Source organism: Pseudomonas sp. SWRI92 (genome assembly GCF_014268685.1).
Lineage (GTDB): Bacteria > Pseudomonadota > Gammaproteobacteria > Pseudomonadales > Pseudomonadaceae > Aquipseudomonas > Aquipseudomonas marvdashtae.
On the sequence record NZ_JABWQY010000025.1, the window covers coordinates 1 to 51,087 of the forward strand.

Below are 51,087 nucleotides of genomic sequence, written 5' to 3' on the forward strand. Positions count from 1 at the left end.
GCGCTTCCGATCTCTCGTTAGCGGGAGGCGAATTCTACAGCGTTAGTCGCTGCTGTCAACACCTCTTTTACACCGCTTTCGACCGAGAAGATCGAACCGTCGACAGGGCCAAACAACACCGCCCTACCCACTCCTTCCGTGCTTCGATGAACTGAAGCCCGCCCACATCGAAACCTACTTAACCCTTTGAAACTCAAGGAGTTTTCCGTTTCGACTGCGCCGGAAGTGGGGCGAATTATAGACACCCAGGATTTGCCGTCAACCCTTTATTTCGCTTTTATTGCAGAAGGGACTTTCTTGCCCAGCAAACGCGGGATCCGGCGCGTAACCGAAGGAAGCCTCAGCACTAATAGCAAGGCACCTATCAAGGCGTATATCGCCCACTCCTTGAGATCCGCACGCACGATCCACAGCATATGCAGTAACCCAAGCCCTAGAATTGGATAAACCAGGCGATGCAATTTCTTCCAGCGGACACCCAATCGCCGCTGGCTATAACGATTGGACGTGACCGTTAACACCAGCAAACCGAGGAACCCAAGCGCCCCAACAATGATGTAAGGCCGCTTGCTCAGCTCGACTCCCAACTGCGACCAGTCGAAACCTAGTATGAACGCCGCGTATCCGCTCAAATGCAGCACAACATAAGCGAAGCACCACAACCCCAACTGGCGCCTGACCGCGATCCACCCCGCCCACCCCGTCAACTTCTGCAGTGGCGTCATGCTCAAGGTAATCAACAACAGGATCAGCGTCCCCAACCCGAGCCGATCCACCAGCACCTTGCCTGGGTCCGGCCCCAGCGAATCCACCAAGGCCTCGTAGAGCCAGAGCAACGGCCAGACTGCCGTCCCGAGGAATACGCCGATCCGCCACGCAAGGAAACGCATCAGTAGTCCTTCCTTAAATCCATCCCCGCATATAAGGAAGCGACTTCATCCTGATAGCCGTTGAACATCAACGTATCGCGGACATTGGGACGGAGCAGCCCGCTCGGCAGACGACGTTCGCGCGCCTGGGTCCAGCGCGGATGATCGACTGTTGGATTGACGTTGGCATAGAAGCCGTACTCGTCAGACGCAATGCTTTGCCACGTGGTCTTCGGCTGCTCGCTCACCAAACTGATGCGCACAATGGACTTCACACTTTTGAAACCGTACTTCCATGGAACCACCAACCTCAGGGGCGCGCCGTTCTGGTTCGGCAACTCCCGCCCGTACATGCCAACCGCCAGGATAGCCAACGGGTTCATTGCCTCGTCCAATCGCAGGCCTTCCACATATGGCCAGTCGATTAACGCAAAGCCTGAACGCTGCCCCGGCATGACCTTGGGGTCCTGCAAGGTTTCGAAGCGTATGTACTTGGCGCTGGATGTAGGCTCGACTTGCTTGAGCAATGCGGAGATGGGGAAGCCGACCCAAGGAATGACCATCGACCAGGCCTCGACACAGCGCAGTCGGTAAATCCGCTCCTCCAACTGATAAGGCTTCATGAAGTCTTCCAACCCATAGCGCCCCGGCTTGCTTACCTCACCATCCACAACCACGCTCCAGGGCTCGGCTTGCAGCGATCCAGCGTTGGCCGCCGGATCACCCTTATCGGTCCCGAACTCATAGAAATTGTTGTAGTGGGTGGCATCCTTGAACGGCGTGATCGGCTCATCCTTGACCGTCACAGCGCCCCATTGGGTCGAAGTAAGTTTCTCGGCTAACCAGGACGGCGCCTTGCCGGGCTCGACATCGGCATAACGCGCCGCATCGCCAGCGCTGGCCCACTGCGGCAAACTGCTCACGGCGAGACCCGCCATGGTTGCACCGAGCATCTGGCGACGGGAAAGATAGATCGATTCAGGCGTGACGTCCGACTCGCGACAGTCGGACGACTTGGGGATCTTGATCAGCATGACGACTCCGCAGCGTTGGGGGCAGATGCACCAATAGACTGCGGAGTATGGGTGAAATTACATTAAGGCAACATTTAGCGCCGGCGAAGACGCAACAAATATTGCACTGGGCCAGAAGCCGCATAGGCGAGGAATACCAACAACAAGATACGCGGTGGATCACTGAATACCACGGCAAAAACCAGCACCACAGCCAGGATCGCCACGAACGGCACGCGTCCCTTGAGATCGAGCTCCTTGAAGCTGTTGTACTTGATGTTACTGACCATCAACATCCCCGCCGCCGCGACCAGTAAAGCCACCAGGAAGGACATCTTCGACCCCTGGATGCCAAAGTCGCTGAATGCCCAGACCACCCCCGCCACGACACCCGCCGCCGCCGGACTGGCAAGACCAATGAAGTAACGCTTGTCGGCGGTGCCGACCTGGGTGTTGAAACGCGCCAGGCGCAGTGCAGCACCGGCGACATAGATGAAGGCAACCATCCAACCGACCTTGCCCATGTCGCCCAGGGCCCAGCCAAACGCCAGCAAGGCCGGGGCGACACCGAACGCAACCATGTCGGACAGCGAATCGTATTCGGCGCCGAATGCGCTCTGGGTATTGGTCATGCGGGCCACCCGCCCGTCCAGGCCATCAAGCACCATGGCGACAAATATCGCGATGGCGGCAAAAGCGAAATAGCGACTCGCGCCGGAGCTGTCGCCAGCGCTCAAAGCGGCCTGGGCGCTCATGGAACTGATGATGGAATAGAAACCGGCGAACAGGTTCGCGGTGGTGAACAGGTTCGGCAGCAGATAGATGCCACGATGCCGGACCTTACGGCCTTCAGCGTCATGGCCTTCTTCGACATGCTCGTCGATAGGCAACAGGCTTTCGGCGTCAGGAGCCTGGTTCGGCTCGTCGGGACGTTCGCTCATGGACAATACCTTGCAACGGTGTGAAAAATTCGACAGGTGTCTGGGACGACGGTTCGGCCGCAAACGATGCAGCTTTATACCAGAAGCCGATGCCCAAACGAAAAAACGCGGCCTGGGCCGCGTTTTTTCAATCAAGCTCGCGACTCAGTTCTTGGCTTTGTCGACGATCTTGTTGGCACCGATCCACGGCATCATGGAGCGCAGTTGCTCACCGATGATTTCGATACCGTGAGCGGCGTTGTTACGACGCTTGGCGGTCATCGAAGGATAGCCGGTGGCGCCTTCGCTGATGAACATCTTGGCGTATTCGCCGTCCTGAATACGTTTCAGGGCGTTGCGCATGGCCTGGCGGGATTCGGCGTTGATGACTTCCGGACCGGTCACGTACTCGCCGTATTCAGCGTTGTTGGAGATCGAGTAGTTCATGTTGGCGATACCGCCTTCGTACATGAGGTCAACGATCAGCTTCAGTTCGTGCAGGCACTCGAAGTAAGCCATTTCTGGCGCGTAGCCCGCTTCGACCAGGGTTTCGAAACCGGCCTTCACCAGCTCGACGGTACCACCGCACAGAACGGCTTGTTCGCCGAACAGGTCGGTTTCGGTCTCGTCCTTGAAAGTGGTTTCGATGATGCCGGTACGACCGCCACCGACACCGGCAGCGTAGGACAGGGCTACGTTCTTGGCGTTGCCGGACGCGTCCTGGTAGATCGCGATCAGGTCAGGGATACCGCCGCCCTTGACGAACTCGGAACGTACCGTGTGGCCCGGAGCTTTCGGCGCGATCATGATCACGTCGAGGTCGGCACGTGGCACGACTTGGTTGTAGTGGATCGCGAAGCCATGGGAGAAGGCCAGGGTGGCGCCCTTCTTGATGTTCGGCTCGATTTCATTCTTGTACAGCGCGGACTGGAACTCGTCCGGGGTCAGGATCATGACCAGATCGGCAGCGGCAACAGCGGAAGCCACGTCGGTGACTTTCAGGCCATGGGCCTCGGCCTTGGCAACGGTGGCCGAGCCTTTACGCAGGCCCACGGTCACGTCAACGCCGGAGTCTTTCAGGTTGCACGCCTGGGCGTGACCCTGGGAGCCGTAGCCGATGATGGCGACTTTCTTGCCCTGGATGATCGACAGGTCGCAATCTTTATCATAGAAAACTTTCATGAATTTCCCCTATATCCGGCCATTCAGGCCATTCGCTAATTTGGTTTAGATGCTCAGTACTTTGTCGCCACGGGCAATCCCGGTGACGCCACTGCGTACGGTTTCGAGAATCGAGGCAGTGCCGATCGATTGGATGAAGCTGTCGAGCTTGTCGCTGGTACCGGTCAACTGAACGGTATAGACGCTGGCGCTGACATCGACGATCTGCCCACGATAAATATCGGTAGTACGTTTGATCTCGGCGCGTTGGGCGCCGGTGGCCTTGACCTTGACCAGCATCAGTTCACGCTCGATGTGAGCGCTTTCCGACAGGTCCACCAGCTTGACCACCTCGATCAGCTTGTTCAGGTTCTTGGTGATCTGCTCGATGACTTCATCGTGGCCCACGGTGGTCAGCGTCAGACGCGACAGGGTCGGGTCCTCCGTCGGTGCCACGGTCAGGCTTTCGATGTTGTAGTTGCGCTGCGAGAACAGGCCCACTACACGAGACAGCGCACCCGGTTCGTTTTCCAGAAGCAGGGAAATAATATGTCGCATGATTAGGTACGCTCCGTCTTGCTCAGCCACATATCACGCATGGAGCCGTCTTTGATCTGCATCGGGTAGACGTGCTCGCTGGTATCGACCTTGATGTCGAGGAATACCAGGCGATCCTTCATCGCGAATGCTTCTTCAAGCCCGGATTTCAAATCTTTCAGGTCGGTGATGCGGATGCCCACGTGGCCATAGGCCTCGACCAGCTTGACGAAGTCCGGCAGCGATTCCATGTAGGAATGCGAGTGACGACTGCCATAACTCATATCCTGCCACTGGCGAACCATGCCCAGCACGCCGTTGTTCAGGTTGACGATCTTCACCGGCAAACCGTACTGCAGGCAGGTCGACAGCTCCTGGATATTCATCTGGATGCTGCCTTCGCCCGTGACGCAGGCGACATCGCTGTCTGGAAAGCTCAACTTGACGCCCATGGCCGCCGGGAAGCCGAAGCCCATGGTGCCCAGGCCGCCGGAGTTGATCCAACGGTTGGGTTTGTTGAACTTGTAATATTGCGCCGCGAACATCTGGTGCTGACCCACGTCGGAGGTCACGAAGGCATCGCCCTTGGTCACCTCGCACAGGGTCTCGATGACGGTTTGCGGCTTGATCACGCTGCCGTCGCCCTTGTCGTAAGGGAACAGGCCACGATCGCCACGCCACTCATCAACCTGCTTCCACCAGGCGGCCACGGATTCCTTGTTCGGAGCCTCGCCGATTTCCTTGAGGATGGCGACCATCTCGGTCAGCACGCTCTCTACCGGACCGACAATCGGCACGTCTGCCTTGATGGTCTTGGAGATCGACGCCGGGTCGATGTCGATGTGGATGATCTTGGCGTTCGGGCAGAATTTCGCCGGACCGTTGATGACACGGTCATCGAAACGCGCGCCAACCGCCAGGATCACATCGGCATGGTGCATCGCCAGGTTGGCGGTGTAGCTGCCATGCATGCCGAGCATACCGATGAACTGACGATCAGTGCCCGGGTAGGCGCCAAGCCCCATCAGCGTGTTGGTGACCGGCAGGTTGAGCATCTTGGCCAATTCGGTCAGCGGCGCGGAGCCACCACCGAGAATTACACCGCCACCCGCATAAAGCACGGGGCGCTTGGCCGCCAGGAGCATTTCGGCGGCCTTGCGAATTTGCCCCGAGTGACCACGTACCGCCGGGCTGTATGAGCGCAGCTTGGCTTTTTTCGGGTAGATGTACTCGAATTTCTCGGCCGGGTTGGTCATGTCTTTCGGCACGTCGACCACCACCGGGCCCGGACGACCGGACTCGGCCAGGTAGAACGCTTTCTTCATGACTTCCGGGATTTCCGACGCATGCTTGATCATGAAGCTGTGCTTCACGATCGGCCGGGAGATACCGATCATGTCGGTTTCCTGGAACGCGTCGGTACCCACCATGGTGCTAGGCACCTGGCCGGAAATGATCACCATGGGAATCGAGTCCATGTAGGCCGTGGCAATACCGGTAATAGCGTTCGTGGCGCCAGGGCCGGATGTCACCAGAACCACGCCGGCCTTGCCGGTGGCACGGGCATAGCCGTCAGCCATGTGGGTGGCCGCTTGCTCATGACGAACCAGGATGTGGGTCACTTCCGGTTCTTTGAACAGGGCATCGTAGACATGAAGAAGAGCACCACCGGGGTACCCGTAGATATATTTGACGCCTTCGTCACGCAAGAAGCGGACGAGCATCTCACCGCCAGATAAAAGCTCCACGTTGTTCACCTCTAAAACGCCAGAATACCGACCCACGAAAAGGGGACGGGTCTTAATAGGTTTACTTCTCGGCAGAGCATGAGCGACGGTGGTCGCCGACTACGTCAGCACTGACTGAGCAAGTATTGGGATCGTCCCAAGTGTTGCGGGCTTTTCCCACCCAGCGCGAGGTAACGCGTTGCGGGTGTAACAGGTCGGCGCGGATGTGCGCCTCATGATCTGCCGAGTGGGTCTGCTTCTGGCAGTCCCTCTACAGCGGACTTTGGATTCTTCTGTTTCGCCCTCTGCAAGTCAAGTCGTCAATGTGCTTTATTGAAGTAAGCACATGAGAACGCAAGAAAAAACCTTTAAACGGCTACTCTGTTAGCTTCAATTGCGCAACCCAGGACAAGGAAACAGCATGCGAATGATCCTTCTGACGGCCAGCCTGCTGGTTGGCCTGAGCCCGATGAGCATGGCCGGCCAGATCTATAAATGGGTGGATGCCCAAGGCGTTACGCACTTTGGCGCCCAGCCGCCCGAAGGGGTGCAGGCCACGACGGTGGGCAAATCTTCCCCTCCGGTGCCCAAACCACCGGCGCCCGCGTCGGGCGGGGTAATTGGCGACCAGAAAGCCATCGACCAACAGGTGAAACAGCAAGTCGAGGAACAGGAAGCCCAACTCAAGGCGTTCTGCGAGCAAGCCCGGACCAACCTGGCGCAACTGCAGAACAACCCCAGGGTGCGGGAGGACGTGGAAGGCGAAATGCGCCGCCTCACGGATGAAGAGCGGCGCCAGCGCATCGATGAGACCCGTACCCAGGTCGAAGAACACTGCCAGTAAAGGCAGTCAGCTGGCGTCACTGATCAACTGGTCGAACTCTTTTAGCAGGACCTGCAACTGCCGGTCCTTGCCCTGCACATTACGAGCAGCGAAGACCATTTCGGCCATTTCCTGAATCCCTGAGGCATTCGGCAACGGAAGATCCTGCTCGAGGATGGCTTTCATCCTGGGCAAGAAGATCCATTGCAGCCATTGCTCGAAATCCAGGGTGTCGACCGCGAACGGCTCGACACTCGCCAGCGCCTCGGCCGAGGGGGAAACATCGCTCCACCAACCCTGGACACGCAGTTCACGCTCGATCAGCAGCAGTTGATCGGCGATCTGGGGAAAACGCACGTCCATCAGAGTGAAACCTTGGCCTTCTGGCGAGCCAGTGCCGCGCCTGCGGAATCGCCTTGCTTCTCGCGAGCCTGGGCAATCAGCTCCCAAAGACTTGCTTGAAGTGCCGGGCGACCGCTGGAGAATGTCAGGCCGCGACGGGCCAGTTGTTCGGCTTGCGGCGCATCACCCTGGGCCATGCGCACCTGCGCCAGTCGATAAAGGACCTGAGGTTCGCGCGGCGCTACACGCTGGGCGCGCTCGAGGCTGGAAGATGCACCATTGAGGTCGCCGCCGGCCTGCTGCTGTTGAGCAGTGGTCAACAGTGCCAACACCGGGCCGTCCAGTTGCTCATCGGCGGACAAGCCACCCGAACTGGCCGAAGGAATGCTGCTCGGCGTCGACGGCATGTTGTAGCTGCCCTGGTCGATCGGCGAGGTCTCGACAGGGCCGGGCGTGATGGGACCTGGCGTGATCGGCGCGCTGCTGATCGGTGTCGACGTGGTTGCGCCGCCTCCCGGCACCATGACCACAACGCCCGTGTCGCCCTGGGGAATCGCCTGGACCTGGCCTGGCATCGGACGCTTGACCGTCGTTTGACGGAAACCACCGTTGGCCGAGACGCGCTCGCTATTGGACACGGCGGTGCCGGAGTCGACAACCGGAATCGAACCGCGCTGTACGGTAGAGCAACCACTGAGCAAAGCCACGGCGGTTACCGCTGGAATCAACCACTTGTTCACTTGAAACCCTCTTTGCTTAATTCATCCAGTCCTTGACCCAATCCATCACCGATTCGGCGGGATTCTGACCGCCGCATGCTGGGCCGGGCGGCGGTTCGCTGCCGCGAATATACGGCATCTGGACGGCGCCCGGGCAATTGGCGTCGGAGCCTTGTCCGGTGCGCGAATCGACCCAGGCCTGGACGATGTTGTCCGGCTGCGGCATATCCAGCGGCAACGGATCGGCCTTGCGCATGAAACTCGTCCACACCTGCAACGCACCGGTGGCGCCGGTGAACGGCGTCTTGCCGTTATCGTCACGTCCAAGCCAGACCACCGCCAGCAAATCCTGGCTGAAACCGGCAAACCAACTGTCGCGCGAATCGTTACTGGTGCCGGTCTTGCCCGCCAGCGTCAGGGTCCGGGGAAGCACGTTGTAGACCGAGCTGCCGGTGCCTTCACGCATGACCCGCTGCATGGCGCTCTGGATCAGGTAAATGGAAGCAGGATCGAAGCGCTGCTGGACCTGGAACGGATAACGCTTGAGTGGCTCGCCGTCAGCTGTGAGCACACTGCGAATGCCGCGCATCGGGGTATTGAAGCCGCCGTTGGCCAGGGTCTGGTACATGGCCGCCACTTCGATTGGTGTAAGGCCACCGGCCCCCAACAGCATCGATGGGAACGCCGGGAATTCGCGAGTCACTCCCAAGCGCGCCAGGGTCTTGAGCACGTTTGGCACACCGACTTCCAGCCCGAGCCGAGCAGTCGACAGATTGTAGGAATGCGCCAGGCCTTGATACAGGAACACCGTCCCGTGGGGACGACGATCATAGTTTTGCGGCGTCCAGACCTGACCGTCCGCGCCCTTGATCGAAAATGACTCGTCGGACAGCCAACTGGTCAGCGTGTATTGGCTCGGTTTTTCCAGGGCGGTCAGGTAAACCGCGGGCTTGATCAACGAGCCGATCGGGCGCACGGCGTCCAATGCCCGGTTGAAGCCAGCATAATTGGCCTGTCGGCTGCCGATCATCGCCTGCACTTCACCGGTTTCCGGGTTGGTCACCACCATGGCGGCTTCAACTTCATCGGAGCCCTTGCGCCCCGCCAATCGCTTGAAGGTATCGTTGACCGAAGCCTCGGCCTTCATCTGCAGGATCGGGTCGAAACTGGTGAAGATCCGCAGGCCTTCTTCGGTCAAGTCTTCGTCACGGTAGTCTTCGCGCAGCTGACGCTTGACCAGGTCCATGAAACCAGGGAATGAGCTGTCCGCCAGGCTGCCGCGCTTGGTCACGCCCAACGGCATCTTTTTCGCCGCCTCGACCTGCTCGGCTGTTGCCACGCCTTGTTGCTGCAACAGATCCAGCACCAGGTTGCGTCGCTCGAGCGCACGTTCCGGATTGCGACGCGGGTTGTAGGAAGACGGCCCCTTGACCATGCCCACCAGCAACGCGACCTGGTGCAGCTTCAGCTCCGACAAAGGCTGGCTGAAGAAGAATTGGCTCGCCAGGCCAAAGCCGTGCACCGCCCGCTGGCCGTCCTGGCCGACGAACACCTCATTGAGGTACGCCTCAAGAATCTCCGGCTTGCTGTAGTGCAGCTCCAGCAACAACGCCATCATGGCTTCGGTCAGCTTTCGGGTCAGGCTGCGCTCGTTGGTCAGGTAGAAGTTCTTGACCAGCTGTTGCGTCAGCGTACTACCGCCCTGGCGCATGTGGCCGGAGGATGTATTGACCCAGACGGCCCGGGCAATCGACTTGGGCGAGACGCCAAAGTGATGATAGAAATCCCGGTCCTCGACAGCGATCAGGGTCTCGAGCAAGAACGGCGGCACCTGGTCGATCTTGATCAGAATCCGGTCTTCGAGGTTCTTGGGGTACAAGCCGCCGATCAATAGCGGCTCAAGGCGCACCACGGACAGCTTGGCGTTGTTGGCGCCGGTCAGCGCGGCCACGTAATCGCCGGAGAAACGCACCCGCACCGGTTGCGCCTGCTCCATCCCTTCATAAAACTGGAAGCCGCGAGTATTGAGGTCGACGGTATTGCCATTGATCGAGGCCGCGCCCGGGCCATTGGCAACGCTTTCACGGCGATAACCCAAAGCATCGAGTTCGGTCAGGAAATCATCCCGGCTCAGCTTCTGTCCGACGAACAGCTCTAGCGGCCGAGCGTAGACCTTGGCCGGTATGGTCCAGCGCTTGCCGGAGAATTTCTCCTGGACCACGGCGTCGAGGTAAACGGCGAAACCGGCGAGCACGACGAGGCCCACCAGGCCGAGTTTAAGGGCCCAGCCCAGCCAAGGCCGCAAGCGGCTGGCGGGTGGTTTTTTAGGGGTGCGGGGGGATCGGGTACGAGTCATGGCGGCGGATTATACGCACTTTGCTGCGCTTCAACATGAGCCCAACCACACAGGCCATCCGGTTTGCGTTAGCGCCGCTTGCCGCCATAATGACGGCCTTGAATTTTTCCAGACTCTGAAGGATCGCCCGTGAGCCAATCACTGATCGCTGCCCTGCAAAACCCTGCCCTTTTCCCGCATCCCGTCGAAGGGTTCCAGGTCATCGAGACCCATATTTCCTGGGTGTTGCTCACGGGGCCCTACGCTTACAAATTCAAGAAGCCGGTCAACTTCGGCTTCCTTGATTTCACCAGTCTCGAGGCACGCAAGCATTTCTGTGGCGAAGAGTTGCGCCTGAACCAGCGCTTGACCCAGGATCTGTACCTGGAAGTGCTGCCTATTACCGGCAGCACCGAAGCGCCAAGCCTGGGCGGCGACGGCCCGGCCATCGAATACGCCCTGAAGATGCGTCAGTTCCCCCAGAGCCAATTGCTCAGCACGCTGCAAGCCAACGGCGAGCTCACCACTGCGCATATCGACGAAATGGCCGCGCAGATTGCCCAATTCCACCTCTCGACGCCCAAGGTGCCCGCCGATAACGCCGCAGGTACACCGGACAGCGTCATGGCGCCAGTGCGACAGAACTTCGAACAGATCCGCCCATTCCTCAGCGACAAGGCAGACCTGCTGCAACTTGAAGCCCTGCAAGCCTGGGCCCAAAGCAGCTTCGAACGCCTCGAGCCGCTGCTGGCACAGCGCAAGGCCGAAGGCTTCACCCGTGAATGCCACGGCGACATCCATCTGGGCAACGTCACCCTGATCGACGGCAACGTGGTGATTTTCGATTGCATCGAATTCAACGAGCCATTCCGCTTCACCGACGTCTACGCCGACACCGCCTTCCTGGCGATGGACCTGGAAGACCGCGGTCTCAAGTCGTTGGCGCGGCGGTTCGTCAGCCAGTACCTGGAACTGACGGGCGATTACCGGGGCCTGGAGCTGCTCAACTTCTATAAAGCCTACCGCGCACTGGTTCGCGCCAAGGTCGCGCTGTTCAGCATGCCCGCCGAAGCCGACCCGGTACAACGCGCCACCACCCTGCGCCAATACCGCAACTACGCCAACCTGGCCGAAAGCTACAGCACCATTCCGTCGCGCTTCCTTGCTATTACCCACGGCGTTTCGGCCGTCGGCAAAAGCCACGTTGCGATGCGCCTGGTCGAGGCACTGGGTGCGATTCGCCTGCGCTCGGACGTGGAGCGCAAGCGCCTGTTCGGTGAGCAGCAAGTAGCGAACGACCCACAGGCCGGCATTTATAGCAGCGATGCCAGCAGCGCGACGTACGCCCGCCTGCATGAAATCGCCGACGTGATCCTGCATGCGGGGTTCCCGGTAGTGGTCGATGCCACTTACCTCAAGCAAGGCCAACGCGACGCGGCGGCCAAGGTTGCCGAGGGCACGGGCGCGCCTTTCCTGATCCTGGACTGCGACGCACCGCAAGCAGTGATCGAAAGCAGGCTCGCCCAGCGCCAAGCGGACCAGAAAGATCCCTCCGACGCAAACCTGGCCGTCATTGCCGCCCAACAGGCCAGCCGCGAAGCGTTGACCCCGGCTGAAATTCTCTGCAGCAAGCGGGTTCAGACCAACGAAAGCGGCACGCTGGATGTCGTGGTCGCACAAATCCGCCAACGCTTGCCGGGCTTGTAAGCAACTATTTCGATCGTGAAGCGACACCCGGCTTCACGGTCGCCAAATAGTGGCAGTATACTGGCGTCATAAAACCAACCGGTGATATGAAATGAGCCATCCCAAGCTTCTCGACACGCCGCTATATGCCTTGTTGCGCAAAGACGACATTACAGGCTTCAACACCGAACGCCCAAAGGGTCCGATCGACATGCGCGGCGGCGACTTCCGTGGCCTTGACCTTCGCGAACTGAACGCCGAAGACGTGGACTTCACTGACGCCTACTTCCGTTCCGCCGATCTGCGTGGCGTCGATTTTCGCAAGTCGTCGTTGGAAGGCGCGAGCCTCGCCCACGCCCAGATTTCCGGTGCCTACTTTCCGCCCGAGCTGTCTGCCGACGAGATCCTGATGTCGATGAATTTTGGTACTCGGCTGCGCTATCGCACTCGCTGAACCTCGTAATCGCGGCTGCGGCTTCCCACGATCTCCAGCGCCCCCGCCCGCGCTGGGCGACACGCCTTGCTTACCTTCCGCCCTTATCGTGCGTAATGCATTAGAAGCTTTGCGCCGCATCCCACCAAAGAATCACGCTTTTCCTACTGAGCGCTACACTCCTGTGAAGCTTGCCCACTGCACCAGTCGGCCGTTCGCAAGGAGGCTCGATGAATGATGAACTGCAACACCTGAAGAACCTGGGCAAGACATCAGCCCAATGGCTGCACGCCGCCGGCATTCACAGCGCCTCGGACCTTCGTCGGCTCGGTGCGGTGGACGCCTACCGCGCCGTTCGCACTCGCGGCTTTCGCGCATCCAAGGTATTGCTGTACGCCATCGAGGGCGCGCTGATGGACATGCATTGGAATGATATTCCCCCTGAGCGCAAGGAAGCCCTTAATAAACAGCTGGACGCCCTGGCGGCGCGCCACAAAGCCTGACCATTTCGTACCCATGCGCATTGTTGCAGCCCAAGAATTCGGGAAATCGAAAAACAGTGTTTGACTTGGTAATGAGAATCGCTATGATTACCACATCCAGTCGCGAGACTGGTCGATATTTGAACAGCCCTTGGTTCGGACTCTCAGATATCTCCTCATCAGGCTAATCACGGTTATTTGACCCGGCTTTTGCCGGGTCTTTTTTTTGCCCGCGAGAATCACTTTTGCTGCTGTTCGCGCATCTGTGCGCAGTAATCCTGAGGGGGCGTAGCCGGGGTGTACCATACATAATCCGCCATGGCCGCCGTGACCTCACTGCCCTCTTCGGCCAGCATCAGGACAACTGGCGCGTCGCTGCTTCCCAGATCAAGTACATGCAACGGCACGCCGACATCCCTTCTGGCGTGCCAGGCGCCGGCGAGCAACAACGCAGGTGTCGGCGCCTCAAGCAATCGCTCGGCCATGCGCCGGTCACGCTGCTGCTGGACAGCCAACATCGCCGGCATTTGCGATTCCGGCAGCAGATCGCAGTGGGATTCGCGGATTTGCTCCAGCAGCACGGTTTTCACAGCGGCCGTATTGGCATGGACACCGTTCAAGGCGGGAGCCCGGCGATAGACCTGCCGGATTTCGTCGTTATCAAGATTGGCCGCCAATACCGGATAAGGCTGCGCCAGGACGAACTCGACGACTGGCCCATACAGGCTCCAATCCCAACCCGGCGACCAATCCAGTGCATCGGGCAGATCCCCGGGCAAGGCAGGTAACCGGCGAACCGCGTCGACCCGCGGCTGCTGGCGCGGCGTCAGCATTTCCAAGAGCACGCTGCCTTGGGCACGCTGGGTGGCCAAGGCCTGGAGCAACCAGCCTTGCAGCGCATGGTGGTCACGATTGTCGTGCTGCTCCCCCAGCACCACCCGAGGAGCCGTTGCCAGCCGCTCAACCAGCATTTGTGGTGTGACGGATTGGCCGTTGTGCAGATCGCGGATCCGCCCGTCAACCGGTAGCGGTGCAACCGTTTGACACGCCGACAACAGACTCAAAGCCAGCACAAGCAACAGGCGCATCGACGTTCTCCAAGTAACCTCAGCGGGCAATGATCAATGGATGCCCGCGCTCAGGATGAGTTTGCACCAGCACCTCCAGGCCAAACACCGCCTTGAGCGGCTCCGGGCGCAGCACTTGCCGGGGCGTGTCCAGGGCCACCGGACGGCCCGAGGCGAGCAGCAACAGGCGATCACAGTAGCGCGCCGCCAGGTTCAGGTCATGCAGGATGACCAACACCGCAGCGCCGCGACCGGCAAACTCACGCACCGCTTGCAAAATGGTGTGCTGGTGCAGCGGATCGAGCATCGAGGTCGGCTCGTCCAGCAACAAGGTTTGCCCTGCTTCTCCCGGCCATAACTGCGCCAGCACGCGCGCCAGGTGCACCCGCTGGCGCTCGCCGCCAGACAGAGTCAGGTAGTTGCGGCCTTGCAGATGCGCGGCGTCGGCGGCCTGCAATGCCGACTCGATGATCTGCGCATCACGCACCAGGCCGCTCTGATGAGGCAGGCGTCCCATGCCGACCACTTCTTCTACACGGAACGCGAAATCCAGCGTCGAGGATTGTGGCAACACTGCCAGGCGCCGGGCACGCTCGGTACCGTCCCATTGGGCCAAGGGCCGGTCATCCAGCCAAACCTGTCCCTGGTCCGGGCGCAACTCGCCGCACAACCCGGCGAGCAAAGTGCTTTTACCCGCGCCATTGGGGCCGAGCACACCCAGCACTTCGCCAGGAATGAGTTCCAGGTCGACCTGCGCCAATACGGTTTGCCGGCCGCGATGGATGTGCAAGTCCTGCGCTCGCAACATCAGGCGCGCCCTCTTAGCAATAGATAAAGAAAGAACGGCGCCCCTATGAAAGCCGTGACGATGCCAATTGGCAATTCAGCGGGAGCCAACGCCAGGCGCGCCACCAGGTCGGCAAACAACAGCAGGCTCGCGCCGGCCAGCACGGAGGCGGGTAACAGGATGCGATGGTCGGGGCCGGCCATCAGCCGCACCAGATGCGGCACCACCAACCCGACAAAGCCGATCATTCCAGCCGCCGCGACCGCTGCCCCAACGCCCAATGCCGTGCAGAACACCAACTCCCGCTTGAGCCGTTCGACATCAATGCCCAGGTGCGCGGCTTCAGACTCGCCGAGCAGCAATGCATTGAGTGCCCGCGCTCGACGTGGCAACCAGATCGCCACGCCTGCGCTGACCAGCAGCAAAGGCCATAACCGCGCATAGCTGGCCCCGTTCAAGCTGCCCAGGTTCCAGAACGTCAGGGTCCGCAACGTCGCATCGTCCGCCAGGTAAGTGAACAAGCCGACCGCCGAGCCGGACAGCGCGGTCAGGGCAATACCCGCCAGGAGCATGGTTGCGACATGCGTCTGGCCGTTGCGTCGGCCAAGGCGATAGACCAGCGCCGTCACCCCGAGCCCGCCGATAAACGCACACAACGACAACACGTAGGGCCCCAACGCTTCGGGCAACCCGCCCAGCGCCGAGCCACCGACAATCGCAAAAGCGGCACCCAGCGCCGCACCACTGGATACGCCTACCAGCCCCGGATCGGCCAGGGGATTGCGAAACAGCCCCTGCATCGCCACACCGGAAAGCGCCAATACGCCGCCCACCGCCAGCCCGAGCAAGGTGCGCGGCAGGCGAATCTGGCCAAGGATCAGCTCGGCCTGCTCCAGCCCATCGGCGGCAACCGGCAGTCCCAACAGGCGCAAGGCGGCACGCGCGGTATCGAACAGGGGCAAGCTTACCGGCCCCAAGGCCAGGGACAGCCAGATCGCCAACAGACACAGCAGTCCCAGGCCGATGAACAACGCCCGCGGCTTGACCACTGTCGTCATGGCTTCTTGGCCGGGTAGAACCCGTTCGTCAACGCCTCCAGGCTTTGCGGCAATCTGGGGCCTAATCCGCCGACCAGCAACGTCGGATCCAGCTCCATGACGCGCCCGTCTTTGGCGGCTGGGGTCGAAGACAGGATTGGGTTTTCCTTGAACATCGCCACGCGGGCTTCTTTTCCGCTCAAGGCACGATCAGCGAAGACCAGCACCTCAGGATTCAGACTGGCCAAGGCTTCCACGGAGAAAGGTTTGTAACCGCTGTGAGTCGCCAAATTTTCGCCACCGGCCTGTTGCAGCAGCCAATCGGCGGCAGTGTCCTTGCCAGCGATCAGCGTCTTGCCGCCAGCATTGCCCACCAGCAGCAATACGCCCGGCGGCTTTTGCTTGAGCCGGACTTCGTTTAACCGGGCGCCGTGCTCGGCGAGTTGCTGTTGATAACCATCGAACAAGGCCGCGGCCCTGGTCTCGGCGCCCAGCAATTGTCCCAAGTGCCGCAAGTTGGCTTGCAGCGCCGCCAGGCTCGGCGCCGCCGAGAACAGTTCGACTTGCACCCCGGCGCTGCGGATTTGCGCCAGCACCGGAGGCGGCCCCATTTCCTCAGTGCCCACCAGGATCTGCGGACGCAAGCTCAACAAGCCCTCCGCCGAGAGCTGTCGCTGATAGCCAATACTGGGAAGCGCCCGCAACGATTCGGGATGCTGGCTGGTGGTGTCCACCCCCACCAGTTTCGATTCCCCGCCCAGCGCACTGACCCACTCCGACAAGGCACCGCCAGCGCTTACCCAGCGTTGCGGCAGATCGGCCGCCAGCGCTTGCTGGCTGGCGAGCAGGATGAGACAGAGCGCAGCAAGGCGAACATTCAGGCGCATCAGGCAGCTTCCTCAAGGATGTTTTTTGCAGGGCTGAACATGGAACCCTTCGGACCCAGTATCCTTGTCACCTGCAAAGGAGGCGCCATTTGATAATTGTTTTCATTTGACCGTCAAGCGCAGACACTTCCCGACACATCCAAATCGAGCGAGCCCGCTCACCGTTCGAGAACGACATGAAATTTCTGTGTGCCGCCGCCGAACTGCTCGACAACGGCAGTCGCGGCTTCGACATCGAGGGGCGCAAGTTGCTGGCCGTGCGCCGTGCAGGCCAGGCGTACGTCTATGTGAATCGATGCCCGCATCGCGGCGTGCCATTGGAATGGCAACCCGACCAGTTCCTCGACGCCAGCGCCAGCCTGATCCAGTGCGCCACCCATGGCGCGCTGTTTCTGATTGAAAGCGGCGAATGCGTCGCGGGGCCTTGTGCAGGCCAATCCCTCGCGGCGCTAGAAAGTCGGGAGGACGAGCAAGGCCTCTGGGTCGACCTGTAGCGGTTCCAACAGCACCGGCAGCGGGCGATCCACCCACATCTGCTGCGGCGTCAAGGTCACGCCATAAGCCAGTACTTCCACCCCTGCTGCCACCGCCTCGCGCAACGCGGCGGCATAGACAGGATCGATTTCCTGCGCCGGGCGCACCGCGTCGATGCCGCTCAGGTTCACGCAATACAACTGCACCGCCCGCACGCCTTGCCGGGCCAGACAGGCAAGCTCCCTCAGGTGCTTGGCACCGCGCAGTGTCACCGCATCGGGAAACGCCGCCACGTTCGTCCCGGCGAAACCCAGGGTGACGCTCTTGACCTCGACCCAGGCCGAACTGTGATCAGCGTAGTCCAATCGAAAGTCGATACGACTGTTTTCCACGCCATAGGCGACTTCCCGCTTCAACCCGGTAAAACCGTTCAGTTCACGGATGACACCGGCGCGCAGCGCTTCCTCGACCAGGGCGTTGGCCCGCGCCGTATTAATGCAGGCCAACCGTCCCTGTGGGGTTTCGCCGATCTCCCAGGTGCCGGGCAACTTGCGCTTGGGGTCGCTGGAGCGGCTGAACCAGACGCGCGCGCCCTCGGCCATGCAATTGAGCATCGAACCGGTGTTAGGGCAGTGAATCGTCAACAGTTCGCCGTGAACGGTCTCGATATCGGCCAAGAAACGCTTGTAACGTCGAATCAGCCGTCCTTCTTCCAAATCAGGGGAAAAACGCATCAGCCTTGCCAGCTCCTTAATCCACGTCCAATTCGCTCCACCGCTTCCTGAAGCCGCGGCAGGCTTTGGGTATAGGCGAAACGCACATGGTGGCCGGCCTGATGGCGACCGAAATCCAGTCCCGGCGTGAACGCCACGTGTTCGGTTTCAAGAAAATGCTGGCAGAACGCAAAGGCATCGCCGCCGAATGCGCTGATGTCGGCATACAGGTAAAACGCGCCTTGAGGCTCGACCGCAATGCCGAACCCCAACCCACGCAAGGCGGGCAGCAGGAAGTCGCGGCGCCGCGCGAACTCGGCCCGACGCTGCTCGAAAATCTCGATGGTTGCCGGTTCGAAACAGGCCAAGGCCGCGTACTGGGCCATGCTCGGCGCACTGATGTAGAGGTTCTGCGCGAGCTTCTCCAACTCACCGATGGCCGCCGAAGGAGCCACCAGCCAACCGAGCCGCCAACCGGTCATGCCGAAATACTTGGAAAAACTATTAAGGACAAAGGCATCGTCATCGACTTCCAGCACGCTGGCGGCATCGGTGCCATAGGTCAGGCCGTGATAGATCTCATCCACCACCAGGTGGCCGTTGTGCGCCTTGATGGCCTTCGACAGACCGGCCAGTTCATCGCGGTTGAGGATCGTCCCGGTCGGATTGGCCGGCGATGCCACCAACGCGCCAACACTGTCCTGGTCCCAGTGGCGATCCACCAGGTCCGGGGTCAACTGATAGCGCACGTCCGGCCCCACCGGCACCAGTTGCGCCGCGCCTTCGATCAAGCGCAGGAAGTGGCGGTTGCACGGATAGCCGGGGTCGGCCAGCAGCCAATGCTTGCCTGGATCCACCAGCAAGGCGCTGGTCAGCAGCAACGCGCCAGAGCCACCCGGAGTGACCAGGACGCGCCGGGGATCGATGTCCACGCCGTAGCGCTGAGCATAAAAACCGGCGATCGCCTCGCGCAGTTCGGGAATGCCCCGCGCAGCGGTGTAGCGGGTCTTGCCCGCTGCCAGGGCGGCCTGGCCGGCACGGATGATTGGCTCGGCGGTGGTGAAGTCCGGCTCGCCGATCTCCAAGTGAATGACATCGTGCCCGGCGGCCTGCAATTCGTTGGCGCGCGCCAGCAGCGCCATGACATGGAAAGGTTCGATGGCACGGCTGCGTGCACTGTAGGGCTGGGCCATTAGCCTTCCTTCGCCTAAAAAGAACCGATTCTACCCAACTCCGGAACCGGTGCGGGAACGAGCGCGAATCGAAAACGGTCCTAGCCCGTAGATCGCTGGAAATGGTTCCGGCGATTGGCCCAGGCTTGACTAGAATCAAGCATTAAGCAGGATTACGTCCCCACCGAAGCGAACCTGGCCACCTTTTGCAGGCCCCGAGCGTCCCAGGCTCGACAACCGGGAGTAGCGCGGCCCGATTTGATCTGGTAAGTTCGCCCGCTTGCAGCCGCAGGGCCGGCAGGTGTCGGTGATGGAGCAATCCTGCGTAGTGGATTACAAGAGTAGAGGCGGTCCATTCATGCCCACCCAAGCAAAGCAGAATCAAAATCAGTCGCTCAGCGGGTTTGAGCCATACGTGCCGCAACCGGGCGAAGAGTACATGGGCGCCCCGATGCGCGCGCACTTCACCAAGATCCTGAACAAGTGGAAACAGGACTTGATGCAGGAAGTCGACCGCACCGTTGACCACATGAAAGACGACGCTGCCAACTTCCCTGACCCGGCCGATCGTGCCAGCCAGGAAGAGGAATTCAGCCTTGAATTGCGCGCCCGCGATCGCGAGCGCAAGCTGATCAAGAAAATCGACAAGACTCTGCAACTGATCGAAGACGAAGAGTACGGCTGGTGCGAGTCGTGCGGTGTAGAGATCGGCGTCAAGCGACTGGAAGCACGCCCGACCGCTGACATGTGCGTCGACTGCAAGACCCTTGCGGAAATCAAGGAAAAACAGGTCGGCAAATAATCGCCGGGGCTGTCATTGAAACGGAGCGTTCATACGCTCCGTTTTTTGTTTCCGACGTTTCGCCAGCTGGCAAAACCCAGTCGGGGACAATCGGACCGCAAAATGTTTATTTCTGCCTGATTGAACTCAGTAACCTGCGCCCTATGACCATCACCGCCTCCTATATCGGTCGCTTCGCCCCTACACCAAGCGGCCACCTGCATTTCGGCTCGCTGGTCGCTGCACTGGCCTCGTACCTGGACGCCCGGAAGGCGGGCGGGCGCTGGTTGTTGCGCATGGAGGACCTCGATCCGCCACGGGAAGAACCCGGCGCGCAGATGGCAATCCTCAAGGCGCTGGAAAGCTACGGCTTTGAATGGGACGGCGAAATGGTGCGCCAGAGCGACCGCCATGAAGCCTACCAGCAGGTTATCGATCGTTTGTTCAGCCAAGGCCTGGCCTACGCCTGTATCTGTTCGCGCAAGCAACTGGAACCGTATCAAGGCATTTACCCGGGACTCTGCCGTAACGCCGGCCACGACACCGAGGACGCCGCCATCCGCCTGCGCGTCCCCGAGCTCGAATATCATTTCATCGATCGGGTCCAGGGCGAGTTCCGCCAGCACTTGGGTCGCGAAGCCGGTGACTTCGTGATCCGCCGTCGCGACGGACTCTACGCCTACCAGTTGGCCGTGGTGCTGGACGATGCCTGGCAGGGGGTCACCGATATCGTGCGGGGCGCCGACCTGCTGGACTCCACGCCGCGCCAGCTCTACCTGCAAGAGCTGCTCGGATTGCCGCAACCGCGTTACCTGCACGTGCCGTTGATTACTCAGCCGGACGGGCACAAGCTCGGCAAAAGCTACCGCTCGCCACCGCTGGCCGCCGATCAGGCCGCGCCGCTGCTGTTGCGAGCATTAAGGGCGCTGGGCCAACAACCGCCTTGCGAACTGGACGACGCCAACCCTCGGGAGCTGCTGGATTGGGGCTCGCGTCACTGGGATGCGACGTTGATCCCGCGCACGCTGACCTTGCCCGAAGCGCAAATACGTTGACGGCCCTTGCAGCTTGGCGCCCATCCGTTACCATCGCCGCACGTTTTCGGGCACGCGCATAAACAAGAGAGGCCGGGATGTACATCTATCGCTTGGTCCTGCTCCTGGTAGTGGGGATTTACCTGTTCTCCCCGGCCATCATGGATTGGTGGATCGACGCCACGGGTGCCTGGTATCGGCCGTATCTGCTCTGGCTGATCCTGATCGTCGTGACCTTCATCCTGCAGAGCCAAAAAGATGCCGATGAGCTTTAGCCTGACCCAGATGATCCTGATCAGCGCCGCCTACCTGGCGGTGCTGTTCGGCGTGGCCTGGATCAGCGAACGAGGCATGATCCCACGGGCGATCATCCGCCATCCGCTGACCTACACCCTGTCGCTGGGCGTATATGCCAGCGCTTGGGCGTTCTATGGCACGGTTGGCCTGGCCTATCAGTACGGCTACGGTTTTCTGTCCAGCTACCTCGGGGTCTCCGGTGCGTTCCTGCTGGCGCCGGTACTGCTTTATCCGATCCTGAAAATCACCCGCACCTACCAGCTCTCATCGCTGGCCGACCTGTTCGCCTTTCGTTTCCGCAGCACCTGGGCCGGCGCGCTGACCACCATCTTCATGCTGGTCGGCGTCTTGCCGCTGTTGGCCCTGCAAATGCAGGCCGTGGCTGACTCAATCAGTATCCTGACCCGCGAACCGGTGCAGCATCGCGTGGCGTTGAGCTTCTGCGTCCTGATCATCCTGTTCACGATTTTCTTCGGCTCCCGGCACATCGCCACCCGGGAAAAGCACGAAGGCCTGGTGTTCGCGATCGCCTTTGAGTCGGTGATCAAGCTGATCGCCATCGGCGGTGTCGGCCTCTATGCCTTGTACGGAGTATTCGACGGTCCGCAGCAGCTTGAGCTCTGGCTGCTGCAGAACCAGACCGCCCTCGCCGCCTTGCACACGCCCTTGCAAGAAGGCCCATGGCGCACACTGCTGTTGGTGTTCTTCGCTTCGGCGATCGTGATGCCGCACATGTACCACATGACGTTTACCGAAAATCTCAACCCACGCTCGCTGGTCAGTGCAAGCTGGGGCCTGCCGCTGTTCCTGCTGTTGATGAGCCTGGCCGTGCCGCTGATCCTCTGGGCCGGGCTGAAGCTGGGCGCCAGTACCAACCCGGAATACTTCACCCTGGGCATCGGCATCGCCGCGAACAACAAAGCCTTGGCCTTGCTGGCTTATATCGGCGGCCTGTCGGCGGCAAGCGGATTGATCATCGTGACCACGCTGGCGCTGTCGGGCATGGCCCTCAATCATCTGGTGCTGCCGCTGTACCAGCCGCCGGCGGAGGGAAATATCTACCGCTGGCTGAAATGGACTCGTCGGGCGCTGATCGTGGCGATCATCATGGCTGGCTACGGCTTCTACCTGATGCTGGGCGATGGGCAGGACCTGGCTAACCTGGGCATCGTCGCGTTCGTCGCAACCTTGCAGTTCCTGCCCGGCGTGCTGTCGGTGCTGTATTGGCCAACCGCCAACCGTCGAGGCTTTATCGCCGGGCTGTTGGCGGGGATCCTGGTCTGGCTGGTCGCCATGCTCTTGCCGCTGCTCGGCAACCTGCAAGGTTTCTATATTCCGCTGCTGAACATGATCTACGTGCTCGACGACACCAGTTGGCACATGGCAGCCATCGCCTCGCTGGCGGCGAACGTGCTGATGTTTACCCTGATTTCACTGTTCACCAACGCCAGCAGTGAAGAAGCCAGCGCCGCCGAAGCCTGCGCGGTGGATAACGTTCGCCGTCCGCAACGCCGCGAATTGCATGCCGCCTCACCCCAAGAGTTCGCTACGCAACTGGCCAAGCCCCTCGGCGCCAAGGCCGCGCAAAAGGAAGTCGAACAGGCCCTGCGCGACCTTTACCTGCCATTCGATGAACGCCGCCCCTACGCCTTGCGCCGCTTGCGGGATCGGATCGAAGCCAACCTGTCCGGCCTGATGGGCCCCAGCGTGGCCCAGGACATGGTCGAAACCTTCCTGCCTTATAAGGCGGGCGGCGAAAACTACGTGACCGAAGACATCCACTTCATCGAAAGCCGCCTCGAGGACTACCATTCGCGCCTCACCGGCCTGGCCGCCGAGCTGGATGCCCTGCGCCGCTATCACCGTCAGACCCTGCAGGAACTGCCGATGGGCGTCTGCTCCTTGGCCAAGGACCAGGAGATCCTCATGTGGAACAAGGCCATGGAAGAGCTGACCGGCATCGCCGCCCAGCGCGTGGTCGGCTCGCGCCTGAGCACCTTGGGCGAGCCGTGGAAAGGTCTGCTGCAAGGCTTCATCGATCTGCCCGACGAACACCTGCATAAACAACACCTGGCGCTCGACGGCCAGACCCGTTGGCTGAACTTGCACAAAGCGGCCATCGACGAGCCGCTGGCGCCCGGTAACAGCGGTTTGGTGCTGCTGGTTGAAGACCTGACCGACACCCAGATGCTCGAAGACAAGCTGGTCCACTCCGAACGGCTGGCCAGCATCGGTCGACTGGCCGCCGGCGTCGCCCACGAAATCGGCAACCCCATCACTGGCATCGCCTGCCTGGCCCAGAATCTGCGCGAAGAGCGCGAGGACGACGGCGAGCTGACGGAAATCAGCGGCCAGATCCTCGAACAGACCAAGCGCGTGTCACGCATCGTCCAGTCCTTGATGAGTTTCGCCCATGCCGGCGGCCACCAGCACAACGACGAACCGGTCTGCCTGGCCGAAGTGGCCCAGGACGCCATAGGCCTGCTGGCGCTCAACCGACGCAATTTCGAAGTCCAGTTTTTCAACCTGTGCGATCCGGATCATTGGGTCGATGGCGACCCCCAGCGACTCGCCCAAGTGCTGATCAACCTGTTGTCCAACGCCCGCGACGCTTCACCGGCCGGCAGTGCGGTGCGCGTCAAGAGCGAAGCTTTCGAACATACGGTCGACCTGATCGTCGAAGACGAAGGCAGCGGTATCCCACAGAACATCATGGATCGATTGTTCGAACCTTTCTTCACCACCAAGGATCCTGGCGAGGGCACCGGTCTGGGCCTCGCACTGGTCTATTCCATCGTTGAAGAGCATTATGGACAAATCACCATCGACAGCCCGGCCGATGTTCAGAGCCAACGCGGCACCCGTATCCGGGTAACCTTGCCACGTCATGTCGAAGCGACGTCCGCTGTGAACTGAGACCGTCGAGAGAATCGAATCAATGCCGCACATTTTGATCGTCGAAGACGAAACAATTATCCGCTCCGCCTTGCGCCGCCTGCTGGAACGCAACCAGTACCAGGTCAGCGAAGCCGGTTCTGTGCAGGAAGCACAAGAGCGCTTCAGCATTCCAACGTTTGACCTGATCGTCAGCGACCTGCGCCTGCCCGGCGCCCCCGGCACCGAACTGATCAAGCTCGGCCAGGGCACGCCCGTGCTGATCATGACCAGTTACGCCAGCCTGCGTTCGGCGGTCGACTCGATGAAAATGGGTGCCGTGGACTACATCGCCAAGCCCTTCGACCACGACGAAATGCTCCAGGCCGTGGCCCGGATCCTGCGCGATCGACAAACGGCGACCAACCAGCCTTCGGAACCGACGAACGGCAAGGCGGCATCAGGCAAGGCAGGCGCCAGCAACAGTAACGGTGAAATCGGCATCATCGGTTCTTGCCCGCCCATGCAGGACCTTTACAGCAAGATTCGCAAAGTGGCACCGACCGACTCCAATGTCCTGATCCAGGGCGAGTCCGGTACTGGCAAGGAGCTGGTGGCCAGGGCGCTGCATAATCTTTCCCGTCGGGCCAAGGCACCGATGATTTCAGTGAACTGCGCAGCCATTCCGGAAAGCCTGATCGAGTCCGAGCTGTTCGGTCATGAAAAAGGCGCGTTCACTGGTGCCAGCGCCGGACGCGCCGGCCTGGTGGAAGCGGCGGATGGCGGCACGCTGTTCCTCGATGAAATTGGTGAACTGCCATTGGAAGCCCAGGCGCGATTGCTGCGGGTGCTCCAGGAAGGCGAAATTCGTCGAGTCGGTTCGGTCCAGTCGCAAAAGGTCGATGTACGCCTGATCGCGGCGACCCACCGAGACCTCAAGAGCCTGGCTAAAATCGGCCAGTTCCGGGAAGACTTGTATTACCGGCTGCACGTGATCGCCCTGAAGCTGCCGCCCCTGCGCGAACGCGGCGCGGACGTCAACGAGATCGCCAGCGCCTTTCTTGCCCGTCAGAGCGCGCGCGTCAACCGCACCGACCTGAAATTCGCCCCGGATGCCGAGCAGGCCATTCGTCACTACGCCTGGCCTGGTAACGTCCGTGAACTGGAAAACGCTGTGGAGCGAGCGGTAATCCTGTGCGAAAGCCCGGAAATTTCCGCTGACCTGCTGGGTATCGACATTGAATTGAGCGACCTGGACGATGACGAATTCATCGGTCTCGCACCTCAGCAAGGCGGTGCGAACAACAACAGCCACGAGCCTACCGAAGATCTGTCACTGGAAGACTACTTCCAGCATTTCGTCCTGGAACACCAGGACCACATGACCGAGACCGAACTGGCTCGCAAGCTGGGCGTGAGTCGCAAATGCCTGTGGGAACGCCGCCAACGCCTGGGTATCCCACGGCGCAAGACCGGGGTTGCCAGCGAGAGCTGACCCGTGCGGGTAACACAGTCGAATGTGAAAAAACTGTTACCCCAGCCTTTTCACGTAACAGAAGCCGGGGTTTACGGTAACGAAACCCCGGCTTTTTTTTGCCCTGAAAAAACCGCTATAACCATAGAACCCCCGGTTTCTCTGGGCCTGACAAAAGTTGGCACGCACCCTGCTATAGCTTTGGTACAAGAACAATAACAAGCAATGCACAAGACAATAAAAATAAGACGAATCGACTCACGCACAATAAAAACAAGACGGCGAGAGGCGCAGCTAACTGATTCTTTTGGAGAGGCGTTGTATTTGGGGCTTGCCCCGCAACCAGGCTGAGAACAATAAAACTGTCTCAAGACAGGTGCCTGAACTGGTTGGATCGATTGATCACTGCAACACAGCGACCAAAGCAATCCGTTTGCTCTTGGCTCCCGATTGGGAGGGTCACGAAGGGAAAACCTCGTGGCGCGGGCACTCAACAAAAACAAGAAGCCCGAAACCAATAATAAAAACGAGCACGCAACTAATTCTGGGGGAGCTTCGGCTCCCCTTGTGGTTTCTGGCATCCGGCCCTTCGAAGCAGCCTACAAGCCTTGGCGCTTATGGCCCGCACTCAAATCCGCTCCGTCCTACACCATCCCTCGACTAAATGCTAGAATCCCCGCCCATCATGCGGTCATTCTTTGTTTTTGGCCGAATATTCCTTCAAACAGTGCCTCCCATGCTGAAGAAGCTGTTCCAGTCATTCCGTTCTCCCTTGCGTCGTACGCAACACATTCGCAGCACGCCTGAAGTGCTCAACAGCGGCCAGCATTCATTGCAAAAGGCCCAATTCAGCCGTTATGCGGTGAACATCGTCGAACGCCTGCAGAACGCCGGCTACCAGGCTTATCTGGTCGGCGGGTGCGTGCGCGACATGCTGTTGAACATCACCCCCAAGGATTTCGACGTCGCCACCAGCGCCACGCCTGAGCAGATACGAGCCGAGTTTCGCAATGCACGAATCATCGGGCGCCGTTTCAAGCTGGTGCACATCCACTTCGGCCGCGAAATCATCGAGGTGGCGACGTTCCGCGCCAACCATCCGCAAAGTGATGAGGAAGAAGATAGCAACCAGTCTTCTCGCAACGAGAGCGGACGCATCCTGCGCGATAACGTCTACGGCACGCTGGAAGAAGACGCGCAACGCCGCGACTTCACCATCAATGCCCTCTATTACGACCCGGTCAGCGAGCGCATTCTCGATTACGCCAATGGCGTACATGACATCCGCAACCGTCTCATCCGGCTGATCGGCGATCCCAAGCAGCGCTACCAGGAAGACCCCGTGCGGATGCTGCGGGCCGTGCGTTTTGCCGCCAAGCTGGATTTCGGCATCGAGAAGCACAGCGCCACGCCGATTCGCGAACTGGCCCCGATGCTGAGGGAGATTCCTTCGGCGCGCCTGTTCGAGGAAGTCCTCAAGCTGTTCCTGTCGGGCCACGCCGCAGATACTTTTGAAATGCTCGTGGACCTGCAGTTGTTCGACCCCCTGTTCCCGGCCAGTGCCGAGGCGCTGGAATACAACCCGACCTACACCCACACCTTGATCAGCGAAGCGCTGATCAACACCGACCTGCGCATCAAGCAGAACAAACCGGTGACCCCAGCGTTCCTGTTCGCCGCCTTGCTCTGGCCTGCCCTGCCCGCCCGGGTATTGCGCTTGCAGGAGCGCGGCATGCCGCCGATCCCGGCAATGCAGGAAGCCGCCCATGAGCTGATTGCCGAACAGTGCCAGCGCATCGCGATCCCCAAACGTTTCACGATGCCGATCCGCGAGATCTGGGACATGCAGGAGCGCCTGCCACGGCGCAGCGGCAAACGTGCCGATCTGTTGCTGGACAACCCGCGTTTCCGCGCCGGCTATGACTTCCTGCTGCTGCGCGAAAGCGCTGGCGAACAGACCGATGGCCTGGGCGAATGGTGGACTGATTACCAAGATGCCAACGACAGCGAACGCCGCGACATGATCCGCGAGCTCAGCGGCAAGGACGACGGCGCCAGCGGCCCGCGCAAGCGTCGGCGCAGCAGTGGCGCCAAGCGTAAACGTGCCGGTGTGCCAAGCGCCTCGGACGAGTAATCGATGGAACGCATCTACGTCGGCATGGGCAGCAACCTGGCCGAACCCGCCGAACAGTTGCGCAGCGCCATCGAAGCGCTGGCGCGACTGTCCGAGACTCGGCTGGTGGGGGTTTCAGCGTTTTATCAAAGCGACTCCCTGCTCCCCGGCCAGCCGCGCTACACCAATGCCGTGGCGGCGCTGGACAGCAGCCTTGCGCCACTGGACTTGCTCGATGCGCTGCAAGCCATCGAAACCGGCCAGGGCCGCGAGCGCCTGGAGCGCTGGGGTCCGCGCACCCTCGACCTGGATATCCTCCTGTTCGGTGATCGGCTGATCGACGAGCCCCGCCTCAAGGTCCCTCATTACCACATGCAAGCCCGGGCCTTCGTGCTCTATCCGCTGGCAGAGTTGGCGCCCGCCGACCTGCGCCTGGCCGACGGCCGCCTGCTCAAGGATCTGCTCGCCGAGTGCCCGTTTCTCGGCCTCGAGCGCCTGGCCCATCCTTAGGTTGCGGTACCAGACAGTCACAATTTGGGCGCGCCTCCCAGCTGAAACGCATCAGTAACCTAGGTAACACCCGGCGGTAACACATCCAATTGACTTCCCCGGTACTCCTCACGACTATAGGCATCCCGTTGCCGCCAACGCGGCGCTAAAGGGCGCAATCCGGGCCTTACAAGCACCACGCATAGAGGGTGCGCCTGTATTCGAGCGCCTAATGAGGACTTTTACATGCCAGCTATTACCCTGACCACGCTGCAAGGTCTCAAGCAAAAAGGTGAAAAAATCACCATGCTGACCTGCTATGACGCCACCTTCGCCCATGCCTGCAATGAGGCTGGTGTCGAGGTGCTGCTGGTGGGCGACTCCCTCGGCATGGTGCTGCAGGGTCACGACAGCACATTGCCGGTGACCACTGCCGAGATGGCCTACCACGTGGCCGCCGTCAAACGCGGTAACACCGATGCGTTGATCCTCGCCGACCTGCCGTTCATGGCCTATGCCACGCTCGATCAAACCATGACCAACAGCGCCATGCTGATGCAGGCCGGTGCCCACATGGTCAAGGTCGAAGGCGCGCTGTGGCTCGCCGACTCGATCCGCCTGCTGGCCGAACGCGGCATTCCCGTGTGCGCGCACCTGGGCCTGACCCCGCAGGCGGTGAATATCCTCGGCGGCTACAAGGTCCAGGGTCGTAATGAAAACCAGGCACGGCAGATGCGCGCCGATGCCATTGCCCTGGAGCAGGCGGGCGCGGCGATGTTGCTGCTCGAATGCGTACCCACCGAGCTGGCTGAAGAAATAACCCAGGCGGTGAAGATCCCGGTAATCGGCATCGGCGCTGGCAGCGCCACCGATGGCCAGGTGCTGGTGCTCCACGACATGCTCGGCCTGTCGATCACTGGTCGCGTGCCCAAGTTCGTGAAGAACTTCATGGCCGGGCAAAGCACCATCCAGGCCGCGCTCGCCGCTTATGTTGCCGAGGTGAAGGGCGTGACCTTCCCGGGCGCCGAACACGGATTCTCTGCATGAACACCGTCAAGACCGTACGCGAACTGCGCGCCGCCGTGGCCCGTGCCCGCAGCGAAGGCAAACGTATCGCTTTCGTCCCGACGATGGGCAACCTGCACAGCGGCCACATGGCGCTTGTGACCAAGGCGGCGCAACGGGCCGACTTTGTCGTGGCGAGCATCTTCGTCAATCCGCTGCAATTCGGCGCTGGCGAAGACCTGGACAAATATCCCCGCACCCTGGCGGCCGACCAGGAGAAGCTGCTCCAGGCCGGGTGCCATTTGCTGTTCGCACCAAGCGCCGAGGAAATGTATCCCGACGGCATGGCCGGACAGACCCGCGTCAGCGTCCCACAGCTGTCCGAAGGGCTGTGCGGTGCCAGCCGGCCAGGGCATTTCGAGGGCGTGGCGACGGTGGTCAGCAAGCTGTTCAACATGGTCCAGCCGGATCTGGCAGTGTTTGGCCAGAAGGACTTCCAGCAACTGGCGGTGATCCGCGCTCTGGTCCATGACCTGAACATGCCGATCCAGATCATCGGCGAGCCTACCGTGCGCGCCGATGACGGCCTGGCGCTGTCGTCGCGCAACGGCTTCCTCAGTGCTGAACAGCGGGCCGTCGCGCCGGTGGTCTACCGTGCCCTGGGCCAGATCGCCGAGGCGATCAAGCAGGGACAACGGGATTATCCGGCGCTGATCGCCGAGCAGCTCAAGCAACTCGAAACCGCCGGTCTGCGTCCCGACTATCTGGAAATCCGACACGCCAAGACGCTGCGCCCGGCCGTGGCCGAGGATCGCGACCTGGTGATCCTGGTGGCCGCCTTCCTGGGCACCACCCGGTTGATCGACAACCTGCATCTGGACCTCGACGCGCCCGCCTGAGCCCTCGTCCCCTGTGTCAGCGAGCAGGCTTGCACAGGGGCTGCGCAGTGTTATTGCCGCCTCGACAGCCTTCGGGCAAACTGCCCGCCGTTTGGACCCGACCAGAGGAAACACTCATGCACGCCATCATGCTCAAGGCCAAGCTGCACCGCGCCGAAGTCACTCACGCCGTGCTCGATTACGAAGGCTCCTGCGCCATTGATGGTGAATGGCTGGACCTGTCGGGCATCCGTGAATACGAACAGATCCAGATCTACAACGTCGACAACGGCGAGCGCTTCACCACCTACGCCATCCGTGGCGAGGAAGGCTCGCGGATGATCTCGGTCAACGGCGCCGCGGCGCACAAGGCCAAGGTGGGCGACCGCGTGATCATTTGCGCCTACGCCCATTACAGCGAAGCGGAGCTGCTCAATTTCAAGCCGCGCATGCTGTACATGGCACCGGGCAACGAACTGAGCCACACCAGCAACGCCATTCCGGTCCAGGTTGCCTGACCAGCCCCGCCTGCTTTCCCCTTCCAGGCGGAAGCGTTTCGCTCCCGCCTGTCGGACCATTCCCACCCCTTTTGTATAAAAAAGTACCGGGAAGCGGTCAGACAAAGTCAAGACAGATCGCAACGCGAGGTTTACTGTATTCGCCCTGTGCCCGGCGATCGTGTCGACGCAGTTGTCCGGACGCCCTCCGCGGGCCTCGCCGGAATTTTTAGTGTACAAAAGGTCGTTCAAGTAAAAAGGAAACCCGCAGCGATGGCGTATTACCGAACTCCTCAAGACGTGACCGCTCTGCCCGCCTGGCAAGCGCTGAATGACCACCGCAAAGCCATGCAGGATTTCAGCATGCGCGAAGCGTTCAATGCCGATCCGCAGCGTTTCAATCAGTTCACCCTTTCCAGCTGTGGCTTGTTTCTCGATTACTCGAAAAACCTGATCAATGCCCAGACCCGCGACCTGCTGGTGGGCCTGGCTAACGAAGTCGACCTCCAGGGCGCAATCAAGGCGCTGTTCGAAGGCGAAATCGTCAATGCCTCCGAGAACCGCCCCGCCCTGCACACCGCCCTGCGTCGGCCGGTGGGCGACAAGCTGCTGGTAAACGGCTCCAACGTGATGCCCGATGTGCACAAAGTGTTGAACCAGATTACCGACCTGGTGGGCCGCATCCACGATGGCCTATGGCGCGGCTACACCGAGAAGCCCATCACCGACGTGGTGAACATCGGCATCGGTGGCTCCTTCCTCGGCCCGCAGCTGGTGTCCGAAGCACTGTTGTCGTACACGCATAAAGGCGTTCGCTGTCATTACCTGGCGAACATCGACGGCAGCGAGTTCCATGAGCTGACCATGAAGCTGCGCGCCGAGACCACGCTGTTCATCGTCTCGTCGAAATCTTTCAACACCCTTGAAACCCTGAAGAACGCCCAGGCGGCACGTGCCTGGTATCTGGCCCAGGGTGGCTCGGAAGCGGAGCTCTACCGCCACTTCATCGCGGTATCGAGCAACAACGCCGCCGCCGTGGCCTTCGGCATTCGCGAAGAAAATATCTTCCCGATGTGGGACTGGGTCGGCGGGCGCTACTCGCTGTGGTCGGCCATCGGCTTGCCCATCGCCCTGGCCATCGGCATGTCGAACTTCAAGGAACTGCTGTCCGGCGCCTACTCCATGGACCAGCATTTCCAGAGCGCGCCATTTGAACAGAACATGCCGGTGCTGCTGGCGCTGCTGGGCGTGTGGTACGGCAACTTCTGGGGTGCGCAGAGCCATGCGATCCTGCCGTACGACCATTACCTGCGCAACATCACCAAGCACTTGCAACAACTGGACATGGAATCCAATGGCAAGAGCGTGCGCCAGGACGGTACGCCGGTCTCCACCGACACCGGTCCGGTGATCTGGGGCGGCGTCGGCTGCAACGGCCAGCACGCTTACCATCAGTTGCTGCACCAGGGCACCCAATTCATCCCGGCCGACTTCATCGTGCCGATCGTCAGCTTCAACCCGGTTTCCGACCATCATCAATGGCTCTACGCCAACTGCCTGTCCCAGAGCCAGGCGCTGATGCTCGGCAAGACCCGCGCCGAGGCCGAGGCCGAGCTGCGGGACAAGGGCGCCAGCGAAGAAGAAGTGCAGAAACTGGCCTCCCACAAGGTCATCCCGGGCAACCGTCCAAGCAACACCTTGGTGGTCGAACGCATCAGCCCGCGCCGCCTCGGCGCGCTGGTTGCGCTGTACGAACATAAAGTCTTCGTCCAAAGCGTGGTCTGGGGCATCAACGCCTTCGACCAATGGGGCGTGGAGTTGGGCAAGGAGTTGGGCAAGGGCGTCTACAACCGCCTGGTGGGCAGCGAAGAAACCGCCGCCGAAGATGCTTCGACCCAAGGCCTGATCAACTACTTCCGCGGACGTCATCGCGGCTGACCCTGGTCAGACACACTGCGGGGGCGGGCTTGCTCGCCCCCACACTGTTTCCATGTACAACTTGAACTGGATATTCACTCGGCGCATCTTTATGTCTTGTCGCAAAAACAAGAATAAGGAACCGTCATGTTCGATATCAGCCAGTACCCCCACGCCGATGCCGTCCGCCGGGCTGCGCAACTGAGTCAGGACGAGTACAAGCGGCTCTACAAAGAATCCATCGAGCACCCCAGCACATTCTGGGCTGAGCAAGCCACGCGCTTTCTCGACTGGATGACGCCCTGGCAGACTGTCCAGCGCTACGACCTCAAGAGCGGTGAAGCCAACTGGTTCGCCGGCGGCAAGCTGAACGTCAGCGCCAACTGCATCGACCGCCATATGGATACGCGCGGTGACCAGACCGCGATCATCTGGGAAGGCGACGATCCCGCCGAATCGGCAGAAATCACCTATAAAAAACTTCACCATCACGTTTGCCGGCTGGCCAACGTGTTGAAAAGCCGCGGCGTGAAGAAAGGCGACCGGGTCTGCATCTACATGCCGATGATTCCTGAGGCGGCCTACGCCATGCTTGCCTGCACTCGCATTGGCGCGGTGCACTCTGTGGTGTTCGGCGGTTTTTCGCCGGATTCGTTGCGTGATCGAATTCTCGACGCCGATTGCCGCACCGTCATCACTGCCGACGAAGGCGTGCGCGGCGGGCGGTTCATACCGCTCAAGCGTAACGTCGACAAGGCGCTGGAAAGCTGCCCGAACGTCAGCACCGTGCTGGTGGTCGAGCGCACCCAAGGTGAGGTGAACTGGGTCGAAGGCCGTGACCTCTGGTATCACCAGGCGATGCACGAGATGAGCGACGATTGCCCGCCTGAGCCAATGGACGCGGAGGATCCGCTGTTCATCCTCTATACCTCCGGCAGCACCGGCAAGCCCAAGGGCGTGCTGCACACCACTGGCGGTTATCTACTGCAAGCGGCAATGACCTTCAAGTACGTACTCGACTATCGCGACAACGAAGTGTTCTGGTGCACCGCCGACGTCGGCTGGGTCACCGGCCACAGCTACATCGTCTACGGCCCGCTGGCCAACGGTGCCACCACGCTGATTTTCGAGGGCGTACCGAGCTACCCGAGCAGTTCGCGCTTCTGGCAGGTCATCGACAAGCATCAGGTCAATATCTTCTACACCGCTCCGACCGCCCTGCGCGCGCTGATGCGCGAAGGCGCCGGGCCGTTGCAGGACACGTCCCGCAAAAGCCTGCGATTGCTTGGCAGCGTCGGTGAGCCGATCAACCCGGAGGCGTGGGAATGGTATTTCAACGTCGTAGGCGAGCAGCGCTGCCCGATTGTCGATACCTGGTGGCAGACCGAAACCGGCGGCATCATGCTCAGCCCCCTGGTCAGTGCCCCACGGCTCAAGCCAGGCTGCGCCACCCGCCCGATGTTCGGCGTGCAGCCTGTGCTGCTGGATGAAACGGGCAAGGAAATCAATGGCGCCGGCAGCGGCGTGCTGGCGATCAAATCCAGCTGGCCAGCGCAGATTCGCAGCGTCTATGGCGACCATCAACGCATGGTCGATACGTACTTCAAGCCCTACCCCGGCTACTACTTCACCGGCGACGGCGCCCGTCGCGACGAAGATGGCGATTACTGGATCACCGGACGCATCGACGACGTGATCAACGTTTCCGGACATCGCATCGGCACCGCCGAAATCGAAAGCGCCCTGGTGCTGCACGACAACATTGCCGAGGCGGCGGTGGTCGGTTATCCCCATGATCTCAAGGGTCAAGGCATCTATGCCTTTGTCACGCCAATGGATGGGGTGGAAGCCAACGACGAGTTGAAAAAGGAACTGCTCGCCCATGTCAGCAAGGAAATCGGCAGTTTCGCCAAGCCGGAACTGATCCAATGGGCGCCAGCCCTGCCCAAGACCCGTTCGGGCAAGATCATGCGACGGATTTTGCGCAAGATCGCCTGCAATGAACTCGACAGCCTCGGCGACACTTCGACCCTGGCCGATCCGAGCGTGGTGGAGGGGTTGATCGACACGCGACTGAACCGCTGAGACAACATAAACCTCCCGTGGCGAGGGAGCTTGCTCCCGCTCGGCTGCGCAGCAGACGCAAAATCGCGGTCGCCCTTGGAAAACAGGGGGGGCGCTTCGCACCCCAGCGGGAGCAAGCTCCCTCGCCACAAAAGCGCTGCCTGACTCAAACCTTCAGGCAATACCCGAGTATGCATAACTGCTAAACTCCCGCGCCTCATTTCCTTAAGGCGCGCACGGCATGTCTTCCTTGAATCTGGCGCTGCGCGCCGCCCTCGACCAGCGCCAGCCGCTTCTTGGCCAACTGCACCAGCAAGGCACCGACTGCTATCGCCTGTTCCACGGCAGCCAGGAAGGCGCGCCCGGCTTGACCGTGGACCGCTACGGCCCGCAGCTGCTGGTGCAGAGTTTTCACCAATCGCTGGCGCGGGAGGAATTGCTGCAGTTGCACGCCATCGTCAACGAACGGCTGGGCCTGGACACCCTGCTTGTCTATAACGACCGCGCCCGGGGCAACTCGCGCGTCGATCGCCAGGACAATGTCTATCAGGCTGACGAGGCCGCGCTGCAAGACTTGGTCGGACATGAATGGGGCCTCAATTACCGCATCCGCGGGCGGCATGCCGGGCAGGATCCGTTGCTGTTCCTCGACCTGCGCAACGCCCGTGGCTGGGTCAAGGACCATAGCCGGAACAAAAGTGTGCTGAACCTGTTCGCCTACACCTGCGGCGTGGGCCTCAGCGCGGCGGCAGGTGGGGCGCGCGAAGTATGCAATCTGGATTTTGCCGAGGGCAACCTGGCGGTGGGACGCGAAAACGGCCTGCTCAACCCCGATCTGCCGGCGATGGAGTTCGTGCAATCGGATTATTTCCCGGCGATCCGCCAGTTGGCCGGCCTGCCCATCAGCCAGCGGCGCGGACAGAAACTGCCCAGCTACGTGCGCCTGGAACAACGTCAATACGACCTCGTGCTACTCGACCCGCCCGCCTGGGCCAAAAGCGCATTCGGCACGGTCGATCTGTTGCGCGACTATCAAAGCCTGCTCAAGCCGGCACTGCTCACGACCGCCGACGACGGCGTGCTGATCTGCTGCAACAACCTGGCGAAAGTGTCCATGGATGACTGGCGCGAACAAGTGTTGCGTTGCGCGCAAAAGGCCGGCCGCCCGGTGCGCGAGTGGAGCGTACTGGCGCCAGGTGACGATTTTCCGTCGCTTGATCAACAGCCGCCGCTGAAAACATTGATCCTTCAGTTCTGATCGCGCTCGGCAATCCCACGAAAAAACGGACAAATCTGATAAAACACAGTGGCTTCGGAACCGTAAACGCATGCCATACTCCAAGGCACTCCGATTCACACCAGACGAAGCCACACATGCCCAAAGGATTGATTCGCGCTATCGGCGCCCTGTTGACCGCACTGGCCCTCTACAGCCTGTTGGGCTTCCTGATCCTGCCGGGCATTGCCTTGCGCATCGCCAACCAGCAATTGGCCGCCCACGCGACGGTGCCCGCCCAGATCCAGCGTATCGAACTCAATCCCTTCAGCCTTGAAGTAACGCTCTGGGGCCTGAATGTCGGCGAGCCTGGCAAGGAGCAGCTCGGTTTCGAACGGCTGTACGCAAACCTGCAACTCGACAGTTTGTGGTCCGGCGCCCTGCACCTGGCCGAGATCGAGCTGGACAAGCCCAAGACCGAAGTCATGTTCGCCAAGGACGGTCAGCTGAACCTGCTGGGATTGTTCAAGCTGCCGCCCAGCGAGCCGACCCCGGCAGATCCCGACGCCAAGCCGTTCCCGTTGCGAGTCGACCGGATCAAACTTGCCAGCGGCTACGTCCACTTTCAGGACCTGCGTCCCAGCGAGCCCATCGAATTCCTGTATGACACCCTCGATTTCGAGCTGAAAAACCTCAGCACCCTGCCCGATGACAGCGCCGACATGACTCTGGTGGCGATCAGTCCGCAAGGCGGCCAACTCGACTGGACCGGCAATTTCAGCCTCGCGCCGATTGCCTCCGAGGGCACGCTGAAAATCACTCGCGGCCAGATGAAAGCGTTCTGGCCCTACGTACGTGACGCGGTGCCCCTGGTGTTGGAAAACGGTGTACTGGACCTGAGCACGGACTACAAGCTCAACCTCGCCAAAGGCACGGAACTGCTGCTCAGCAACGCCGCCGTCAGTGTCGCGCCCTTCGCCATCAAGGCGCCTGATGGTCGCCCGCTGGTCAAGCTGGAGCGCCTGGACGTGAGCGAGACCTCACTGGACCTGGCCAAGCAGCAAGTGATCGTCGGCAAGATCCGCAGCCAGAAACTGGAAACCTGGGCAGCACGGGAAGCGGACGGGCAATTGGACTGGCAGAAACTCTTCGCCAGCCAACCGGCCAAACCTGAGGTCAAGGCTGAACCGGCATCGGCCCCGGCAGCCGCCGACTCACCCAAAGCGGAGCCTACAGCGCCGAGCAAGCCGTGGCAGGTGCTGTTGAAGGACGTGCAACTGCGCGATTACCACGTGCATCTGGCCGACCGCCAGGCACAACCGGCCGTGGCGCTGGACGTCGGCCCGCTGAACCTCGACTTGCAGAATTACGACACGCTCAACGGCTCGCCTTTCAACCTCAAGCTCGACACCGGCCTGGGCAAGCAGGGCAAGATCCAAGCCGACGGCGTGGTTAACCTGAATCCGGTCACGGCGAAGCTCAACGTCAAGACCCAGGACATCGACCTGCGGGTTGCCCAGTCCTATATCAACCCGTTCATTCGCTTGGAAGTGCGCTCCGGGATGCTCGGCAGCGACCTGGTAGTAGACCTCAAGAGCACCGAGCCGCTGGCATTGGCCGTCACGGGCCGCGCCCAGGTCGATCAGTTGCATACCCTCGACACGCTCAAGACCCGCGACTTCCTCAAATGGCAGCGCCTGGAGATCCAGGGCCTCGACTACCAGCATGGCGACAGCCTGTCGATCAACAAGGTCAACCTGTTCCAGCCGTACGCGCGCTTCATGATCAACGACGACCGCACCACTAACGTCGACGATCTGCTCATACCGCAACCGGCCGACGGCGCGACCAAGACCACCGGAGCCAAACCGGCCTCGAAGGAAAAGCCGCTGGGTATCCACATCGGCGGCATCGCCATCAATGACGGCTCAGCCAATTTCGCCGACTTCAGCCTGACGCCCAACTTCGCCACGGCCATCCAGCAGCTCAACGGTGAGATCGGCACCATCGACAGCCGCCAGGCCAAGCCGGCCACCGTGGACGTGAAAGGCAAGGTCGACCGTTACGCACCTGTGACGATCAAGGGCGCGGTCAACCCCTTCGACCCGATGGCCAGCCTCGACATCGCCACCAGCTTCAAGCGCGTCGAGTTGACGACCCTGACGCCTTACTCCGGCAAATTTGCCGGCTATCGCATCCGCAAGGGCCGGCTCAATCTCGACCTGCATTATCGAATCACCAAGGGCCAGCTCCAGGCCGACAACAAAGTGGTGGTCGAGCAATTGCAACTGGGTGAAAAGGTCGACAGCCCGGATGCCGTGAGCCTGCCGCTTAAACTCGCCGTTGCCCTGCTCAAGGATTCCGAGGGCCGGATTACCATCGAGCTGCCGGTGTCCGGCAACCTCAACGACCCGCAGTTCAGCGTGATGCCGATCGTCTGGCAGACCCTGCGCAATCTGGTGGTGCGCGCGGCCCAGGCGCCGTTCAAGCTCATCGGTGGGTTGGTGGCTGGCGGTGGCTCGGAAGACCTTGGCAGCGTGGCTTTCGCGCCAGGGGCCAGTGAGCTGAGCAAGGAAAACGAAAGCGTATTGCTCAAATTGGCCGAAGCCCTGGGCAAACGTCCGGAGTTGAAGCTGGAGATCGAAGGCACCGCCGCCCAAAGCAGCGACGGCCCGCTGCTCGCCGCCCAGCGCCTGGAGCGCGAATACCAGTACAACTACTACAAGATGCTCCAGCGTCGGGGCGACAAAGTCCCGGCCAAGGCTTCGTTGCTGGAAGTGCCCGAAGATGAGAAGGCCCCGCTGCTGGAAGGGATCTACCGCACCCGCCTGAAGACCCAACCGCCAGCCGAATGGACGCAACTGGATAAAAAGGCCCGCATCGACAAACTCCGTGAAGGCGTCATCAACTTCTGGAGCGGCAGCGACCCGCTGCTGCGCGAACTGGGCCAGGAGCGGGCGAGCAGCATCAAGGATTTCCTGGTGGACAAGGGCAAGCTGGCCGACGACCGCGTGTACTTCATCGACGCCAGCCTCGGCCAAGCCGAGAGCGACGGTACCGTCATCACACCGATGCACCTGGATGCCGAATGACATGAACCGCCTGTGCGGACTTGGCCTGGGTATGTTATTGGCCGCTGGCCACGTGTCGGCTGCCAATACGCTGCGCTGCGGCAGCCAGTTGATCAGCGTCGGCGATCGCTCCAGCGAGGTGCTGCAAAAGTGCGGTCAGCCCGCGGCGCGCGATGACCTGGGCTACAAGCGCAGCGTCAATCGCCGGGAAGAATACCCGGTGGAAGAATGGACCTACGGACCCCATAGCGGCATGTATCAATACCTGCGCTTCGAGGGCAATCGGCTGGTGGAGATCACCAGCAAGCGTGGGCGCTGACCGTCACTCCGCAACACGCACCTTTTCCCGCCCCAGAATAGAACAGGCCCCCGGCACGAATGCCGGGGGCCTGTAATGGCCACGTCCGTGTGGCCTTTCGCATGAACTCCAAAGCAACGACAAACGTATATCTCAGCCCGCTTGCCGTGCCTTCTCCCAGTCCAGGCGAGAAGCTCTAGCCTTACTCGGCTTTCAGGCCGTCAGCCGATACGGCCTTGACGCCTTTGATTTTCTTGGTGATTGCCACAGCGGTGTCTTTTTGTGCCTCAGTGACTTTGGTCATCGAAGATAGGGACACAACACCTTTGTTGGTTTCGACTTTGATGTCGCTGCCTGGAATGCCTTTTTCGGTAACCAGGTCAGCTTTGACCTTGGTGGTGATCCAGGTATCGGAAACGTCTTCCTTAGCCTCTGTCACTTCGCCCGCAGCCAGCATCATCGGGGCCTGAGTAGCTTGAGTGGTCTCGGCGAAAGCGCTAGCCATGGACAGGGTCAGTGCAGTGGCAGCAGCGGCAGTGATAGCGAACTTCTTCATACGAGTAACTCCTGTTTTTCTCAGAAACTGCCGCAAGTGCATCTCGGCAGGTTGTCAGGAGTAGTGCGAACGCTGTGCCAGTTTTGAAACAATAATATTTTTCTTATAAATCAGATAGTTAAGCGAAGCGGTGTTTTTCACAATCATGCAAATTGCATGACCGGGTGAATTGGGACATGCAACTTGCGGGTTTTCATCGGGCGCTAAGCTTATGAATTCCCGAGCTTTTATTTAAGGACTTAAAACACCCTCCGCATCCACGACAAAGCCCCGCAGGAGCAGGGCTTTGGTTGTATTTTACGCTGTCGGTTAGCCAGCGGGAGCGGCAGCCGCGCCGCCTGTACAGCCAGCTGGCAAGTATTCCTGAGCGGCTGTGGAGCCACAGGTCCACACACCAGCTGCAGAACGGGACAACGTAATCGCTTTACCAAGCACAGGGGCCGGTGCATTAAGCAAAGTGCACGCGATTGAGCCAGTTCCAGCCGACGCGGTACCTGAAATGGTCAAGGTGCAGTTACTGGTGGGCGACGTGCCACCAATGTTTTCCAAGGTCGGGCTTGTCCCCTGATTCATGACGTCTTCAAAAGGCACCTTCAATGCAGACACCTCCGCCAGCCCCGCCGTCGCCTTCGCCCGCGCCTGATACTTCGAATATTGCGGCAACGCGAACGTCGCCAGAATGCCGATGATCGCCACCACGATCAGCAGCTCGATCAGCGTAAAACCCTTCTGCTTATTCATAGACATCTCCCATGCATGAGCCGAAATCTCATGACCTGATATGTCTGCTGCATGGCACATGCCAACCCGCCCGCCCCCGTCCCGCCTGGCATCCGGGCCAGCGAACGGCAACGTCCTATCCCAACAACCGCACTATCTGACGCTTTTTGTCACCTGCCTCCACTGGTTAGGCGTCGAGGCTTGACTAGGCTATAAGACATGAACAGCCCGCGTCCGGTATCCCCATGAATGACATCGCCCTCAGCGGCCTGGCCAAGCAATTGGTGCTGGCCGAACTGATCACCGAACAAAGTGCCCAGCAGGCCTACCAACAGGCCCAGCGCAATCGCCTGCCCCTGGTCAGTTACCTGGTGCAGAACAAACTCGTCCAGAGCCGCCAGGTGGCAGAAATCGCTTCGGAGCATTTCGGCATCGCCCTGCTCGACCTCAACAGCCTGGACAAGGACACCCAGCCCGCCGGACTGGTCAGCGAGAAACTGGTGCGCCAGCATCACGCCCTGCCGTTGTGGCGGCGCGGCAACAAGCTGTTCGTAGGCATTTCCGACCCGACCAATCACCAAGCCATCAACGACATCCAGTTCAGCACTGGCCTGACCACCGAAGCCATCCTGGTGGAGGACGACAAGCTCAGCGATGCCATCGAGAAGTTCTTCGAGTCCAGCAGCACGGGCCTGGAAGGCATGGGGGATGTCGACCTCGACGGCCTGGACATCGAATCGATCGACGACCGCAAGCAAGACGCCATCGCCGGCCAGGACGGCGACGATGCGCCGGTGGTGCGTTTCGTCAACAAGATGCTGCTGGATGCGATCAAGGGTGGTTCTTCCGACCTGCACTTCGAGCCTTATGAAAAAAGCTACCGGGTGCGGGTGCGCACCGACGGCATCCTCCGTGAGGTCGCCAAGCCACCCATTCAGTTGGCGAACCGCATCGCCGCGCGCCTCAAGGTCATGGCCAGCCTGGACATTTCCGAACGACGCAAACCTCAGGACGGCCGGCTGAAGATGCGCCTGTCGAAAACCAAGTCCATCGACTTCCGGGTCAACACGCTTCCCACTCTCTGGGGCGAAAAAGTGGTGATCCGGATCCTCGACCCCTCCAGCGCGCAAATGGGCATCGATGCCCTGGGCTACGAGCCGGAACAGAAAGACCTGTACATGGCGGCCCTCAAGCAGCCGCAAGGCCTGATCCTGGTGACCGGGCCGACCGGCTCGGGCAAGACCGTTTCGCTCTACACCGGCTTGAACATCCTCAACACCGTGGACATCAATATCTCCACCGCCGAGGATCCGGTGGAAATCAATATGGAAGGCATCAACCAGGTCAACGTCAACCCGCGCCAGGGGCTGGACTTTGCCCATGCCCTGCGCTCGTTCCTGCGCCAGGACCCGGACGTGATCATGGTCGGCGAGATCCGCGACCTGGAAACCGCCGAAATCGCCATCAAGGCGGCCCAGACCGGGCACTTGGTGTTGTCCACGCTGCACACCAACAGCGCCGCCGAAACCCTGGTCCGCTTGCAGAACATGGGCATCCCCGGCTTCAACATCGCCACGGCGGTGCACCTGATCATTGCCCAGCGCCTGGCACGCAAACTGTGCACCCACTGCAAGAGAGCCATCGAGATTCCCGAGGAAACCTTGCTCAAGGAAGGCTTCCCTCGGGAACGCATTGGCTCGTTCACGATCTATGAGCCGGTCGGTTGCGAGCAATGCAACAACGGCTACAAAGGTCGCCTGGGGGTCTACGAAGTGGTGAAGAACACGCCTGAGCTGCAACGGCTGATCATGGCCGAAGGCAACTCCCTGGAAATCGACCTGCAAATGCGCAAGGACGGCTTCAATGACTTGCGCACCTCGGGGCTGGCCAAAGTGATGCAAGGCATCACTAGCCTCGAAGAAATCAACCGGGTCACCAAGGATTGAACATGGCGGTCAAGGCAGTAAAAACCGACGTCTATACGTGGGAAGGCAAGGACCGCAAAGGCACGAAGATGTCCGGCGAACTGACCGGCCAGAGCCCGGCGCTGGTCAAGGCGCAGTTACGCAAGCAGGGCATCAATCCGGGCAAGGTGCGCAAGAAGTCCACGTCGATATTCAGCAAAGGCAAGCGCATCAAGCCGCTGGATATCGCCCTCTTCACGCGGCAGATGGCGACGATGCTCAAGGCCGGCGTGCCCCTGCTGCAGGCGTTCGACATCATTGGCGAAGGCTTCGACAACGCCAACATGCGCAAGCTGGTAGACGAGGTGAAACAGGAAGTCGCCGCCGGCAACAGCTTCGCCGCCTCGCTGCGCAAGTGCCCACAATATTTCGACGAGCTGTACTGCAACCTTGTGGATGCCGGCGAGCAGGCCGGCGCCCTGGACACGTTGCTGGACCGAGTCGCGACCTACAAGGAAAAGAGCGAAGCGCTCAAGGCCAAGATCAAGAAAGCCATGACCTACCCCGCGGCGGTGATTCTCGTCGCGGCCGTGGTCACGAGCATCCTGCTGATCAAGGTCGTGCCGCAGTTCGAATCGGTGTTCTCCGGCTTCGGCGCCGAACTCCCGGCCTTCACGCTGATGGTCATCGGCCTGTCGGAATTCATGCAAGAGTGGTGGTGGATGCTGCTTGGCGGAGCGGTGGGGGCGTTCTTCGGTGTGAAATATGCCCTCAGGCGCTCCCAGGCGTTTCGGGACTGGCGAGACAAATGGCTGCTCAAGCTCCCGTTGATCGGCACCTTGATGTACAAGTCCGCCGTGGCCCGCTACGCCCGCACGCTCTCGACCACCTTCGCAGCCGGCGTACCGCTGGTGGAAGCCCTCGACTCGGTCTCGGGCGCCACCGGCAACGTGGTATTCAAACGCGCGGTGCAACGCATCCGGCAGGACGTTTCGACCGGCATGCAGCTGAATTTTTCCATGCGTACTTCCGGGATCTTCCCGAACCTGGCGATCCAGATGACCGCCATCGGCGAAGAATCCGGTGCGCTGGATGACATGCTCGACAAAGTGGCGAGTTTTTATGAAGCCGAAGTGGATAATCTGGTGGACAACCTCACCAGCCTGATGGAACCCTTCATCATGGTGGTCCTGGGGGTGGTCGTCGGTGGCCTGGTGGTCGCGATGTACATGCCCATCTTTCAACTCGGCTCTGCGATCTGACATGCCCCTGAGCGAATTCTTCGTGCTTTACCCCGCAGCCTTCGTGCTGACGGCCCTGTTGCTCGGGCTGGTCATCGGCAGTTTCCTCAACGTGCTGGTGTGGCGCCTGCCCAAGATGCTTGATCGCGAATGGCGCCTGCAGGCCCATGACCTCCTTGGTCTTCCTGCCGAAGCCCCCGGCCCGACCTATAACCTGATGCTGCCCCATTCCCAATGTCCTCACTGCGGCCATCGCATCCGGGCTTGGGAAAATATCCCACTGTTGAGCTACCTGATGTTGCGCGGCCGCTGTTCCAGTTGCGCCACGCCCATCGGCAAACGCTATCCGTTGACCGAATTGGCTTGCGGCGTCTTGTCGGCGTTTGTCGCCTGGCACTTCGGCTTCGGCTGGCAGGCCGCGATGGTGATGGTGCTGGGCTGGGGCTTGCTGTCCATGAGCCTGATCGACGCCGAACATAAACTGCTGCCCGATTCGCTGGTACAGCCGCTGCTGTGGCTGGGCTTGATCGTCAACAGTTTCGGGCTGTTCGTCTCGCTGGACCAGGCGTTGTGGGGCGCGGTGGCCGGTTATCTGGTCCTGTGGTCGGTGTTCTGGGTCTTCAAATTGATCACTGGCAAGGAAGGCATGGGCTACGGCGATTTCAAGTTGCTGGCGATGCTGGGGGCCTGGGGCGGCTGGCAAATCCTGCCGCTGACGCTGCTCTTGTCTTCGCTGGTGGGCGCGGTTATCGGGGTCATTGTGCTGCGCCTGCGCGACGCGCCAACGTCGACACAGATACCGTTTGGCCCCTATCTGGCAATTGCCGGCTGGATTGCCTTGCTCTGGGGTGGTCAAATAACCGACTTCTATTGGCAGTCAGTCGGTTTCTAATGAAAAGCTCTGCGCAAAAACCCTGGATTCTCGGCCTGACCGGTGGCATCGGCAGCGGCAAGAGCGCGGCGGCCGAGCATTTCATCGACTTGGGCGTACACGTCATCGACGCCGACCACGCGGCGCGCTGGGTCGTCGAACCCGGGCGCCCGGCACTGGCGAAAATCGCCGAGCACTTCGGCCCTGGCGTATTGCAGGCAGACGGCGCGCTGGACCGCGCGGCGCTGCGCAAATTGATCTTTGAAAATGCCGAGGAGCGCCGCTGGCTCGAGGCGCTGTTGCACCCTTTGATTGCCGAGGAAATCGCCCTTCATCTGGCCCAGGCAAAATCGTCCTACGCGATCCTGGTCTCGCCGCTGCTGATCGAGTCAGGCCAGTACGCCATGACCCAGCGGATCCTGGTGATCGATGCGCCGGAGCAATTGCAGATCGAGCGCACCTTGCAGCGTGACCAGACCAGCGAACAGCAGGTCCAGGCGATCCTCAAGGCCCAATCCAGCCGCCAGGACCGCCTGAGCCATGCCGACGACGTATTGGTCAATGACCGCGACCTAGCCTGGCTGCATAGCGAGGTCGAGCGCCTGCATCACTTTTACCTAACTTTGCGTGGAGGCCAATCATGAGCCAAGCCCCAACCGTTGATTGCCCAACTTGTGGCGCCCCCGTGGAATGGACCCCAGGGAATAAATTCCGGCCGTTCTGTTCCGACCGTTGCAAGCTGATCGACCTGGGCGCCTGGGCGTCGGAGGAGCACAAGATCCCGGTTGCCCCAGACGCCGAAGATGAGCTGTTCAGCGAAGACTTCAATCCTCGCTCCCATCATTAAGGTCGTTAAGGCCGCATGAAACCGTAGTCCTGGCTGTCGTCGAGATTTTCCGCCAGGAAACTCAACTCATCGGCCAAATCATCAACGCTGCGCACGGTCTTGCTCTGTTGCACGATTGCACTGAGCAAGGCCCGCAGGCTCAAGCCCGGGTCGAAACCGATTTCCATGGCGGCATCGTGGCTGCGCCGAATCTCTTGTCTCGCCCACTCATAAACACTCATGACGGTACTCCTGGAAATTTTCCAGAGCATGCCGGGGCCCCGCTGGGCCGGCCTTGACGTGAATCAAGGCTTGTCGTCGTCATTCCAGGGAGCCGACAGGTAGCGCGTGCGGTTGAAGGTCTCCAGCCATTCGGGACTGAATACCACCAGTGCGCTGATCACCATGCCGTTGATGAACGCCTCGGGAAAAATAATCAGCCAGAGGTAGCCAATGAAATCCTCCAGCCAGTAAGGCATCGCGAACAGGCCGTCGTACCACAACAGGCCGAGCCCCACCAGCAGGCATATCAAGGCCGAAAGCGCAGCTGCGAGGAACCCCGAACAAAAGATGTACACGAACAGATTGCGCGGTTGGGCACGCTCCACCAGGATCGCGCAGCATTCGGTGATCAACACCGGCAGCAAGACCAGCAACGCGCCATTGATCCCCACCGCCGCCAAGTCCTGACGCCCCAGCAGCACCAAGGCGAGCTGGGCCAGGAGCCCGCCGAGGATCGCCAGCGGCCAGTCCAACAGCAGGGTCACGGCGGTCATGCCGATGAAGTGATACGAAACGCCGGTGTCGAAGTCGCGGCGTACCAGCCACAACATGAACAACGCGAACACCGTGCCGAACAGCAAATGCTGGCGACGGCTGTCGGTAAACAACTCGACCCACGGCGCCCGCAGCACGGCCCAGACCAAAACCGGCAGATAAATCAGCCAGCCGGCCGCCAGGGTTTGGGACGAGAGCAATTGGGCACCGATCATCGAGCGACTCCTGTGACTTGCCCTTGCATCAAAAGACCCCGTGATAAGCCTGAGATTCAAGCCGGCAGTCTACACCCCACCCGACCGCCATTTATCGACGCAACGCTTTGGGCTTGTCGTAATTGAACGCTAAGCTAGGGCCCATGGATGATTCCGATTATTTACGCTTGCTGACCATCGCGGCTGAGCAAGCCAACGCCTTTCTCTCCAATGCCCGCAAATGGGAGCGTGAGCGTTGGGTCTGCCAGCGCCTGTTGCAAGGGCTGAACGTGCCTTATCGCGCCGATGAGTTCGCGCCCGCCGGGGAGCCACCAGACGTGTTGTTTCGCGATGCCAATTTCGAGGTGTTTTTTGTGCTCGATGAAGGCCGGCGCCTCAACGATGAATGGCGCGACGAGTTGCAACGTCGCCGCAGCGCCTTTTCCCTGAGCCAACTGGTGCGCCGTGAAGCCAAGCCCCGGCGCATCCCGGCCAACGAATTCCTGCTGAGACTGGCGCCGACCCTGCGCAAGAAAGCCCATAACTACACCGAGCGCGGCATGGACCTGGGGGAACTGGACATCATCGCCTTCGCCAGCCTCAAGCGCGAAGTGCTGGACCTCAACAGCCACTTTCCACCGCCCACCGAATATCTGCGCCAGGGCTGGCGTTCGCTGTCTTTGGTAGGGCCGACGTTTGCCCGGGTGTTGTTCGCCCATCCCGACGCGCCGGATTTCCTGCGGGGCAATCTGGGTCGCAGCATCGTCTTCGACGTCGGGATCAGCCTGTGAGCCCGCTGCAGGAGCTGATCGCCGCCGTGCCGCAACAGGGCCGCGTGCGCTGGATCGGCGTGCGCCCTGAGGGGCATGCGCCGATGATCGTCCTCGACGCTGTGGAAGCCCGCCTGGAGGCTGGGCTGACCGGCGATCATGCCCGGCCCGGCGTGCGCAATGCGCGGCAAGTGACGTTGATCCAATGGGAACACCTGGCGGTGATCAGCTCGCTGATGGGCCGCTCCGAGGAACAACCGGTGCTGCCCCATGAGCTGCGACGCAACATTGTGGTCAGTGGCATCAATCTGTTCAGCCTCAAGGGCCGGCGCTTTCGCATCGGCCAGGCCATCTTCGAAACCACCGGTTGGTGCCAGCCCTGCGCGCGCCTGGAGCGGAACCTGGGCGAAGGCACCTTCCAGGCCGTACGCGGCCATGGCGGAATCACTGCCCGGGTGATAAAAAGTGGAATCATTCGCCTGGCTGACAACCTTCTCGTCGAGCCCGTCCCAGCGAGCGGCTATGCTGCTTTCAATGCCGGATAGCCGGACGCTGTAACGTCTTCACATTTCGCAACGTCTACCTGACGAGGCCTTTATGACCAGCCGCCTGAACCCAGATGACCAGAAGCATGTCGAAGAGTACCTGCAACTGTCCCAGCACCGAGTCGAGCGCCGGCCTTTCCGGCCGTGGATGCTCCTGGTGGTGGTACTGGCCATCACGATTGGCCTGGGCCTGTTGAGCCGATTGATCAGTTACCTGACGCTATGAGTTGCTTGGCACTCGCGCAGGTAACGGCACTGAATTCCTTTAGCCTTGCGAGATATCCCCATGACTCATCGTATTGTCATCGTTGGCGGCGGCGCCGGCGGTCTGGAGTTGGCTACCCGTCTGGGTAAGACTCTGGGCAAGCGCGGTACGGCCAGCGTAATGCTGGTCGACGCGAACCTGACCCACATTTGGAAACCCCTGCTGCACGAAGTGGCCGCCGGGTCCCTGAACTCTTCCGAAGACGAACTCAACTACGTTGCCCAGGCAAAATGGAACCACTTCGAGTTCCAACTGGGGCGCATGAGCGGCCTGGATCGCGAGCGCAAGAGAATCCAGCTGGCCGCCACCTATGACGAGGCAGGCCTGGAGCTGCTGCCGGCCCGGGAGTTGGGCTACGACACACTGGTGATCGCGGTCGGCAGTACCACCAACGATTTCGGCACCGAAGGCGCGGCGCAACACTGCCTGTTCCTCGACACCCGCAAGCAGGCCGAGCGCTTCCATCAGCAATTACTCCACCACTATCTGCGTGCCCACGCCGGGCAGACCGATATCGTCGAGCGCATCAGCGTTGCGATTGTCGGCGCGGGCGCTACTGGCGTCGAGCTGGCGGCGGAACTGCACAACGCCGCCCATGAATTGCACGCTTACGGCCTGGACCGGATCAAACCGGAAAACATGCAAATCACCCTGATCGAGGCTGGGCCACGGGTCCTGCCGGCACTGCCGGAGCGGATCGGCGGGCCGGTGCACAAGACCCTGGAAAAACTCGGGGTGAATGTCATGACCAACGCCGCCGTCAGCCAGGTGACCGCCGACAGCCTGATCACTGCGGATGGCCAGGTGATCGATGCGAGCCTGAAAGTCTGGGCCGCCGGGATCCGCGCGCCGGACTTCCTCAAGGACATCGACGGGCTGGAAACCAACCGGATCAATCAACTGCAAGTGCTGCCGACGCTCCAGACCACCCGCGACGAAAGCATCTTCGCCTTCGGCGATTGCGCCGCCTGCCCGCAACCCGACAGTGACCGCAACGTCCCGCCCCGCGCCCAGGCCGCGCATCAGCAAGCCTCGCTGCTAGCCAAATCCCTGAAGCTGCGGATCGAGGGCAAGGCCCTGCCTCACTACAAGTACACCGACTACGGCTCGCTGATCTCGCTGTCGCGGTTCTCGGCGGTCGGCAACCTGATGGGCAACCTCACTGGCAGCGTGATGCTCGAAGGCTGGCTGGCGCGGATGTTCTACGTGTCGCTGTACCGCATGCACCAGATGGCGCTATACGGCATGTTCCGCACGGCGATGCTGATGCTCGGCAGCAAGATCGGGCGCGGGACCGAGCCTCGGTTGAAGTTGCACTAAGGCCTTACTGATGATCGTTCCCACGCTCTGCGTGGGAGCGATCATCGCGTTGCGTGGGAACACAGCCCGATCAAACCTGAAACCGTTGCACCATCGTGCGCAGCGAGTTGGCCAGTTGCGACAACTCATGGCTGGCCGCACTGGTCTGGTCCGCACCGGTGGCTGAGCGCACTGACAAATCACGAATATTGACCAGGTTGCGATCCACCTCGCGGGCCACTTGCGCCTGCTCTTCGGCGGCGCTGGCGATCACCAGGTTGCGCTCGTGGATTTCATTGACCGACGACGTGATCGTCTGCAGCGCTTCCCCCGCCCGCTCCGCCATCGCCAAGGTGCTGGCAGCGCGCGTCGAGCTCGCCTGCATGGAATCCAGCGCCTGGGTTGCGCCGCTGCGCATGCCTTGGACCATCTGCTCGATTTCCTGGGTCGATTGTTGCGTACGATAAGCCAGCGCACGAACTTCGTCAGCCACCACCGCAAACCCGCGCCCGCTCTCGCCGGCACGGGCAGCTTCGATGGCCGCGTTGAGGGCCAGCAGGTTGGTTTGCTCGGCGATGGCGCGGATCACGTCCAGTACCTTGCCGATATCCTGCGACTGGTTGGCCAAAGACTGCACCAAGCCGCCGGTCACCTGCACATCGTTGGCCAAGGCGCCGATGGCATCGACCGTATCGCTGACTCGTTGTTGCCCAAGGGAAGCCGACTCGCTGGACTGACGCGTGGCATCGGAGGTGGACACCGCATTGCGCGCGACCTCTTCCACGGCAGTGGTCATCTGCGTAACCGCCGTGGCGGCCTGTTCGATTTCGTTATTCTGCTGTTGCAAGCTGTGGGTGCTGTCGACGGTCACCGCGTTGAGTTCATCGGCGGCGGTGGCCAATTGCGTCGCCGAGCCGCTGATGCCCTGCAACGTATCACGCAGGTTGCGCTGCATTGTCGCCAGCGCCTTGAGCAAGCGGCTTACCTCGTCGTTGCCCTGGGTCTCGATCGGCCGGGTCAGGTCACCTCGGGCGACGCTCTCCGCTGCACTCAACGCTTCGCTCAGGGGCTTGACGATACTGCGCGTCAGCAGCATCGCCAAGGCAACCGTGGCGAGGGCGGCCAGCACGACAAACAGGCTGACAATCAGCCGCGATTCGGCATAGTGCTCCTGGGATTTCTGGCTCTCGATGGAAACCTGCTTGGAGAAAAGCTCGGCGAGATCATTGAGTTGCTTGCCGGACCCGTCCACGACGGTCTTCATGTCCACCAGCAGCAGCTTGATCAGATCGTCCCGGCGCCCCTGCTCTGCCAAGGTGAAGGATTGCGCGATACCTGCACGGTAAGCGGCAAAAGTCTGCTTGAACTGGTCATAGAGGGCTTTGCCTTCAGGCGTCACGACGAGCTTTTCGTAGGCAGCGATTTTTTCGCCCAGCTCCTTGTCGCGCGTGTCCATCTGCCCGCGATACACCGGAATGTTCTTAGGGTCCTGGTCGAGGGCCATGCGCAGGGAAATGGTGCGAATGCGCAACATCCACTCGCGAATCTCGTCACCGCCGCGAATGCTCGGCAGCCATTGGGTTTCCACCGCGACTTCGCTGTCACGAATACTCGACATCTGCCCTAGCGCGAACACCCCGAGCAACGCCACCAGTACGGCGATCAAGGCAAAACCCAACGCGGCACGGGGGGCGATATTCAACTGACGAAGAACCATAGGGAGTGCCTTTTTTATTGTTGGCCTGAAGTGGGGCCATGCCCCTGTCGGTGGGTTATCGGCGGGTTGTACGACGACTTAAGTCAATCCGTTTTTTCGCAGATCGAGTAGGAGGCGGATTTACATCCGCCGTCCTCTCACACCACCGTACGTACGGTTCCGTATACGGCGGTTCAGGTTATACGGATAAACCGTTAATCGTATCCAGTA

At 60.8% G+C, this 51,087-nt stretch carries 49 protein-coding genes; 29 read left to right on the forward strand and 20 right to left on the reverse strand.

The features are described from left to right. Window positions 1–266 precede the first annotated feature (266 nt). The 6 genes from msrQ to HU762_RS25190 all read right to left on the reverse strand — a co-directional run bounded on the left by msrQ (window position 267) and on the right by HU762_RS25190 (window position 6,248). Entirely contained in the window at window positions 267–890 is a 624-nt protein-coding gene (gene msrQ, locus HU762_RS25165) for a protein-methionine-sulfoxide reductase heme-binding subunit MsrQ (protein WP_186641501.1), read from the reverse strand. After that, on the reverse strand, window positions 890–1,903 hold the full coding sequence (gene msrP / locus HU762_RS25170; protein ID WP_186641503.1) for a protein-methionine-sulfoxide reductase catalytic subunit MsrP: 1,014 nt from the start codon (window positions 1,901–1,903) through the stop codon (window positions 890–892). The genes msrQ and msrP overlap by 1 nt, the downstream gene beginning before the upstream one ends. 74 nt (window positions 1,904–1,977) lie before the next feature. Next, on the reverse strand, window positions 1,978–2,823 hold the full coding sequence (gene pssA, locus HU762_RS25175; RefSeq protein ID WP_186641505.1) for a CDP-diacylglycerol--serine O-phosphatidyltransferase: 846 nt from the start codon (window positions 2,821–2,823) through the stop codon (window positions 1,978–1,980). A 144-nt stretch (window positions 2,824–2,967) separates the two neighbouring features. Then, window positions 2,968–3,984 (reverse strand): ketol-acid reductoisomerase, encoded by a 1,017-nt coding sequence (gene ilvC, locus HU762_RS25180; RefSeq protein ID WP_003185459.1) that lies wholly within the window; start codon window positions 3,982–3,984, stop codon window positions 2,968–2,970. 45 nt (window positions 3,985–4,029) lie between these two features. Next, on the reverse strand, window positions 4,030–4,521 hold the full coding sequence (ilvN, locus tag HU762_RS25185; RefSeq protein ID WP_003176102.1) for an acetolactate synthase small subunit: 492 nt from the start codon (window positions 4,519–4,521) through the stop codon (window positions 4,030–4,032). Between the two features lie 2 nt (window positions 4,522–4,523). Then, window positions 4,524–6,248: an acetolactate synthase 3 large subunit gene (locus HU762_RS25190; RefSeq protein ID WP_186641507.1), complete on the reverse strand. Its 1,725-nt coding sequence runs from the start codon at window positions 6,246–6,248 to the stop codon at window positions 4,524–4,526. A 400-nt stretch (window positions 6,249–6,648) separates the two neighbouring features. On the opposite strand from HU762_RS25190, the gene HU762_RS25195 reads away from it, so the two are divergent. Further along, the gene (locus tag HU762_RS25195) at window positions 6,649–7,071 is read left to right on the forward strand and encodes a DUF4124 domain-containing protein (protein ID WP_186641509.1); all 423 of its coding nucleotides are present in this window, start codon (window positions 6,649–6,651) and stop codon (window positions 7,069–7,071) included. A gap of 6 nt (window positions 7,072–7,077) precedes the next feature. On the opposite strand, the gene HU762_RS25200 is transcribed toward HU762_RS25195, so the two are convergent. The 3 genes from HU762_RS25200 to mrcB are packed head-to-tail and all read right to left on the reverse strand — an operon-like array spanning window position 7,078 to window position 10,467. Next, complete coding sequence (locus HU762_RS25200) at window positions 7,078–7,413, reverse strand: YqcC family protein (RefSeq protein WP_186641511.1); 336 nt, start codon at window positions 7,411–7,413, stop codon at window positions 7,078–7,080. Continuing rightward, the gene (locus tag HU762_RS25205) at window positions 7,413–8,132 is read right to left on the reverse strand and encodes a hypothetical protein (RefSeq protein ID WP_186641513.1); all 720 of its coding nucleotides are present in this window, start codon (window positions 8,130–8,132) and stop codon (window positions 7,413–7,415) included. Before HU762_RS25205 ends, HU762_RS25200 begins: the two co-directional genes overlap by 1 nt. Window positions 8,133–8,148: 16 nt before the next feature. Continuing rightward, window positions 8,149–10,467, reverse strand: a complete 2,319-nt coding sequence (mrcB, locus tag HU762_RS25210) for a penicillin-binding protein 1B (RefSeq protein ID WP_186641515.1) — start codon at window positions 10,465–10,467, stop codon at window positions 8,149–8,151. 129 nt (window positions 10,468–10,596) lie between these two features. Here mrcB and HU762_RS25215 point away from each other — a divergent pair, with 129 nt between their 5' ends. From HU762_RS25215 to HU762_RS25225, 3 genes are all read left to right on the forward strand, one after another. After that, on the forward strand, window positions 10,597–12,153 hold the full coding sequence (locus HU762_RS25215) for a bifunctional aminoglycoside phosphotransferase/ATP-binding protein (RefSeq protein ID WP_186641517.1): 1,557 nt from the start codon (window positions 10,597–10,599) through the stop codon (window positions 12,151–12,153). A 91-nt stretch (window positions 12,154–12,244) separates the two neighbouring features. Then, window positions 12,245–12,586 carry a pentapeptide repeat-containing protein gene (locus HU762_RS25220; RefSeq protein WP_186613136.1) on the forward strand — a complete coding sequence of 114 codons (342 nt, stop codon included), beginning with the start codon at window positions 12,245–12,247 and terminating at the stop codon, window positions 12,584–12,586. Between the two features lie 209 nt (window positions 12,587–12,795). Further along, window positions 12,796–13,068 carry a TfoX/Sxy family protein gene (locus HU762_RS25225; RefSeq protein WP_186641519.1) on the forward strand — a complete coding sequence of 91 codons (273 nt, stop codon included), beginning with the start codon at window positions 12,796–12,798 and terminating at the stop codon, window positions 13,066–13,068. A 218-nt stretch (window positions 13,069–13,286) separates the two neighbouring features. On the opposite strand, the gene HU762_RS25230 is transcribed toward HU762_RS25225, so the two are convergent. From HU762_RS25230 to HU762_RS25245, 4 genes are read right to left on the reverse strand one after another with little or no spacing between them, the layout of a single operon-like run. Then, window positions 13,287–14,135 carry a ChaN family lipoprotein gene (locus tag HU762_RS25230; protein ID WP_186641521.1) on the reverse strand — a complete coding sequence of 283 codons (849 nt, stop codon included), beginning with the start codon at window positions 14,133–14,135 and terminating at the stop codon, window positions 13,287–13,289. 19 nt (window positions 14,136–14,154) lie between these two features. Next, entirely contained in the window at window positions 14,155–14,922 is a 768-nt protein-coding gene (locus HU762_RS25235) for a heme ABC transporter ATP-binding protein (protein ID WP_186641523.1), read from the reverse strand. Continuing rightward, complete coding sequence (locus tag HU762_RS25240; protein ID WP_186641562.1) at window positions 14,922–15,905, reverse strand: iron ABC transporter permease; 984 nt, start codon at window positions 15,903–15,905, stop codon at window positions 14,922–14,924. The genes HU762_RS25235 and HU762_RS25240 overlap by 1 nt, the downstream gene beginning before the upstream one ends. A 50-nt stretch (window positions 15,906–15,955) precedes the next feature. Then, entirely contained in the window at window positions 15,956–16,825 is an 870-nt protein-coding gene (locus tag HU762_RS25245; protein ID WP_186641525.1) for an ABC transporter substrate-binding protein, read from the reverse strand. A gap of 176 nt (window positions 16,826–17,001) precedes the next feature. Between HU762_RS25245 and HU762_RS25250 the strand changes: the two genes are divergently transcribed. Continuing rightward, the gene (locus HU762_RS25250) at window positions 17,002–17,319 is read left to right on the forward strand and encodes a Rieske (2Fe-2S) protein (RefSeq protein ID WP_186641526.1); all 318 of its coding nucleotides are present in this window, start codon (window positions 17,002–17,004) and stop codon (window positions 17,317–17,319) included. Here HU762_RS25250 and sfsA read toward each other — a convergent pair. After that, a complete protein-coding gene (sfsA, locus tag HU762_RS25255; protein ID WP_186641527.1) occupies window positions 17,275–18,033 on the reverse strand; it encodes a DNA/RNA nuclease SfsA in 759 nt (252 codons plus the stop codon). The two genes, HU762_RS25250 and sfsA, sit on opposite strands and share 45 nt — an antisense overlap. Further along, window positions 18,033–19,205, reverse strand: a complete 1,173-nt coding sequence (locus HU762_RS25260) for a pyridoxal phosphate-dependent aminotransferase (RefSeq protein ID WP_186641528.1) — start codon at window positions 19,203–19,205, stop codon at window positions 18,033–18,035. The genes sfsA and HU762_RS25260 overlap by 1 nt, the downstream gene beginning before the upstream one ends. 337 nt (window positions 19,206–19,542) lie before the next feature. Between HU762_RS25260 and dksA the strand changes: the two genes are divergently transcribed. From dksA to HU762_RS25335, 15 genes are all read left to right on the forward strand, one after another. Next, on the forward strand, window positions 19,543–19,986 hold the full coding sequence (gene dksA / locus HU762_RS25265; protein ID WP_186613120.1) for an RNA polymerase-binding protein DksA: 444 nt from the start codon (window positions 19,543–19,545) through the stop codon (window positions 19,984–19,986). Window positions 19,987–20,135: 149 nt separating this feature from the next. Further along, window positions 20,136–21,020 carry a tRNA glutamyl-Q(34) synthetase GluQRS gene (gluQRS, locus tag HU762_RS25270; protein WP_186641564.1) on the forward strand — a complete coding sequence of 295 codons (885 nt, stop codon included), beginning with the start codon at window positions 20,136–20,138 and terminating at the stop codon, window positions 21,018–21,020. Between the two features lie 77 nt (window positions 21,021–21,097). Next, window positions 21,098–21,274 (forward strand): hypothetical protein, encoded by a 177-nt coding sequence (locus tag HU762_RS25275; RefSeq protein WP_003176118.1) that lies wholly within the window; start codon window positions 21,098–21,100, stop codon window positions 21,272–21,274. Then, a complete protein-coding gene (locus HU762_RS25280; RefSeq protein ID WP_186641529.1) occupies window positions 21,258–24,212 on the forward strand; it encodes a sensor histidine kinase in 2,955 nt (984 codons plus the stop codon). The genes HU762_RS25275 and HU762_RS25280 overlap by 17 nt, the downstream gene beginning before the upstream one ends. A gap of 22 nt (window positions 24,213–24,234) precedes the next feature. Further along, a complete protein-coding gene (locus HU762_RS25285; RefSeq protein WP_186641530.1) occupies window positions 24,235–25,665 on the forward strand; it encodes a sigma-54 dependent transcriptional regulator in 1,431 nt (476 codons plus the stop codon). A gap of 715 nt (window positions 25,666–26,380) precedes the next feature. After that, window positions 26,381–27,778 carry a polynucleotide adenylyltransferase PcnB gene (locus HU762_RS25290; RefSeq protein WP_186641531.1) on the forward strand — a complete coding sequence of 466 codons (1,398 nt, stop codon included), beginning with the start codon at window positions 26,381–26,383 and terminating at the stop codon, window positions 27,776–27,778. Window positions 27,779–27,781: 3 nt separating this feature from the next. Next, a complete protein-coding gene (folK, locus tag HU762_RS25295; RefSeq protein WP_186641532.1) occupies window positions 27,782–28,267 on the forward strand; it encodes a 2-amino-4-hydroxy-6-hydroxymethyldihydropteridine diphosphokinase in 486 nt (161 codons plus the stop codon). A 225-nt stretch (window positions 28,268–28,492) separates the two neighbouring features. After that, window positions 28,493–29,293, forward strand: coding sequence for a 3-methyl-2-oxobutanoate hydroxymethyltransferase (gene panB, locus HU762_RS25300; protein WP_186613110.1), 801 nt, complete (start codon window positions 28,493–28,495; stop codon window positions 29,291–29,293). Continuing rightward, window positions 29,290–30,150: a pantoate--beta-alanine ligase gene (gene panC, locus HU762_RS25305; protein WP_186641533.1), complete on the forward strand. Its 861-nt coding sequence runs from the start codon at window positions 29,290–29,292 to the stop codon at window positions 30,148–30,150. Before panB ends, panC begins: the two co-directional genes overlap by 4 nt. 116 nt (window positions 30,151–30,266) lie before the next feature. Next, window positions 30,267–30,647, forward strand: a complete 381-nt coding sequence (gene panD, locus HU762_RS25310) for an aspartate 1-decarboxylase (protein WP_003228271.1) — start codon at window positions 30,267–30,269, stop codon at window positions 30,645–30,647. 252 nt (window positions 30,648–30,899) lie between these two features. Then, window positions 30,900–32,564: a glucose-6-phosphate isomerase gene (gene pgi / locus HU762_RS25315; protein WP_186613108.1), complete on the forward strand. Its 1,665-nt coding sequence runs from the start codon at window positions 30,900–30,902 to the stop codon at window positions 32,562–32,564. A 126-nt stretch (window positions 32,565–32,690) separates the two neighbouring features. Then, window positions 32,691–34,628: an acetate--CoA ligase gene (gene acs / locus HU762_RS25320; RefSeq protein WP_186641535.1), complete on the forward strand. Its 1,938-nt coding sequence runs from the start codon at window positions 32,691–32,693 to the stop codon at window positions 34,626–34,628. A gap of 220 nt (window positions 34,629–34,848) precedes the next feature. After that, a complete protein-coding gene (locus HU762_RS25325) occupies window positions 34,849–35,865 on the forward strand; it encodes a class I SAM-dependent methyltransferase (protein WP_186641536.1) in 1,017 nt (338 codons plus the stop codon). A gap of 116 nt (window positions 35,866–35,981) precedes the next feature. Next, window positions 35,982–38,915, forward strand: coding sequence for a DUF748 domain-containing protein (locus tag HU762_RS25330; protein WP_186641538.1), 2,934 nt, complete (start codon window positions 35,982–35,984; stop codon window positions 38,913–38,915). 1 nt (window position 38,916) lies between these two features. After that, the gene (locus HU762_RS25335) at window positions 38,917–39,213 is read left to right on the forward strand and encodes a DUF2845 domain-containing protein (protein ID WP_186641540.1); all 297 of its coding nucleotides are present in this window, start codon (window positions 38,917–38,919) and stop codon (window positions 39,211–39,213) included. A 181-nt stretch (window positions 39,214–39,394) separates the two neighbouring features. Here HU762_RS25335 and HU762_RS25340 read toward each other — a convergent pair whose 3' ends face one another. Both HU762_RS25340 and HU762_RS25345 read right to left on the reverse strand, forming a co-directional pair. Then, entirely contained in the window at window positions 39,395–39,748 is a 354-nt protein-coding gene (locus tag HU762_RS25340) for a BON domain-containing protein (protein WP_186613098.1), read from the reverse strand. Window positions 39,749–40,057: 309 nt separating this feature from the next. Then, a complete protein-coding gene (locus HU762_RS25345; RefSeq protein WP_186641542.1) occupies window positions 40,058–40,489 on the reverse strand; it encodes a pilin in 432 nt (143 codons plus the stop codon). A 224-nt stretch (window positions 40,490–40,713) separates the two neighbouring features. Between HU762_RS25345 and pilB the strand changes: the two genes are divergently transcribed. The 5 genes from pilB to yacG are packed head-to-tail and all read left to right on the forward strand — an operon-like array spanning window position 40,714 to window position 45,331. Next, entirely contained in the window at window positions 40,714–42,414 is a 1,701-nt protein-coding gene (pilB, locus tag HU762_RS25350; RefSeq protein ID WP_186641544.1) for a type IV-A pilus assembly ATPase PilB, read from the forward strand. 2 nt (window positions 42,415–42,416) lie between these two features. Beyond that, window positions 42,417–43,634, forward strand: coding sequence for a type II secretion system F family protein (locus HU762_RS25355; protein WP_186641546.1), 1,218 nt, complete (start codon window positions 42,417–42,419; stop codon window positions 43,632–43,634). 1 nt (window position 43,635) lies between these two features. Next, on the forward strand, window positions 43,636–44,505 hold the full coding sequence (locus tag HU762_RS25360) for an A24 family peptidase (protein WP_186641548.1): 870 nt from the start codon (window positions 43,636–43,638) through the stop codon (window positions 44,503–44,505). Next, complete coding sequence (coaE, locus tag HU762_RS25365; protein ID WP_186641550.1) at window positions 44,505–45,128, forward strand: dephospho-CoA kinase; 624 nt, start codon at window positions 44,505–44,507, stop codon at window positions 45,126–45,128. Before HU762_RS25360 ends, coaE begins: the two co-directional genes overlap by 1 nt. Further along, window positions 45,125–45,331: a DNA gyrase inhibitor YacG gene (yacG, locus tag HU762_RS25370; RefSeq protein WP_186641552.1), complete on the forward strand. Its 207-nt coding sequence runs from the start codon at window positions 45,125–45,127 to the stop codon at window positions 45,329–45,331. Before coaE ends, yacG begins: the two co-directional genes overlap by 4 nt. Before the next feature lie 5 nt (window positions 45,332–45,336). On the opposite strand, the gene HU762_RS25375 is transcribed toward yacG, so the two are convergent. Continuing rightward, on the reverse strand, window positions 45,337–45,552 hold the full coding sequence (locus HU762_RS25375; RefSeq protein ID WP_030140257.1) for a hypothetical protein: 216 nt from the start codon (window positions 45,550–45,552) through the stop codon (window positions 45,337–45,339). A gap of 63 nt (window positions 45,553–45,615) precedes the next feature. After that, window positions 45,616–46,302: an energy-coupling factor ABC transporter permease gene (locus tag HU762_RS25380; protein ID WP_186641554.1), complete on the reverse strand. Its 687-nt coding sequence runs from the start codon at window positions 46,300–46,302 to the stop codon at window positions 45,616–45,618. Between the two features lie 143 nt (window positions 46,303–46,445). Between HU762_RS25380 and HU762_RS25385 the strand changes: the two genes are divergently transcribed. From HU762_RS25385 to HU762_RS25400, 4 genes are read left to right on the forward strand one after another with little or no spacing between them, the layout of a single operon-like run. After that, on the forward strand, window positions 46,446–47,072 hold the full coding sequence (locus HU762_RS25385; protein WP_003185538.1) for a DUF1780 domain-containing protein: 627 nt from the start codon (window positions 46,446–46,448) through the stop codon (window positions 47,070–47,072). Further along, entirely contained in the window at window positions 47,069–47,596 is a 528-nt protein-coding gene (locus HU762_RS25390; protein ID WP_186641556.1) for an MOSC domain-containing protein, read from the forward strand. The genes HU762_RS25385 and HU762_RS25390 overlap by 4 nt, the downstream gene beginning before the upstream one ends. 52 nt (window positions 47,597–47,648) lie before the next feature. Then, window positions 47,649–47,822 (forward strand): DUF3094 family protein, encoded by a 174-nt coding sequence (locus HU762_RS25395; protein ID WP_039593877.1) that lies wholly within the window; start codon window positions 47,649–47,651, stop codon window positions 47,820–47,822. A gap of 60 nt (window positions 47,823–47,882) precedes the next feature. Then, complete coding sequence (locus HU762_RS25400) at window positions 47,883–49,181, forward strand: NAD(P)/FAD-dependent oxidoreductase (RefSeq protein WP_186641558.1); 1,299 nt, start codon at window positions 47,883–47,885, stop codon at window positions 49,179–49,181. Window positions 49,182–49,251: 70 nt separating this feature from the next. Here the strand turns inward: HU762_RS25400 and HU762_RS25405 are convergent, their stop codons facing one another. Further along, window positions 49,252–50,877 carry a methyl-accepting chemotaxis protein gene (locus HU762_RS25405; protein ID WP_186641560.1) on the reverse strand — a complete coding sequence of 542 codons (1,626 nt, stop codon included), beginning with the start codon at window positions 50,875–50,877 and terminating at the stop codon, window positions 49,252–49,254. Window positions 50,878–51,087 lie beyond the last annotated feature (210 nt).

Excerpts from the sequence above, each read along its gene's own strand:
- msrQ (WP_186641501.1), bottom strand. The coding sequence starts at position 890 with ATGCGTTTCCTTGCGTGGCGGATCGGCGTATTCCTCGGGACGGCAGTC.
- msrP (WP_186641503.1), bottom strand. The coding sequence starts at position 1,903 with ATGCTGATCAAGATCCCCAAGTCGTCCGACTGTCGCGAGTCGGACGTC.
- pssA (WP_186641505.1), bottom strand. The coding sequence starts at position 2,823 with ATGAGCGAACGTCCCGACGAGCCGAACCAGGCTCCTGACGCCGAAAGC.
- ilvC (WP_003185459.1), bottom strand. The coding sequence starts at position 3,984 with ATGAAAGTTTTCTATGATAAAGATTGCGACCTGTCGATCATCCAGGGC.
- ilvN (WP_003176102.1), bottom strand. The coding sequence starts at position 4,521 with ATGCGACATATTATTTCCCTGCTTCTGGAAAACGAACCGGGTGCGCTG.
- HU762_RS25195 (WP_186641509.1), top strand. The coding sequence starts at position 6,649 with ATGCGAATGATCCTTCTGACGGCCAGCCTGCTGGTTGGCCTGAGCCCG.
- HU762_RS25200 (WP_186641511.1), bottom strand. The coding sequence starts at position 7,413 with ATGGACGTGCGTTTTCCCCAGATCGCCGATCAACTGCTGCTGATCGAG.
- mrcB (WP_186641515.1), bottom strand. The coding sequence starts at position 10,467 with ATGACTCGTACCCGATCCCCCCGCACCCCTAAAAAACCACCCGCCAGC.
- HU762_RS25220 (WP_186613136.1), top strand. The coding sequence starts at position 12,245 with ATGAGCCATCCCAAGCTTCTCGACACGCCGCTATATGCCTTGTTGCGC.
- HU762_RS25225 (WP_186641519.1), top strand. The coding sequence starts at position 12,796 with ATGAATGATGAACTGCAACACCTGAAGAACCTGGGCAAGACATCAGCC.
- HU762_RS25230 (WP_186641521.1), bottom strand. The coding sequence starts at position 14,135 with ATGCGCCTGTTGCTTGTGCTGGCTTTGAGTCTGTTGTCGGCGTGTCAA.
- HU762_RS25235 (WP_186641523.1), bottom strand. The coding sequence starts at position 14,922 with ATGTTGCGAGCGCAGGACTTGCACATCCATCGCGGCCGGCAAACCGTA.
- HU762_RS25245 (WP_186641525.1), bottom strand. The coding sequence starts at position 16,825 with ATGCGCCTGAATGTTCGCCTTGCTGCGCTCTGTCTCATCCTGCTCGCC.
- HU762_RS25250 (WP_186641526.1), top strand. The coding sequence starts at position 17,002 with ATGAAATTTCTGTGTGCCGCCGCCGAACTGCTCGACAACGGCAGTCGC.
- sfsA (WP_186641527.1), bottom strand. The coding sequence starts at position 18,033 with ATGCGTTTTTCCCCTGATTTGGAAGAAGGACGGCTGATTCGACGTTAC.
- HU762_RS25260 (WP_186641528.1), bottom strand. The coding sequence starts at position 19,205 with ATGGCCCAGCCCTACAGTGCACGCAGCCGTGCCATCGAACCTTTCCAT.
- dksA (WP_186613120.1), top strand. The coding sequence starts at position 19,543 with ATGCCCACCCAAGCAAAGCAGAATCAAAATCAGTCGCTCAGCGGGTTT.
- HU762_RS25275 (WP_003176118.1), top strand. The coding sequence starts at position 21,098 with ATGTACATCTATCGCTTGGTCCTGCTCCTGGTAGTGGGGATTTACCTG.
- HU762_RS25280 (WP_186641529.1), top strand. The coding sequence starts at position 21,258 with ATGCCGATGAGCTTTAGCCTGACCCAGATGATCCTGATCAGCGCCGCC.
- HU762_RS25285 (WP_186641530.1), top strand. The coding sequence starts at position 24,235 with ATGCCGCACATTTTGATCGTCGAAGACGAAACAATTATCCGCTCCGCC.
- HU762_RS25290 (WP_186641531.1), top strand. The coding sequence starts at position 26,381 with ATGCTGAAGAAGCTGTTCCAGTCATTCCGTTCTCCCTTGCGTCGTACG.
- folK (WP_186641532.1), top strand. The coding sequence starts at position 27,782 with ATGGAACGCATCTACGTCGGCATGGGCAGCAACCTGGCCGAACCCGCC.
- panB (WP_186613110.1), top strand. The coding sequence starts at position 28,493 with ATGCCAGCTATTACCCTGACCACGCTGCAAGGTCTCAAGCAAAAAGGT.
- panC (WP_186641533.1), top strand. The coding sequence starts at position 29,290 with ATGAACACCGTCAAGACCGTACGCGAACTGCGCGCCGCCGTGGCCCGT.
- panD (WP_003228271.1), top strand. The coding sequence starts at position 30,267 with ATGCACGCCATCATGCTCAAGGCCAAGCTGCACCGCGCCGAAGTCACT.
- pgi (WP_186613108.1), top strand. The coding sequence starts at position 30,900 with ATGGCGTATTACCGAACTCCTCAAGACGTGACCGCTCTGCCCGCCTGG.
- acs (WP_186641535.1), top strand. The coding sequence starts at position 32,691 with ATGTTCGATATCAGCCAGTACCCCCACGCCGATGCCGTCCGCCGGGCT.
- HU762_RS25325 (WP_186641536.1), top strand. The coding sequence starts at position 34,849 with ATGTCTTCCTTGAATCTGGCGCTGCGCGCCGCCCTCGACCAGCGCCAG.
- HU762_RS25330 (WP_186641538.1), top strand. The coding sequence starts at position 35,982 with ATGCCCAAAGGATTGATTCGCGCTATCGGCGCCCTGTTGACCGCACTG.
- HU762_RS25335 (WP_186641540.1), top strand. The coding sequence starts at position 38,917 with ATGAACCGCCTGTGCGGACTTGGCCTGGGTATGTTATTGGCCGCTGGC.
- HU762_RS25340 (WP_186613098.1), bottom strand. The coding sequence starts at position 39,748 with ATGAAGAAGTTCGCTATCACTGCCGCTGCTGCCACTGCACTGACCCTG.
- HU762_RS25345 (WP_186641542.1), bottom strand. The coding sequence starts at position 40,489 with ATGAATAAGCAGAAGGGTTTTACGCTGATCGAGCTGCTGATCGTGGTG.
- pilB (WP_186641544.1), top strand. The coding sequence starts at position 40,714 with ATGAATGACATCGCCCTCAGCGGCCTGGCCAAGCAATTGGTGCTGGCC.
- HU762_RS25355 (WP_186641546.1), top strand. The coding sequence starts at position 42,417 with ATGGCGGTCAAGGCAGTAAAAACCGACGTCTATACGTGGGAAGGCAAG.
- HU762_RS25360 (WP_186641548.1), top strand. The coding sequence starts at position 43,636 with ATGCCCCTGAGCGAATTCTTCGTGCTTTACCCCGCAGCCTTCGTGCTG.
- coaE (WP_186641550.1), top strand. The coding sequence starts at position 44,505 with ATGAAAAGCTCTGCGCAAAAACCCTGGATTCTCGGCCTGACCGGTGGC.
- yacG (WP_186641552.1), top strand. The coding sequence starts at position 45,125 with ATGAGCCAAGCCCCAACCGTTGATTGCCCAACTTGTGGCGCCCCCGTG.
- HU762_RS25375 (WP_030140257.1), bottom strand. The coding sequence starts at position 45,552 with ATGAGTGTTTATGAGTGGGCGAGACAAGAGATTCGGCGCAGCCACGAT.
- HU762_RS25380 (WP_186641554.1), bottom strand. The coding sequence starts at position 46,302 with ATGATCGGTGCCCAATTGCTCTCGTCCCAAACCCTGGCGGCCGGCTGG.
- HU762_RS25385 (WP_003185538.1), top strand. The coding sequence starts at position 46,446 with ATGGATGATTCCGATTATTTACGCTTGCTGACCATCGCGGCTGAGCAA.
- HU762_RS25395 (WP_039593877.1), top strand. The coding sequence starts at position 47,649 with ATGACCAGCCGCCTGAACCCAGATGACCAGAAGCATGTCGAAGAGTAC.
- HU762_RS25400 (WP_186641558.1), top strand. The coding sequence starts at position 47,883 with ATGACTCATCGTATTGTCATCGTTGGCGGCGGCGCCGGCGGTCTGGAG.
- HU762_RS25405 (WP_186641560.1), bottom strand. The coding sequence starts at position 50,877 with ATGGTTCTTCGTCAGTTGAATATCGCCCCCCGTGCCGCGTTGGGTTTT.